Annotated in this window: 55 protein-coding genes; 32 read left to right on the top strand and 23 right to left on the bottom strand. The window is 67.2% G+C overall.

What is annotated here, in order from left to right:
• Positions 1-91: 91 nt before the first annotated feature.
• Both JC881_RS26630 and JC881_RS26625 read left to right on the top strand, forming a co-directional pair.
• Positions 92-859 (top strand): hypothetical protein, encoded by a 768-nt coding sequence (locus tag JC881_RS26630; RefSeq protein WP_332875297.1) that lies wholly within the window; start codon positions 92-94, stop codon positions 857-859.
• On the top strand, positions 856-1587 hold the full coding sequence (locus JC881_RS26625) for a hypothetical protein (protein ID WP_198788712.1): 732 nt from the start codon (positions 856-858) through the stop codon (positions 1585-1587). The genes JC881_RS26630 and JC881_RS26625 overlap by 4 nt, the downstream gene beginning before the upstream one ends.
• 3 nt (positions 1588-1590) lie before the next feature.
• Here JC881_RS26625 and JC881_RS26620 read toward each other — a convergent pair whose 3' ends face one another.
• A complete protein-coding gene (locus tag JC881_RS26620; protein WP_198788711.1) occupies positions 1591-2481 on the bottom strand; it encodes a LysR family transcriptional regulator in 891 nt (296 codons plus the stop codon).
• 126 nt (positions 2482-2607) lie between these two features.
• On the opposite strand from JC881_RS26620, the gene JC881_RS26615 reads away from it, so the two are divergent.
• Together JC881_RS26615 and JC881_RS26610 are read left to right on the top strand one after the other, a co-directional pair.
• Positions 2608-3264 (top strand): glutathione S-transferase family protein, encoded by a 657-nt coding sequence (locus JC881_RS26615; protein WP_198788710.1) that lies wholly within the window; start codon positions 2608-2610, stop codon positions 3262-3264.
• A complete protein-coding gene (locus JC881_RS26610) occupies positions 3261-4232 on the top strand; it encodes a pyridoxamine 5'-phosphate oxidase family protein (protein ID WP_198788709.1) in 972 nt (323 codons plus the stop codon). The genes JC881_RS26615 and JC881_RS26610 overlap by 4 nt, the downstream gene beginning before the upstream one ends.
• A 16-nt stretch (positions 4233-4248) precedes the next feature.
• On the opposite strand, the gene JC881_RS26605 is transcribed toward JC881_RS26610, so the two are convergent.
• Positions 4249-5421: a cytochrome P450 gene (locus tag JC881_RS26605; protein ID WP_233102059.1), complete on the bottom strand. Its 1173-nt coding sequence runs from the start codon at positions 5419-5421 to the stop codon at positions 4249-4251.
• An 83-nt stretch (positions 5422-5504) separates the two neighbouring features.
• Between JC881_RS26605 and JC881_RS26600 the strand changes: the two genes are divergently transcribed.
• Positions 5505-6200: an ArsR/SmtB family transcription factor gene (locus tag JC881_RS26600; RefSeq protein ID WP_198788708.1), complete on the top strand. Its 696-nt coding sequence runs from the start codon at positions 5505-5507 to the stop codon at positions 6198-6200.
• 9 nt (positions 6201-6209) lie between these two features.
• Here the strand turns inward: JC881_RS26600 and JC881_RS26595 are convergent, their stop codons facing one another.
• The 7 genes from JC881_RS26595 to JC881_RS26565 form a co-directional block, all read right to left on the bottom strand.
• The gene (locus JC881_RS26595; protein ID WP_198788707.1) at positions 6210-7220 is read right to left on the bottom strand and encodes a Bug family tripartite tricarboxylate transporter substrate binding protein; all 1011 of its coding nucleotides are present in this window, start codon (positions 7218-7220) and stop codon (positions 6210-6212) included.
• A 110-nt stretch (positions 7221-7330) separates the two neighbouring features.
• Positions 7331-8848 (bottom strand): AMP nucleosidase, encoded by a 1518-nt coding sequence (locus tag JC881_RS26590; protein WP_198788706.1) that lies wholly within the window; start codon positions 8846-8848, stop codon positions 7331-7333.
• Positions 8849-8887: 39 nt separating this feature from the next.
• Positions 8888-9436: a TIGR00725 family protein gene (locus JC881_RS26585; protein ID WP_198788705.1), complete on the bottom strand. Its 549-nt coding sequence runs from the start codon at positions 9434-9436 to the stop codon at positions 8888-8890.
• Positions 9387-10208 carry an ABC transporter permease gene (locus tag JC881_RS26580; protein ID WP_198788704.1) on the bottom strand — a complete coding sequence of 274 codons (822 nt, stop codon included), beginning with the start codon at positions 10206-10208 and terminating at the stop codon, positions 9387-9389. Before JC881_RS26580 ends, JC881_RS26585 begins: the two co-directional genes overlap by 50 nt.
• A 6-nt stretch (positions 10209-10214) precedes the next feature.
• On the bottom strand, positions 10215-11300 hold the full coding sequence (locus JC881_RS26575) for an extracellular solute-binding protein (protein WP_198788703.1): 1086 nt from the start codon (positions 11298-11300) through the stop codon (positions 10215-10217).
• A gap of 23 nt (positions 11301-11323) precedes the next feature.
• Entirely contained in the window at positions 11324-12352 is a 1029-nt protein-coding gene (locus JC881_RS26570; protein WP_198788702.1) for an ABC transporter ATP-binding protein, read from the bottom strand.
• Positions 12349-13116, bottom strand: coding sequence for an ABC transporter permease (locus tag JC881_RS26565; protein ID WP_198788701.1), 768 nt, complete (start codon positions 13114-13116; stop codon positions 12349-12351). The genes JC881_RS26570 and JC881_RS26565 overlap by 4 nt, the downstream gene beginning before the upstream one ends.
• Positions 13117-13304: 188 nt before the next feature.
• Here JC881_RS26565 and JC881_RS26560 point away from each other — a divergent pair, with 188 nt between their 5' ends.
• The gene (locus tag JC881_RS26560; protein ID WP_198788700.1) at positions 13305-14213 is read left to right on the top strand and encodes a LysR substrate-binding domain-containing protein; all 909 of its coding nucleotides are present in this window, start codon (positions 13305-13307) and stop codon (positions 14211-14213) included.
• A 59-nt stretch (positions 14214-14272) separates the two neighbouring features.
• Entirely contained in the window at positions 14273-15172 is a 900-nt protein-coding gene (locus tag JC881_RS26555; RefSeq protein WP_198788699.1) for a ketopantoate reductase family protein, read from the top strand.
• A 110-nt stretch (positions 15173-15282) separates the two neighbouring features.
• Here the strand turns inward: JC881_RS26555 and gorA are convergent, their stop codons facing one another.
• Positions 15283-16641, bottom strand: a complete 1359-nt coding sequence (gorA, locus tag JC881_RS26550; protein ID WP_198788698.1) for a glutathione-disulfide reductase — start codon at positions 16639-16641, stop codon at positions 15283-15285.
• Positions 16642-16766: 125 nt separating this feature from the next.
• Between gorA and JC881_RS26545 the strand changes: the two genes are divergently transcribed.
• Positions 16767-18800 (top strand): PEP/pyruvate-binding domain-containing protein, encoded by a 2034-nt coding sequence (locus tag JC881_RS26545; RefSeq protein ID WP_198788697.1) that lies wholly within the window; start codon positions 16767-16769, stop codon positions 18798-18800.
• Here JC881_RS26545 and JC881_RS26540 read toward each other — a convergent pair whose 3' ends face one another.
• The 4 genes from JC881_RS26540 to JC881_RS26525 form a co-directional block, all read right to left on the bottom strand.
• Positions 18801-19337: a hypothetical protein gene (locus JC881_RS26540; RefSeq protein ID WP_198788696.1), complete on the bottom strand. Its 537-nt coding sequence runs from the start codon at positions 19335-19337 to the stop codon at positions 18801-18803. It lies immediately after the preceding gene.
• Positions 19334-21328 carry a TRAP transporter large permease subunit gene (locus JC881_RS26535; RefSeq protein ID WP_198788695.1) on the bottom strand — a complete coding sequence of 665 codons (1995 nt, stop codon included), beginning with the start codon at positions 21326-21328 and terminating at the stop codon, positions 19334-19336. The genes JC881_RS26540 and JC881_RS26535 overlap by 4 nt, the downstream gene beginning before the upstream one ends.
• Positions 21325-21954 (bottom strand): TRAP transporter small permease subunit, encoded by a 630-nt coding sequence (locus JC881_RS26530; protein WP_198788772.1) that lies wholly within the window; start codon positions 21952-21954, stop codon positions 21325-21327. Before JC881_RS26530 ends, JC881_RS26535 begins: the two co-directional genes overlap by 4 nt.
• A 94-nt stretch (positions 21955-22048) precedes the next feature.
• Entirely contained in the window at positions 22049-23164 is a 1116-nt protein-coding gene (locus JC881_RS26525) for a TRAP transporter substrate-binding protein (RefSeq protein WP_198788694.1), read from the bottom strand.
• A 217-nt stretch (positions 23165-23381) separates the two neighbouring features.
• On the opposite strand from JC881_RS26525, the gene JC881_RS26520 reads away from it, so the two are divergent.
• Positions 23382-23792, top strand: coding sequence for a rhodanese-like domain-containing protein (locus JC881_RS26520; protein ID WP_198788693.1), 411 nt, complete (start codon positions 23382-23384; stop codon positions 23790-23792).
• Positions 23793-24122: 330 nt separating this feature from the next.
• Here the strand turns inward: JC881_RS26520 and lysM are convergent, their stop codons facing one another.
• Positions 24123-24584, bottom strand: coding sequence for a peptidoglycan-binding protein LysM (gene lysM / locus JC881_RS26515; protein WP_198788692.1), 462 nt, complete (start codon positions 24582-24584; stop codon positions 24123-24125).
• Positions 24585-24720: 136 nt separating this feature from the next.
• Between lysM and JC881_RS26510 the strand changes: the two genes are divergently transcribed.
• Positions 24721-25497 carry a type III pantothenate kinase gene (locus JC881_RS26510; RefSeq protein ID WP_198788691.1) on the top strand — a complete coding sequence of 259 codons (777 nt, stop codon included), beginning with the start codon at positions 24721-24723 and terminating at the stop codon, positions 25495-25497.
• A gap of 12 nt (positions 25498-25509) precedes the next feature.
• On the opposite strand, the gene JC881_RS26505 is transcribed toward JC881_RS26510, so the two are convergent.
• The 3 genes from JC881_RS26505 to JC881_RS26495 all read right to left on the bottom strand — a co-directional run bounded on the left by JC881_RS26505 (position 25510) and on the right by JC881_RS26495 (position 28706).
• A complete protein-coding gene (locus JC881_RS26505; RefSeq protein WP_198788690.1) occupies positions 25510-26853 on the bottom strand; it encodes a serine hydrolase domain-containing protein in 1344 nt (447 codons plus the stop codon).
• A 154-nt stretch (positions 26854-27007) separates the two neighbouring features.
• Positions 27008-27823, bottom strand: a complete 816-nt coding sequence (locus JC881_RS26500; protein WP_198788689.1) for a crotonase/enoyl-CoA hydratase family protein — start codon at positions 27821-27823, stop codon at positions 27008-27010.
• A 34-nt stretch (positions 27824-27857) separates the two neighbouring features.
• A complete protein-coding gene (locus tag JC881_RS26495) occupies positions 27858-28706 on the bottom strand; it encodes a 3-hydroxybutyryl-CoA dehydrogenase (RefSeq protein WP_198788688.1) in 849 nt (282 codons plus the stop codon).
• A 198-nt stretch (positions 28707-28904) separates the two neighbouring features.
• Here JC881_RS26495 and purT point away from each other — a divergent pair, with 198 nt between their 5' ends.
• From purT to JC881_RS26445, 10 genes are all read left to right on the top strand, one after another.
• Positions 28905-30119 (top strand): formate-dependent phosphoribosylglycinamide formyltransferase, encoded by a 1215-nt coding sequence (purT, locus tag JC881_RS26490; RefSeq protein WP_198788687.1) that lies wholly within the window; start codon positions 28905-28907, stop codon positions 30117-30119.
• A 184-nt stretch (positions 30120-30303) separates the two neighbouring features.
• Complete coding sequence (locus tag JC881_RS26485) at positions 30304-31245, top strand: alpha/beta hydrolase (RefSeq protein WP_198788686.1); 942 nt, start codon at positions 30304-30306, stop codon at positions 31243-31245.
• Between the two features lie 113 nt (positions 31246-31358).
• Positions 31359-32189 (top strand): helix-turn-helix domain-containing protein, encoded by an 831-nt coding sequence (locus tag JC881_RS26480; RefSeq protein ID WP_198788685.1) that lies wholly within the window; start codon positions 31359-31361, stop codon positions 32187-32189.
• An 18-nt stretch (positions 32190-32207) separates the two neighbouring features.
• Complete coding sequence (locus JC881_RS26475) at positions 32208-33083, top strand: branched-chain amino acid ABC transporter permease (protein WP_198788684.1); 876 nt, start codon at positions 32208-32210, stop codon at positions 33081-33083.
• Positions 33084-33089: 6 nt separating this feature from the next.
• Complete coding sequence (locus JC881_RS26470; protein WP_198788683.1) at positions 33090-34166, top strand: branched-chain amino acid ABC transporter permease; 1077 nt, start codon at positions 33090-33092, stop codon at positions 34164-34166.
• Complete coding sequence (locus JC881_RS26465; protein ID WP_198788682.1) at positions 34163-34990, top strand: ABC transporter ATP-binding protein; 828 nt, start codon at positions 34163-34165, stop codon at positions 34988-34990. Before JC881_RS26470 ends, JC881_RS26465 begins: the two co-directional genes overlap by 4 nt.
• Positions 34987-35760: an ABC transporter ATP-binding protein gene (locus JC881_RS26460; protein ID WP_198788681.1), complete on the top strand. Its 774-nt coding sequence runs from the start codon at positions 34987-34989 to the stop codon at positions 35758-35760. Before JC881_RS26465 ends, JC881_RS26460 begins: the two co-directional genes overlap by 4 nt.
• A gap of 69 nt (positions 35761-35829) precedes the next feature.
• Positions 35830-37710, top strand: coding sequence for an AMP-dependent synthetase/ligase (locus JC881_RS26455; RefSeq protein WP_198788680.1), 1881 nt, complete (start codon positions 35830-35832; stop codon positions 37708-37710).
• 56 nt (positions 37711-37766) lie between these two features.
• Positions 37767-38930, top strand: coding sequence for an ABC transporter substrate-binding protein (locus tag JC881_RS26450; RefSeq protein WP_198788679.1), 1164 nt, complete (start codon positions 37767-37769; stop codon positions 38928-38930).
• A 63-nt stretch (positions 38931-38993) separates the two neighbouring features.
• Positions 38994-39455, top strand: a complete 462-nt coding sequence (locus JC881_RS26445) for an EVE domain-containing protein (protein WP_198788678.1) — start codon at positions 38994-38996, stop codon at positions 39453-39455.
• A gap of 10 nt (positions 39456-39465) precedes the next feature.
• Here the strand turns inward: JC881_RS26445 and JC881_RS26440 are convergent, their stop codons facing one another.
• Complete coding sequence (locus JC881_RS26440) at positions 39466-40119, bottom strand: MarC family protein (protein WP_080898413.1); 654 nt, start codon at positions 40117-40119, stop codon at positions 39466-39468.
• 2 nt (positions 40120-40121) lie between these two features.
• Complete coding sequence (locus tag JC881_RS26435) at positions 40122-40868, bottom strand: SDR family oxidoreductase (protein ID WP_198788677.1); 747 nt, start codon at positions 40866-40868, stop codon at positions 40122-40124.
• 145 nt (positions 40869-41013) lie between these two features.
• Here JC881_RS26435 and JC881_RS26430 point away from each other — a divergent pair, with 145 nt between their 5' ends.
• Both JC881_RS26430 and JC881_RS26425 read left to right on the top strand, forming a co-directional pair.
• Complete coding sequence (locus tag JC881_RS26430; protein WP_198788676.1) at positions 41014-41613, top strand: 2-hydroxychromene-2-carboxylate isomerase; 600 nt, start codon at positions 41014-41016, stop codon at positions 41611-41613.
• 43 nt (positions 41614-41656) lie between these two features.
• The gene (locus JC881_RS26425) at positions 41657-42340 is read left to right on the top strand and encodes a dienelactone hydrolase family protein (protein ID WP_198788675.1); all 684 of its coding nucleotides are present in this window, start codon (positions 41657-41659) and stop codon (positions 42338-42340) included.
• A gap of 50 nt (positions 42341-42390) precedes the next feature.
• On the opposite strand, the gene JC881_RS26420 is transcribed toward JC881_RS26425, so the two are convergent.
• On the bottom strand, positions 42391-43299 hold the full coding sequence (locus tag JC881_RS26420; RefSeq protein ID WP_198788674.1) for a LysR family transcriptional regulator: 909 nt from the start codon (positions 43297-43299) through the stop codon (positions 42391-42393).
• 108 nt (positions 43300-43407) lie between these two features.
• On the opposite strand from JC881_RS26420, the gene JC881_RS26415 reads away from it, so the two are divergent.
• Together JC881_RS26415 and JC881_RS26410 are read left to right on the top strand one after the other, a co-directional pair.
• Positions 43408-43746 carry an alpha/beta hydrolase gene (locus JC881_RS26415; protein ID WP_198788673.1) on the top strand — a complete coding sequence of 113 codons (339 nt, stop codon included), beginning with the start codon at positions 43408-43410 and terminating at the stop codon, positions 43744-43746.
• Between the two features lie 221 nt (positions 43747-43967).
• Positions 43968-44336, top strand: coding sequence for a DUF4148 domain-containing protein (locus JC881_RS26410; protein WP_198788672.1), 369 nt, complete (start codon positions 43968-43970; stop codon positions 44334-44336).
• 79 nt (positions 44337-44415) lie between these two features.
• On the opposite strand, the gene JC881_RS26405 is transcribed toward JC881_RS26410, so the two are convergent.
• Together JC881_RS26405 and hemB are read right to left on the bottom strand one after the other, a co-directional pair.
• Positions 44416-45594, bottom strand: coding sequence for a magnesium transporter CorA family protein (locus JC881_RS26405; RefSeq protein ID WP_198788671.1), 1179 nt, complete (start codon positions 45592-45594; stop codon positions 44416-44418).
• Between the two features lie 65 nt (positions 45595-45659).
• A complete protein-coding gene (gene hemB, locus JC881_RS26400; protein WP_233102058.1) occupies positions 45660-46673 on the bottom strand; it encodes a porphobilinogen synthase in 1014 nt (337 codons plus the stop codon).
• 343 nt (positions 46674-47016) lie between these two features.
• Here hemB and JC881_RS26395 point away from each other — a divergent pair, with 343 nt between their 5' ends.
• The 8 genes from JC881_RS26395 to fusA all read left to right on the top strand — a co-directional run bounded on the left by JC881_RS26395 (position 47017) and on the right by fusA (position 54278).
• Positions 47017-47445, top strand: coding sequence for a CopD family protein (locus tag JC881_RS26395; RefSeq protein WP_198788669.1), 429 nt, complete (start codon positions 47017-47019; stop codon positions 47443-47445).
• Positions 47446-47450: 5 nt separating this feature from the next.
• A complete protein-coding gene (locus tag JC881_RS26390; protein ID WP_198788668.1) occupies positions 47451-48602 on the top strand; it encodes a VanZ family protein in 1152 nt (383 codons plus the stop codon).
• Positions 48603-48611: 9 nt separating this feature from the next.
• Positions 48612-48965 carry a (2Fe-2S) ferredoxin domain-containing protein gene (locus JC881_RS26385; RefSeq protein ID WP_198788667.1) on the top strand — a complete coding sequence of 118 codons (354 nt, stop codon included), beginning with the start codon at positions 48612-48614 and terminating at the stop codon, positions 48963-48965.
• Between the two features lie 70 nt (positions 48966-49035).
• Positions 49036-49668, top strand: a complete 633-nt coding sequence (locus JC881_RS26380) for an alpha/beta hydrolase (RefSeq protein ID WP_198788666.1) — start codon at positions 49036-49038, stop codon at positions 49666-49668.
• Between the two features lie 40 nt (positions 49669-49708).
• Positions 49709-50878 (top strand): D-alanyl-D-alanine carboxypeptidase family protein, encoded by a 1170-nt coding sequence (locus tag JC881_RS26375; protein WP_198788665.1) that lies wholly within the window; start codon positions 49709-49711, stop codon positions 50876-50878.
• A 205-nt stretch (positions 50879-51083) separates the two neighbouring features.
• Positions 51084-51461 (top strand): 30S ribosomal protein S12, encoded by a 378-nt coding sequence (gene rpsL, locus JC881_RS26370; RefSeq protein WP_013543948.1) that lies wholly within the window; start codon positions 51084-51086, stop codon positions 51459-51461.
• A gap of 147 nt (positions 51462-51608) precedes the next feature.
• Entirely contained in the window at positions 51609-52082 is a 474-nt protein-coding gene (gene rpsG, locus JC881_RS26365; RefSeq protein WP_013543947.1) for a 30S ribosomal protein S7, read from the top strand.
• 96 nt (positions 52083-52178) lie between these two features.
• Positions 52179-54278, top strand: a complete 2100-nt coding sequence (gene fusA, locus JC881_RS26360) for an elongation factor G (protein ID WP_198788664.1) — start codon at positions 52179-52181, stop codon at positions 54276-54278.
• Positions 54279-54469: the final 191 nt, after the last annotated feature.

The raw sequence follows: 54469 nt of genomic DNA, 5'->3' as shown, positions 1-54469 counted from the left end.
GAGAGAAGAACCAAAGATGCTGCGTTTTCTGTTGGCGCTGTCAGTCGTTTTACTGCTTGGCGCATGTGCCCAGTTTCACCGGCCGCTCGCGGTGGCCGACCGAACGAAGGTCCAGGAGGTCGATCTTCGCGTGGTCGTCGCGCAGGAGAGCTTCATGTTCTCCGCACAGGCACCCGGCGTGAGCGCGGCCACGGGCGGCGGCCTGATCGGCGCGCTGATCGACTCGTCGGTGCAGCAGTCGCGTCAAAAGGAAATGAGTGCGGAAATCGGCGCCATCGTCGGCCCGCTGCTCGATTACGACTACCGCGTCGAGGCGGGTCTTGCCATCGGCGAACTGCTGAACACGCCCAACGCCTTCCCGCTGAAGATCGCCTCCTCGCAGGTGCTCGCGGGCATGCCGCCCAAGGCCGAGCAGAACGCCCGCATCGTCGCCACCAAGAGCGGCCCCGCCTATCTGGTGCTGTTGCTGCAGTACGTGCTGGAGCCGGGGCTGGGCGCCTTCACCACGCGCACCACGGCGCTGCTCTGGCAAGACGGCAACAAGGAGCCCTCGTACCGCTCGGCCACGGTCTTCCAGACGCCCATCGGCGGCGGAACGCGCGCGACCGTCGTGCGCCGGCTGGGCGCCAACGACGGGCAGCAGCTCAAAGCCGTGATGCGCGATTCGATCCAGCAGACGCTGCGCGTGGTGGGCCTGGACCTGGCCGGCGCGCGCTCCGGCGCGATCCGCACCGCGCGGTTCAACGTCAACGGCACGTGGGTGACGCTGGGCGGCCAGGGCTTCGACGAGCAGCCCGGCCGCGTCGTGTTCCGCGACCAGGACAACGCGATGTATTCGGTCCGGACGGCCGCACCATGAAGCAACAACCCTCGCAACCTTCACCACCCCGCACGGGCCTGGCCGCGGCCGCCCTGTTCGCGCTCTGCGCCATGCCCGGCCTCGCGCATGCGCTCACCGAGACCGAACCGCTCGACATGGTCTACCAGCAGGCGCCCGAACAGGAGCAGCGCCCCAACGGTCCGCCGGTCGAGACCCTTCGCGCGCCGCAGGGCTGCAAGCTCTACCTGCCGGCGATCGAGGACGCGCGCAACAACCAGGTCTATGCCGGCAACCTCACGCTGATGCTGCCGACGGTCCATGCCACTCCGAGGACCGTGGAGTCGCTGCGCAGCGGCGATGCGGGCATGTGGACGCGCGATGCGTTGCTGTCGACCAAACGCTACGGCTTTCAGCCAGTCGTCGGCGCGGCGGCTTCTTCTGCTTCTGCTGCTTCCGACCCGGCACGGCAGGTCTCCGCCGTGGTCGCGCTGCGGCTGGCCCATGCGTGGTCCGCGGGGTTGAATCTCGTCTCGCACGTGGTGCTGAAGGTGAACTACCGGCTGCCCGGCGGCGCGGTGGCCACGCGCCTCTATCACGGCATGGGCACGCGCACCAACTGGGCCAGTGGCAACGGCGAGTTCATGTCGGTGCTGAACCTCGGCATGGAAGAGGCGGTGCGAAGCATGGCGATCGATGCCGCGGCGCTGTGCGAGGGCAAGCCGCTGCCCGCGCCCGCGCCCGCATCGGGGCCTGCTACGGCCCCGTAGCGGCTACATCCGCAAGCCGCTGAACTCCGTCTTCATCCAGTCGATGAACGCCCGCGTGCGGGCCGGCAGCAGCCGCGCATTCGGATAGATCACGCTCACCGGCCGCGGCGGCGGCTCGAAGTCTTCGAGCACGATCTGGAGGCGCCCCTGCGTCACATACGGCAGCACCTGGTACGAGAAGAAGGTGCCGAAGCCCATGCCCGCGGCGCAGGCCTCCACGGCGGGCGCGAGGTGGTTGAACTCCAGGCGGTTGCTCGGCGTCACGCTGATCGTCTTGCCGCCTTCGTGGAACTGCCATTGCGGCGGCGCGTCGATGCGGCCGCGCACGCACGACGCGCCGTTCAGGTCGCGCGGATGCCGCGGCGTGCCGTGGCGCGCGAGGAAATCGGGGCTCGCCGCCACCACGCGCCGGATGGTGCCCAGCGTCTGCGCGACGAGCGACGAATCTGCCAGCGGGCTGATGCGGATGCCCACGTCGATGTTCTCCTCCAGCAGGTTCACCGCGCGGTCGTACAGCAGCACGCTGCAGCGCACCTTGTCGTAGCGCGTCATGAAGCGGGTGATGGCCGGCGCCACGTACATGTGGCCGAACAGCACCGGGGCGGTGATCGTGAGTTGCCCCGCCGGCTCGCGCGCCTCAGCATTGAGCGCGCGGTCGGCCGCATCGGCCGCGAGCAGCACCTCACGCGCGCTCGGCAGGTAGTGGCGGCCTTCCTCGGTGAGCGACAGGCGGCGCGTGGTGCGGTGGAACAGCCGCACGCCCAGATGCGCCTCGAGCGCGGCCAGCGAGCGCACCACCGCGGGCAGCGAGGTGCCCAGCGATTCGGCAGCGCGGGTCATGCTGCCTTGCTCGGCGATCTGCACGAAGGTCTGCATGGCTTTGAAGCGGTCCATGGCGCGATTAAACCGGAAAACGCAGCAGTCAAATACAGAAATGGCTATTCATTCATTGATCGCAAGAGAGAAGAATAGGGAGTACGCCACCCCTGGCCCTCGTCTCGACATTCCAAAGGACCTCCCATGAACGCCATCGCCGCCCGCCCTGCGCAACCCATCAAGCTCTACGGCAGCGCCATCTCGGGCCATGTGCACCGCGTGCGGTTGTTCCTCACGATGCTCGGCCTGCCTTTCGAGATCGTCGAGCTCGACCTGAAGAAGCGCGACAACCGCACGCCCGAATTCCTGGCGCGCAATCCCTTCGGCCAGGTGCCGGTGATCGAGGACGGCGACGTCACGCTGGCCGATTCCAATGCGATCCTGGTCTACCTCAACGCGCGCTATTCGGCCGATCCGTCGCGCTGGATGCCGCAGGACGCGGTGGGCGCGGCGCGCGTGCAGCGCTGGTTCTCGGTGGCCGCGGGGCCACTCGCCTACGGCCCGGCCGCGGCGCGTGTGATGGCGCTCTTCGGCCTCGCGGTCGATCCGACCGAGACGGTGACACGCTCGCACGCGCTGCTCACGGTGATGGAGATCCACCTGGAGCGGCAGCCTTTCCTCGCCGGCCCCGAAGCCACGCTCGCCGACATCTCGAACTACGCCTACGTGGCGCATGCGCCCGAAGGCCGCGTGGCGCTCGACGGCTACCCGCGCGTGCGCGAATGGCTGGCCCGCGTGGAAGCATTGCCCGGTTTCGTGCCGATGGTGCGCACGCCGGTCGGGCTTGCGGCGGCGGCATGATCGCCGCGCCGTTCCACGCGGGCGAGCGCGCGCTGCAGTTGCAGGCCGGCTCGCGCGAGCAGATGGCGTTCGCGGGGCCGCGCGTGATCCGCGATTACATGCCCGACCAGCACCGCGAGTTCTTCGCGCAGTTGCCGTTCGTCGTGGTCGGCAGCCTCGATGCGAACCTGCAGCCGTGGGCCAGCGTGCTCGCGGCGCCCGCGGGTTTCGCGCATTCGCCCGACGCGGCGCACCTGCGCATCGATGCGCTGCCCGTGGCTGGCGATCCGCTCGCAGGCCAGCTCGCGCAGGGCGCCCCGCTCGGCTTGCTGGGCATCGAGCCGCACACGCGGCGGCGCAACCGCATGAACGGCACGGTCGAATCGCTCGATGCGACGGGCTTCGTGCTCGAGGTGCAACAGAGTTTCGGCAATTGCCCGCGGTACATCCAGGCGCGCGAGCCGTTGTTCGCGGCGGCAGGCACCGGCGGCGCGCCCGTGCAATGGCTCGATGCGCTCGACCTGGACGCGCAGCGGCTCATCGGCAGCGCGGACACGTTGTTCATCGCCACAGCCTACCCGGATGCGGTGGCGGCGGGCGACGAAGCCGATGTCCGGTCGCACGGCGTGGACGTGTCGCACCGCGGCGGCCGGCCCGGCTTCGTGCGCGTCGATGAAGGTGGCGTGCTCACGGTTCCTGATTTCAACGGCAACCGCTTCTTCAACACGCTCGGCAACCTGCTGGCACATCCCCGCGCGGGGCTGCTGTTCATCGACTACGACAACGGCGACTTGCTCCATGTCGCGGCCACCGCGGAGATCGTGCTGGACGGACCCGAGCTCGCAGAATTCGAGGGCGCCGAACGTCTGCTGCGCCTGCACGTCGAGCACGCATTGCGCCGGCCGGCGGCACTGCCGCTGCGCTGGGGCGATGCGCAACTGTCGCCGCACCTCGCGGGCACGGGGCACTGGGCGACTGCGCGCGTTTGAGCTTGAACGAATGCCGTCAGTGGAAGACGGGAATGCGTGCGTTGGCCGAAGGCCGATAGTGCCAGCCGCGTGCACGCATCGCATCGAGATCGGGCTTGCACTGCAACAGCGCATCGAGCCCCGCGGCCGCGAGCGTGCAGGCCAGCGCCTGGCCCGGGCAGGCGTGCATGCCGTGGCCGAAACCGAGCATGCGACGCCGTTCGCGGATCAGCTTGAAGTTGTCCGGATCGGGGTTGAACGCCGGATCGCGGTTGGCGGCGGCCAGCACCAGCAGCACCGCATCGCCCACGGCCAGCGGCGTGCCCGCGATGGTGACGGGCTCGCTCGCGAAGCGGCGCGTGTTGTGCACCGGCGGGTCGTGCCGCGCCGTCTCTTCCACGATCGCCTGCTGCCCATCGCGCGTGCGCGCCGCTTGCCGCAACGAAGGATCGCGAACCAGTGCGACGAGGCTGTTGCCCAGCAGACCCGCTGTCGCGTCGCAGGTCTGGGAGAGCAGGCCGACGATGTTGGCGAGCCATGCGCGTGAGAGCGGTGCGCTCGCATCGCTTTCGGCCAGCACGGCCGCGAGCAGCGTGCCGTTGCGAGGCGGCGCGCTGGCGGTCAGCACCTCGAATCGCGTCATCAGTTCAGCGGCCGCAACGCTCGCGCTCTGCAGTTGATCCGGCGTCGAGAGCGGCGACAGGCAGGCGACGAAGTCGCGCATCCAGCGGTCCACCTGCGGCAGCGTTTCATCGGCAAACCCGAGCAGGTGCGCGACCGTCTGCACGGACATGGAAAACAGCGCGTCCGACAAAGGCTCCGCCGGCACGTTGCGCGCGACCTGCAAGGCGGACGCGTGCACGGCATTCAGGTCCAGTCCGGCCAGCGCACGCTGCAGCGCGGGCCGATGGGCCTGGTGCGCCGCGCCGTCGTTCATGCGCACCAGATGGCCGAACACCTCGCCGGCCGGGCTGCCCGCGATGGCGCGCGGCACCGGTTCGGCCGCCGGCCGCACGCGCAGTGCGCCGTGCGCGAGCAGCACAGATTCGATGACGTCCGCGCGACTCGCGACCCACACGCGCAGCTTGTCGTTCCACACGAGCGGCGGGCCTTCGCGCAGCGCGGCATAGAAGGGGTAGGGATCGGCATGCGTGACGGCCGCGACCGGATCGACAGGCATGTCGGTGAGGGAAGTGGGGCTGGTGTTCATGGCGCGCAGTGTGCAATCGGCGCTGCCGGCACACTTCGCCCGTGAACGAAGTGTCGATTGCGCCGGCGTTCTACGATCGGCGCATGGACACGAACTCATCCGCCACCGCGGACTTCCAGTTGGCCCGTCTCGCCGGCGCCATCGCCGAGCCGGCGCGCGCCCGCATGCTCAACTGCCTGATGGACGGCCATGCGCGCACCGCGACCGAACTGGCCACCGTCGCCGAGGTGGCCGCCTCCACCGCGAGCGCGCACCTCGCGCGCCTGAAGGAAGAGCGGCTGGTCGAAGTGCTCGTGCAGGGCAAGCACCGCTACTTCCGGCTCGCGGATGACAACGTCGCGGCCGCGCTCGAAAGCCTGATGGTCGTGGCCGGCGCGCCGCGCGCGGTCGAGTTCAAGCCCAACACGCCGAGCCGCCTGCGCGCCGCGCGCACCTGCTACGACCACATGGCCGGCACAGCGGGCGTTGCGCTGCACGACCGGCTGCATGCGCAGGGCTGGCTCAGCGGCCTGCAGAGCGGCTCGTACGAACTCACGCCCGAGGGCGCGATCGCGCTCGAAAGCCTGGGGGTCGAAGTCGATGCGGTGCGCCGCTCGCGCCGGCGTTTTGCCTGCGCGTGTCTCGACTGGAGCGAGCGCCGTCCGCATCTGGGCGGCGCGCTCGGGGCCGCGTGGCTGCAGCTGTCGCTGCGCCGCGGCTGGGTGCGGCAGGAGCTAGACGGGCGCGAGCTCGCGCTCACGCCCAAGGCGCAGCGCGAGATGCCGGAGCTGTTCGCCTGAAGGCTGTCTTCAGGCCTTGAGTTTCAACAGGTAGATCATCGGCCCGGCCATCGCCAGGTCGAGTTCCAGGAAGCTCTCGAAGTCCTTGCCGGCCATCCAGTACGCATCCCAGTTGTTGCGCTTGATGGTCTTTTGCCAGACGTCGGCGCCGGTCGCGCGGCGCACGGCTTCCAGCAGCACGGCGCGGCGCTCGGCGGGCACCTTCTTGCCGGTGAGCACGCCGCGCCAGTTGGCCAGGTCGGCGTCCACGCCCTGCTCGCGCACCGATGGAATGCCCAGGAACGGCCGCTTGGACGAAACGCCGATCGCGCGCAGCTTGCCGCTGGCAAGCGCCTCGCTGAATTCGCTGTAGCCCGAAATGCCGGCGACGGCCTTGCCGGTTTCCAGCGCCTCCACCACCTGCGCGCCGCCGGGGTACGGCTGGTAGACCAGGCCCGCGGTGTTGCCGGCCACGCGCGCCAGCATGCCGGCGTACATGTGATCGACGCCGCCGGCCGAGCCGCCGGCGATGACGGTCTTGGCCACGTCGGCGCGCAATGCGGCGATCAGGTCCTTGGGCGTCTTGATGGGCGAATCGGCCTTCACCGCCACCACTTCGTAATCGCTGGTGAGGCGCGCGACTGGCGAGACCTGCGCCATGGTGACCGCGGGCTTCTGCAGCGCCACCGCGCCGACCATCACCATGCCGCTCATCAGCACGGTGTCGGGGTCGGCATCGTATTTCTCGACGTACTTCGCCAGGCCGATGGTGCCGCCCTTGCCGCCGACGTTCTCGTAGACCACGTCGCCCGCCGCGCCCGAGGCCAGCAGCGCCGCGCCGAGCGCGCGGCCGGTCTGGTCCCAGCCGCCGCCTTCGTTGGCGGGAATGACGATGCGCAATTTGGCAACCAGCTGCGGCTCGGCCGCACCGGCCGGGCGCGACCACAGCGCGGCATGCCCCGCGCCCGCGGCGGCCGCAGCGCCGGCTATCCATGCATGGAAGCGGCGGCGGGAAAGGCTGATGGACTGCGGCTTAGACATTTTGTTTCCAGTTGTTCACAGAGGTAACCGGATGATGTCTAAGAAAAGTGAAAAACACGCGCGTCAACCCCTAGGTGAAAACCCTAGGAATTGCGAATATCTGTCAACTTTTACTGAAAAGCGACTTCCGCGAAGCTGCGCAGCTTTCGGCTGTGCAGCCGGGTCGAGCCCTCTTCCCGAAGGATGTCGATGGCCCGCATGCCGATGCGCAGGTGCTGCTCCACGCGCTCGCGGTAGAAGTGGTTGGCCATGCCGGGCAACTTGATCTCGCCGTGCAACGGTTTGTCGCTCACGCACAACAAAGTGCCGTAGGGCACGCGAAAACGGAAGCCGTTGGCCGCGATGGTCGCGCTCTCCATGTCGAGCGCCACCGCGCGGCTCTGGCTGAAGCGGCGCTGCGGCTGGTTGCCGGGCAAAAGCTCCCAGTTGCGGTTGTCGGTGCTGGCGACGGTGCCGGTGCGCATGATCTTCTTGAGGTCGGGCCCTTCGTAGCGCGTGATGTCGGCCACGGCTTTTTCCAGCGCGAGCTGGATCTCCGACAGCGCCGGAATCGGCACCCACAGCGGCAGCTCCTCGTCCAGCACGTGGTCCTCGCGCACATAGGCGTGCGCCAGCACGTAGTCGCCCAGCTGCTGCGTGTTGCGCAGGCCCGCGCAGTGGCCCAGCATCATCCAGGCGTGCGGGCGCAGCACGGCAATGTGGTCGGTGATGGTCTTGGCATTGGCCGGGCCGACGCCGATGTTGGTCATCGTGATGCCGCTGTAGTCCTCGCGCACCAGGTGGTAGGCCGGCATCTGCGGCAGGCGCGGCGGCGCGGTGCCCTGGCTGCCGTCCAGCAGGTGGCCGAAGGTCTCGCTCGCGCCCGCATCGAGCCCGCGCCGGCGCGTGACCACGTTGCCCGGCTCGATGAAGGCGATGTACTCGCTGTTCTCGTCCGCCATTGCCTCGTGGCCCAGGCGCACGAACTCGTCGATGTAGAACTGGTAGTTGGTGAACAGCACGAAGTTCTGGAACCACTCGGGCGCGGTGCCGGTGTAATGGCGAAGCCGATGCAGCGAGTAGTCCACGCGCGCCGCCGTGAACAGCGACAGCGGCTGCGCCTCGCCGTCGCGCGCCTCGTAGGTGCCGTTGGCGATGCCGTCGTCCATCACGCCCAGGTCGGGCAGGTCGAACACGTCGCGCATCAGCGCGCGGCGGTCTTCGCTCATCGTGCCTTCGATGTGGTCGTTCTCGGCGAACGAGAAATGGATCGGAATGGGCTGCGTGCTGGTGCCCACCTCGAGCTCGACCTGGTGGTTCTCCAGCAGCAGGCGGAACTGGTCCAGGTAGTAGCGGGAGAACAGATCGGGCCGCGTGAGCGTGGTCTCGTAGCGGCCCGGTCCGGCCACGAAGCCGTAGCTCAGGCCCGCATTGGCCGGCGGCGTGTGGCGCGAGACCGTGTGCGTGTGCACCCGCACGAACGGGTAGCAGGCCCGCACCCGGCCCGGCAGCGCCTCCCCGGCCACGAAGCGCAGCATCGATTCGCGCAGGTGAGACAGGCCACCCTGGTAGATGGCCTTGACCTGGTCGAGTGCGGCGGCGGCGTCGGTGAAGCGGGCGGGGGCGACGAATGTGGGCATGTAGGGCATGGCGGCATTGTGCAATGCGGCCGACTGCCCGGGGCGCGGTCAGGCCAGCAGGCAGGCGAGCACTTTGGCGAGCATGTCGTCCACGTCCGTCGCCTGCACCGCTCCCGGCAATTCCACATCGCCATGCATCACGAACACCGGCTTGCCCCACTTCAGGCCCAGCGCCATTTCCGACAGCGTGCCCATGTTGCCGCCGATGGCGATGAGGCACACGCCGCTGCGCGCGACGATCGCGTTGCGTATCTCGCCCATGCCGGTGGGAATGGCCACGCTGAGCCATTCGTTGGCGTTGCGGTCGTCGTCCTCGGGAAGGATCCCCACGGCGATGCCGCCGGCCTCGGTGGCGCCGCGCGAGGCCGCGGCCATCACGCCGCCGCGCCCGCCGCAGACCACCGCCATGCCCGCGCCGGCCAGCGCGTGCGCCACCGCGTACGCGGCCTCGCATTCCATCGGCCCGCCGTCGCCCGGGCCGAGGATGGCCACCGGCTGGCGATGCCGCGCCGGGCTCCACTGCTTTTGCGCAAGGCGCGTCAGCGCCTCAGTGACCGGCGCCGACAGCACCGCGCTCGCGCCTTCGCGTAACGACATCGCCCACTCCCATCACGATCACACACACCACCATCAGCACCAGCGACAAGGCTGCTGCCACCGCGAAATCCGAACCGCCGTCGCCCACCTGCGCGAGCAGCATCAGCGGCAGGATGTTCAGCTGCGTGCCCACCAGCGCGAGCGCCGTGCCGTAGGTGCCCATCGCGATCGCGGCCACCATGCAGGCGTTCGACAGCACCGAGGGCGCCACCTCGGGCACCACCGTGTCCCAGAACGCGCGCGCCTTCGAAGCGCCCAGCGTGCGCGCCGCCTGCGCCGGGCGCAGGTCGAGGTTGGCGAACACCGGGTAGAGCGACAACGCCACGCGCGGGATCAGGTAATAGGCGTACGCAAAGCCCAGGCCCGACACGCTGTAGATCCAGCTGCCGATGACGGCCGGATCGGCGCCCAGCCCCGCGAGCAGCTGCGTGACGAAACCCGCGCGCCCGAACGCGAGGATGAAGCCGTACGCGATCACCAGCCCCGAGAACGCGAGCGGCAGGCCCAGCAAGGTCATCATCCATTGGCGCCGGTGCTCGGGCTGGCGCGCGAGCTCGATGGCGATGCAGGTGCCCACCAGCGCCGAGATCGCGCCCGCCGCGAGGCCCAGGCCCAGCGTGTTGCGCAGCGCGCCCAGGAACAGCGGATTGCCGAACAGCCGCCCGAACGCGCTGCCGCCCTCGGCGAAGGCCTCGGGCAGCAGCGCCGCGAGCGGCACCGCGAAAAAGAGCGCCATGAAGGCCCACGCGGGCCAGGCGCCGAAGCGTCGCATCGCCGCCTACTTCCCCAGCGCGGCCTGCGCCCAGAGCTTGTCCACGTCGGCCTTGCGCTCCGAGGCCTTCACCACGTCGAGCGGACGGATCTGCGGCGCGGGCGGCATCTTCGCCGCGACGTCGGCAGAAAGCGGCGTGCCCGGCACGGCGGGCCGCACGAAGCCCTGCGCGAACAGCGTCTGGCCCGCCTCGCTCATGATGAAGTTCAGCCACAGCTTGCCCGCGTTCGGGTTCGGCCCGTTCTTCACCAGGCTGATCGCATACGGCGCGGCCACGCTGGCTTCCTTCGGAATCACTACTTCGATCGCATCGCCCATGCCGTCGACATGCTTGGCCTTCAGGCCGTCGTTCTCGTAGCTGATCCACACCGGGATCTCGCCCTTGAGGAACTTGGCGTACGGCGTGGTGCCTTCCACGCGAAGCACGTTGCCGGCCGCATGCAGCTTGCCGAGGTAGTCGGTGCCGGGCTGCACGTTGTCCACGCTGCCGCCGTTGGCATAGGCCGCGGCGAAGGTCAGCACCTGGCCGATGCCGGTGGAGCGCGGATCGAGATACACCACCGTGTTCTTGAACTCGGGCTTGAGCAGGTCGGCCCAGCCGGTGGGCACGTTCTTCACCAGCTTCCTGTTGACGAGGAACGCGATGTTGAGCGTGTGGATGGTGAACCAGCGGCCCTCGGCCTCGCGGAACACCGGCGGCAGCTTGTCGAAGTTGACGGGCTTGAAGGGCGCGACCACGTCCTTCTTCGCGGCATCGACGGCCGAGGCGGCGAAGTAGTAGGCGGTGTCGGCCTGCGGACGGCGCCTGGTCTTTTCGAGCGCGACGACGGTGGCGGCCGAGCCGATGTCGTTGTAGGTCAGCTCGATCTCGGGGTAGCGCTTCTTGAAGTCGCGGAACAGCGATTTCCAGTTGGCCCATTCGGGTCCCGTGTCGAAGGAGACGCACAGGCCTTCCTTCTGCGCTTCGGCGTACAGCGCCTTCTCACCGGCGTAGAGCTCGGGGCCGTCGAAGGCGAAGGCGGTGCGGGCGAGGGTGGCCAACGACAGCACGGGCAGTGCGCCGGCGGCGTGGATCAGATGTCTGCGTTGCATGGTGGCTCCTTGGAGGGATGGGGTCAGTGATCGAGCAGGCGGAGGTGTTCGGGCGCGATGGCGATGGCTTCATTCGCCGGTTCCGCGGACTCGGCGAGAAAGGGCTTGCCCGCCCCCGCCACCTCGAAGTCGTAGCGCGTGAGCGCGCCCAGGTAGCGCTGCGCACCGGTGCGGCCGGCCAGACGGTTCACGCTGCCTGGCGCCGGGTCGGGGCGGATGTGTTCGGGCCGCACCAGCACATGCACTTCGGTGCCGTAGGGCCGGGTGCCGGTCTCGGCGAAGAGTTCGGCAAAGCCCATGTCCAGCCGCCCCGGCGCGGCCACCTTCGCGGGCAGGATCGTCGAGAGCCCGACGAACTCCGCCACCGCGCGGCTGGCGGGGTGCTCGTAGATCTCGCGCGGCGTGGCGATCTGCAGCAGCCGCCCGTCCTTGAGCATCGCCACGCGGTCGGCCATCACGAGCGCTTCTTCCTGATCGTGCGTGACCAGCAGCGTGGTCGCGTTGAAACGCTGCTGGATCGCGCGGATCTGGTCGCGCAGATGGCCGCGCACGCTGGCGTCCAGCGCCGAGAGCGGCTCGTCGAGCAGCAGCGCGCGCGGATCGATCGCGAGCGCGCGGGCCAGCGCCACGCGCTGCTGCTGGCCGCCCGAGAGTTGCGCCACTGCGCGCCTGGCGTAGTCGCCGAGACCCACGATGTCGAGCAGGTCCTGCGCGCGCTGGCGGCGCTCGGCCGTGTGGACCTTGCGCAGCTTGAGCCCGTAGGCCACGTTGTCCAGCACGCTCAGGTGCGGAAAGAGCGCGTAGCTCTGGAACACCATGCCGATGTGGCGCCGGTGCACCGGCGTGCGCGACATGTCTTCGCCGTCCAGCGCGATGCGGCCCGTGTGTCCCGTCTCCAGGCCCGACACGAGCTTCAGCAGCGTCGACTTGCCCGAGCCGCTCGGCCCGATCACCGCCACCAGCTCGCCGGTGCGCACGTCGAGCGACACCTCGTGCAGGCCGTGCGTGCTGCCGGGGTAGTTGTAGCTGACGTTGTCCAGGAGGAGGCTCATGCGCGTTGCTTCACCAGTGAAGAGGAAAGAAGGGCCGACGCGCTCGCCAGCACGAGAAGGATCACGGTCGCCGCACAGGCAAAGCCCGTCGCGCCATAGAAGGCCTGCAGCAGCACCACCGGATACGTGCGGTTCTGGAAACTCGTGAGCAGGTTCGACAACCCGAACTCGCCCACCGAAATGGCAGCCACCATCACCAGCCCGCTGATCAGGCTCTGCCGGAGGCTCGGCAGCACGATGCCGGTGAACTGCTGCCAGCCCGAGGCGCCGAGCGTCGCGGCCGCCTGCTCGAGCCGGCCGAGGTCCAGGTGGCGCAGGTCGGTCAGCAGCGTGTTCGTCAGATAGGGCAGCGTGAGGATCGCGTGCGCCGCGATCAGGAGCGGCATCGAGCCGAGCCAGGGCGCGATGTCGGTGTTGAACACGATCATGTAGCCGAAGGCCAGCGTGATCGTGGGCACCGCGACGGGCGTGGCGCTCACGATGCGCGCGGCGATGCTGCTGCCGCGCCGCGCGCCGTGATAGAGCGCGTAGGCCAGCGGCAGCGCCAGCACCGTGTTGATCGCGCAGGCGCTCATCGCCACCACGAGGCTGCTCACGAAGGCCTTGCGAAACGACGTGTCCAGCCAGAGGTCGAGGTACCACTGGCCGGTGATGCCCGTGGGCAACAGCGTGTTGGTCCAGTTGCCGCCAAAGCTGCCGACCAGCAGCAAGGCGATGGGCAGCAGCAGGTACAGGCCGTAGACGAGCGAGATGCCGCGAATCAAGGTGAAGGTCTCCGAGTGACTTGCGCAACCGGCATACTTTCCGGATGCTCTACCTTTTACGCACGGCGAGTTGCCGTGTCCGAGCGAATTCTAGGAAGCACACGCGAACCTATGGGTGAAAGTTGGATGACGACACTTGAGCAATCGGAAAGTGTTTTTCACGCAGCTTTCATCAACCGGAGCCAGGCATGAAGCGCGACTGCCCCACCATCCAGGAACTGCTGGCCTTCGACGCCGTGGCGCGCCAGCAGAGCATCACCCTCGCGGCGAGCGCCCTGTGCATCACCGTGAGCGCCGTGAGCAAGCAGATCGCGGGGCTGGAGGCCTTTCTCGGCCGCGAGCTGCTGCAAAAGAACGGCCGCGGCGTGCAGCTCACGCCGCAGGGGCGGGTGTACTGGCAGAAGATCTCGGGGGGCCTGCGCGCCATCGAGACCGCAACGTTCGAGGCGCGCTCGGGCGATGCGGGCGCGGGCCTCCTCACGCTGGCGAGCGTGCCCACCTTCCTTACCAAGTGGCTCATTCCGCGCCTGCCGGCCTTCAGCCAGAAGAGCCGCCACGTGATGCTCAGTTTCAGCCGCCACCTGGAGCCGAGCGACGGCATCCCGGCCGGCGTCGATGCCGCGATCCGCTACGGCCCCGACGGCTGGCCCGGCGTGGTGTCCGAATACATCGCGGGGCGCGAGTTCGTGCTGATCGTGGCGCGCGCGCTGGTCGAGGGGCGCCACCGCATCGCGCAGCCGGCCGACATTGTGGGCCACACGCTGCTGCATCACGAAGGCGCGCCCACCGCGTGGCGCGAATGGGCCGCGCAGCACGGCGTGCCCGAGGTGCAGACCGTGGCGGGGCCGCGTTTCGCGCAGTACTCGGCGCTGATCCAGGCGGCGCTCAACGGCCTGGGCATCGGGCTCGTGCCGAAGCTTCTCGTGCAGGAAGAGCTGACCGAAGGCTCGCTCGTGAGCCCCTGCGGCACGCCGGTGCGCGTGGACCAGGGGCACTACCTCTGCTATCGCCCCGACCGGCTCGACCTGCCGGCCTTCGTGGCATTTCGCGCATGGATCATGGACGAGGGGCTGAAGTCGCGCGGCGCCGAAGCGTGAGGCTTGCGTCTTCGATAACCTCTGCCGTCGAACGAACGAACAACCAAGGAAACGAATCGATGAAAGTCGCAGTCATGGGCGCCGGCGCAGTCGGCTGCTACTACGGCGCCATGCTGGCGCGCGCGGGCCACGAGGTGGTGCTGATCGGGCGGCCTTCGCACGTGGAAGCGGTTCGCGCGAACGGCCTCCGGCTCGAGACCAAGACCTTCGATGACTACGTGCGCCTCGATGCGAGCACCGAGGCGAGCGCCGTGCAGGGCGCCGGCCTCGTGCTGTTCTGCGTGAAGTCCACCGACAGCGAATCGGCCGCCGCGCAGATCAAGCCGCACCTTGCGCCCGATGCGCTGGTGCTCACGCTGCAGAACGGCGTGGACAACGACGAGCGCGTGCGCTCGGTGCTGTCGAACGAAGTGGCGGCCGCCGTCGTCTATGTTGCCACCGAGATGGCCGGCCCCGGCCATGTGAAGCACCACGGCCGCGGCGAGCTGGTGATCGCGCCTTCGCGCGCCAGCGACGAGGTCGCGCAACACCTCGTCGCCGCCGGCGTGCCCACGCAGATCTCCGACAACGTACGCGGCGCGCTCTGGGCCAAGCTGGTGCTGAACTGCGCCTACAACGCGCTGTCGGCGGTGTCGCAGCTGCCCTACGGCGAACTCGTGAAGGGCGTGGGCGTCGCCGACGTGATCCGCGACGTGGTCGCCGAATGCCTCGCGGTGGCGAAGGCCGAAGGCGTCGTCGTTCCGGGCGACACCGATGCGGCGCTGCGCGGCATCGCGCAGTCGATGCCCTCGCAATACTCATCGACCGCGCAGGACCTCGCGCGCGGCAAGCTCAGCGAGATCGATCACCTCAACGGCCTGGTCGTGCGCCGCGGCGAAGCGCTCGGCGTGCCCGTGCCGGCCAACCGCGTGCTCTTCGTGATGGTCAAGCTGCTCGAAGGCAAGCAGCGGCCTCACTGAGTTCGTCTTTTCGTGAAACACCGCGGAACCGGCTCTGCCGGGCCGCAGGTGTTGCCCCCGGTAGGGGGTAGGAGAAGCGACACGAAGTGCGCGGAGCCTGGGGGCGAGCCCTATCCAGGCATCGGTTCGCGCATGGTGACGAACTCTTCGGCGCCCGTCGGGTGAATGCCGATGGTGCTGTCGAAGATCGCCTTCGTCGCGCCCGCGCGCATCGCCACCGCAAAGCCTTGCACGACTTCGCCCGCGTCCGCGCCCACCATGTGCAGGCCCACCACGCGGTCGCTCTTCTTGTCCACGACCAGCTTCATGAAGGTGCGTTCGCTCCGGCCCGAGAGCGTGTGGCGCAGCGACTTGAACTCGCTGGAAAACACCGCGACCTCGCCGAACTTCGCGCGCGCGTCCAGCTCGGTGTAGCCGCAGGTGCCGATGTTCGGGTGGGTGAACACGGCCGTGGGAATGAACTCGTAGTCCATGCGGCGCTTGCCCTTGCCGAACAGTTCGTCGACCACCACCATCGCCTCGGCCAGCGCCACCGGCGTGAGCTGCACGCGCGTGGAGACATCGCCCACCGCGTAGATCGACGGCACCGAGGTGCGGTAGTGCGCATCGACCGCGATCGCGCCGTTCTCGTCGAGCTTCACGCCCGCCGCCTCGAGGCCGAGGCCCTGCGTGTTGGGCACGCGGCCGGTGGCGAAGAGCACCGTGTCGGCCTCGATCTGCTGGCCGCGCGCGAGCGTGACGACCAGGCCGTTCGGACCGCGCGCGATCAACGAGGCCTCGCAGTTCAGGCGCACGTCCACGCCCGCCTTGCCCATCTCGTTCGCGAGGAACTGCCGCACGTCGTCGTCGAAGCCGGTGAGCAGGTGCGCGCGGCGGTGCAGCTGCGTCACCTTGGCGCCGAGCCCGTTGAAGATCGAGGCGAACTCGCACGCGATGTAGCCGCCGCCCACCACCAGCAGGCGCTTGGGGAATGGGTCGAGGTCGAACATCGCGTCCGACGTCACGATGTGCTCGCGACCCGGGATGTCTGGCACATAAGGCGTGCCGCCCGTGGCCACGAGCAGGTGGCGCGCGGTGTGGCGTTTGCCATCGATTTCCACCGTGTGGCCGTCGATCAATTGCGCCCATCCGGTGACGAGCGTCACGCCCGAGTTCTTCAGCAGCGAGGCATAGATGCCGTTGAGCCGGCCGATCTCTTTCGCGCGCTGCGACTTGAGATGCGCCCAGTCGAACTGCGGCTCGGCCGGCAGGGTCCAGCCGTAGCCCGCGGCCTCCTCGAACGATTCGGCATAGCCCGCGGCATAGCTGTAAAGCTTCTTGGGGATGCAGCCCACGTTGACGCAGGTGCCGCCGAGGTCGGCGGCTTCGGCCAGGCCCACGCGGGCGCCGGTTTGTGCCGCCATGCGCGCGGCGCGCACGCCGCCGCTGCCGCCGCCGATGACGAAGAGGTCGAAGTCGAATGTGGGCATGAGAAGAGGCTCCTTTCGGGCGACTGTAGCGGCCGGCCGATGGCAGTGCTGCCGGCGGGACTTGGCGCGGTTCGGCCCCGCCGGAACGCAAGCGAGAATTCGCCCTGCAACGAGAGGGACACTCCATGAAGAACAACAGCACCCAGGATCGGGCGGACAAGGCGTTGAATTGGCTATCGGCACTGGCGTTGTGCGCGGTGGCCGTCGCGCCCCTGCCGGCCGATGCGCAGCTTGCGCGCAAGCCCTCCTTCTACCAACAGCAGAACCAGCCGCAGCCCGAGGGCCCGGCCGCCCAGCGCGTGCCACGCCCCGCGGTGCCCGCATCGCTGCCGGCGCTGCGCAGCCAGGGCGACTTCGACACGCTCGCGCGCGTCTACGACCCGGGCACGCCGATGCAGCTGGCCCATGTGCTCTTCGTCATCGACCGTCGAGCGAAGCCCGTGCGCACCCACTACATCGACACGCCGCGCTACCAGCTGCACGTGCGCTTCGTGCGCGACACCGGCCTCTCGCCGCGCGCGGGCAAGCGCGAAATCGACCGCAACTACCTCGTGCCCGATCGCCGCTTCCTGTTCGGCACGCTGAGCTGGCAACAGAACATCGGCACCTTCACCTACGAATTCTGGGAAGGCGACCAGCTCACCGCGCCGCTGCTGAAGCAAGCCGATGCGCAGGTGAAGGCCAGCTTCTTCGCGCCCGTGAAGTTCAAGACCAACTCCACGCTGCACGAGCGCGTGGCCAAGGAAGCGGGCATCGATTTCGTGAGCCAGGAGGCGCTGATCCGCGAGCAGCCCTTCATGCCGATGAACCTCGGCACCGCGACCGGCCGCGTGCGCATCGTGGACGACGCCTCGGGCCTGAACGCGCTCCTGCCCGACGACATCGCCGTGCTGCGCCAGGTGCCGATCAACCTGCCGCCCGTCGCGGGCGTGCTGACCGAGCGGCCATCGACGGCGCTCTCGCACGTCAACCTGCTGGCCAAGGGCTGGGGCATTCCGAATGCCTATGTGCGCGACGCGGCCACGGTGCTGCGCGAGCACGCGGGCCAATGGGTGGCGCTCAAGGTCGCGGCCTCGGGCTACCAGTTGCGCCGCCTCACCGCGGAAGAAATCGCGGCGCTCCCGCCGCGCACCGTGCGCACCGCGGCCACGGGCGCCGTGCCCGGAAGCGACAGGGCCGTGAAGCCCGATCTGCGCGAGACCCGCCTGCTGCCGCTCGCGTCTCTGCGCGCGCGCCACAGCGCGCAGTGCGGCGCCAAGGCCGCGAACCTCGGCGCGGTGCTGGCCGCGCGCATTCCATCCACCACAGTGCCCGACGGCTTCTGCATTCCGTTCGCGCACTACGACCGCTTCATGCGGGCGAACGGCCTGGCCGATCGCATCGCGCAGATGCAGCAGCAGCCCGGCTTCGCGAGCGATCCGCAGGTGCGGCAGAAGGTGCTCGCGCAACTGCGCGACGAGATCGCGAAGTGGCCGGTCGATGCCGCCACCGCAGCGTCGTGGCGCGCCGCATGGCAGTCGCAACTCGGTGGCAATGGTGTTTTCGTGCGCAGTTCCTCCAACTCCGAAGACCTGCCCGGCTTCAGCGGCGCGGGGCTCTACACCACGGTGCCCAACGTGAAGACCGGCGATGCGCTCGAGCTCGCGGTCAAGAAGGTCTGGGCCTCGGTGTTCAACCCCGAGGCCTGGGAGGCGCGCAGCGCCGCGGGCTTCGGCGCCGAATCGGTGCTGATGGGCGTGTTCGTGCAGAGCGCCATCGATTCGACCAACGCGGGCGTGATGATCACGCGCGACCCGTTCGACGCGGGCCACCCGCACGTCACCTACATCTCGGCCAAGCGCGGCATCGGCATCCGCGTGGTCGAGGGCCAGCGCGTGGCGGAGCAGGTGATGTATTCGAGCTGGTCGAAGGCGATCCAGGTGCTGAGCCGCTCGGCCGAGGAGACGGCGCTGCAGCTGGACAAAGACGGTGGCGTGAAGGAGGTGCCGGTGGAGCAAGGGCGCAACGTGCTGACCGATGAACTGGTGGTGCGGCTCGCCACCGTGGGCGCGGCGGTGAAGCGCACGTTCAATGCCGTCGACCAGGACATCGAATGGGCGACGGTGGGCGACAGGATCGTGCTGCTGCAGGCGCGGCCGTACGTGGAGCGGCGGCGTTAGTCAGGGTTTCGTGCACGACGCGCCCGCCACCGTCACCGGCATGGTCCACGTGCGTTGCCGGAACCGGGTCGGCATGCTGAGCGGCGTTCCTTTCTGCTCGGCGGTCTGGCCGTAGAAGTCCGAACTGCAGGTGCCGCCAGCGCGCAGCAGGAACACGTAGTGCCTGCCGGACTCCGGCGTGAAATCGACGATCGGCGTGCAGCGGCGGGTGGTCCTGGCGGCGACCAGCCCGCCGACGATGCCTTGCCCGGCCAGCGGGTTCCTGTATTGCAGCGCCATCGAGACGGCCACCCGCTTGCCCGTGGCGACCTTGATCGTGCGCCGCGCTTTCGGCTCGAGGGTGTCGACGGGGCGCAGGCCCGTGCACTCCACCGGGTCGTCGAAGGCCTGGACCACCCCGGGCACCTCCGCTTCGTTGCGGAATTCGATGGTGCTGGTCGGGCCGTCCCCGGGTTCCTGGTAGCTCGTGGCGCAGCCCGCGAGGGCCAGGCCCGCGAGCAGCGCCGCGCAGGCGCCGGTGTGCGGAGCGGCCGTCATTTGTAGAGCAGCTGCGGCAGCCACAGCCCGATCTGCGGCCAGACGTACAGCATCACGATCGCCAGCACCTGGATGCCCATGAACGGCAGCATGCCCAGGAAGATCTGGTTGAGCGTGACGTGCGGCGGGCTCACGCCCTTCAGGTAGAACGCCGCCATCGCCACCGGCGGCGAGAGGAAGGCGGTCTGCAGGTTCAGCGCCACCAGCAGCCCGAAGAACAGCGGATCGACGCCGAAGTTGTCCAGCAGCGGAATGAAGATGGGCATGAAGATCACGATGATCTCGGTCCACTCCAGCGGCCAGCCCAGAAGGAAGATGATCACCTGGCTCAGCACGAGGAACTGCACCTTCGTGAGGTTCATGCTCAGTACCCATTCCTCCACCAGCGCCTGCCCGCCCAGGAGGGCGAACGCGGCCGAGAAGATGGCCGAGCCCACGAAGAGCCAGCACACCATGGCCGAGGTCTTGGCCGTGAGGAAGACCGACTCCTTGAGCACCGTGAGATTGAGCCGCCGGTAGGCCGCGGCCAGCAGCATGCCGCCCAGCGCCCCCATGGCCGCGGCCTCGGTCGGCGTGGCCAGGCCCAGCACGATGGAGCCGAGCACCGAGAGAATCAAGAGCATCAGCGGGAAGAACGACGCCAGCAGCATCTTGAAGATCTCGAGCCGCGCGAAGCTCAGGAACAGGTAGAAGAGCGCCGTGATCGCGCCGAACACCGCGAAGGTCGCGATCCACCAGGCGGGGGCGGCGCGGTACGTCGGGCCTTCGGCGGCTGCGGCAGATGCAGCAGGTGCAGCAGATGCAGCGGCCGCTGGCTGCGCGCCGAGTGGCGCGGCGAGCGTGGACGAATCCGATGCCGCGGGCGGCGGCGATGCGGCCTCGCCGCTCGGCGGCTCCGCGAGGCCGCCTTCGCTTGGCGGCTCCTGCAATCCGCCTTCCGCCGGCGGCTCCTGGAGCCCGCCCTCGGCCGGCGGTTCCGCAAGGCCGCCCGAGCTCGCGGCACGATTGCTCCCGCGTGCCGCGCCGATCTCCTCGATCTCGTAGCGCGCCTCGGCCTCCACGGTGGTCACCGCGCGGTAGCTGAAGCCGGCCAGCAGCGCGAACACGATGGCGGGCAGCGCCACGATGCTCAACTGCCGCAGCACGTGCGAGATCGGCACCTCCGCATTGCGCCGGCCCTTGAGCAGCCCGACCAGCGCGTGCGCCGTGGGGCTGGAAGCCAGCCGCTGCGACAGCGGCGGCAGCGGCACCACGCGGTCGGCCGCCGACAGCGGCGGCGCCCACTGGGGCTTGAGCTTGGCGATCAGGATCACGTACAGGATGTACAGGCCGGCGAGCATGAGGCCCGGAAAGAACGCGCCCGCGTAGAGCTGCACCACCGAAACGCCCGCGGTCGCGCCGTACACGATCAGCAGCACCGAGGGCGGGATCAGGATGCCCAGGCACCCGCCCGCCGTGATCGCGCCCGCGGCCAGCGGCACGCTGTAGCCGCCGCGCAGCATCGCGGGCAGCGCGAGCAGCCCCATCAGCGTGACCACCGCGCCCACGATGCCGGTGGCCGTGGCGAAGATCGTGCAGGTGACCAGCGTGGCCACGGCCAGTGCGCCGGGCAGCCGCGCGAGCGCCAGGTGCAGGCTCTTGAAGAGCGACTCGATCAGGTTCGCCCGCTCCACCAGGTAGCCCATGAAGACGAACAGCGGCACGGCGATCAGCACGTCGTTGGCCATCGTCTTGTAGGCCGACTGCACCATCAGGTCCAGCGTGCGATGCCAGTCGCGGTCGTAGGCCATGAAAGTGAAGAGCATGCCCATGCCCATCAGCGTGAAGGCGGTGGGAAAGCCCAGCATGATCGCCACCACCACCAGCGACAGCATCAGGAGGCCCAGGTGGCCGTTGGTGATGGTCTCGGCGCGCAGCAGCACGGTGGCCGCGCCGATCACGATCAGCGCCATGAAGGTGAGGCCGAACCAGAGTTCGCGGCGGATCTTCATCGCGCGGCCCCCCCGGCTTCGTTGGCGACGATCACGCGGTCGAGCGCGGCGATGTCGGCGTCCTTCACGTGCACCATTTCCTTGAGCTTCTGGACGTCCACTTCCTCGACGTCCTGCTCGCGCGAAGGCCAGGCGCCGTTGCGGATGCACTGCACGCAGCGGATGATCTCCACGATGCCCTGCAAGAGCAGCGTGAAGCCCGCGAGAGGAATGATGAACTTGAACGGATACAGCGGCAGCGGCTCGGCCGAGAAGGTCTGCTCGCGGATCGCGAGCGCCTCGCTCGCGTAGATCCAGCCTGCCCAGGTCAGCGCGACGATGCCCGGCAGGAAGAACACGATGTAGAGCGTGAGGTCGACCAGCGCCTGCGTGCGCGGACGAAAGAAGCCGTAGAGCACGTCGCCGCGCACGTGGCCGTTCTTGGAGAGGGTGTACGCCCCGGCGGTCATGAACATGGCGCCGTACAGCATGATCTGCGCATCGAGCACCCAGGCATGCGGGTGGTTCAGCACGTAGCGCGAGAACACCTCCCAGCTGATCAGCAGCGTGAGCAGCAGGACGCACCAGGCGAAAGTCTTGCCGATCCATGTAGAGAACCGGTCGACCGCCAACAGGAAAGATTGCATCGGAACGAACTCCTCGCCGCGCGGCGTGCGCAGCTTGCGTGCAGGCATGAAAAGAGGGCACCCCGCGGGTGCCCTTCGCGTCACAGGAAGCGCATCAGGACTTCTTGGCCTGCCGTCCGAAGTAGTGGTTGTAGGCCATCTTGAAATCGACCGAGTAGTCGTTCTGCCACTGGCCCGCGCGCTCGGCGAAGGCGCGCTGCGAGTCGAGCACCTTCTTGAACAGCGGGTTCTCGGTCGACTTCTTGGCGATGGTCTTGTCCCATGAGGCCAACTGTGCGCGCAGCACCGAGTCGGGCGTCTTGTAGAACTTGATGCCGCTCTTCTTCAACTCCTCGTAGTCCTTGGAGTTGCGGTCGATCGCCTTCCAGCTCATGTCGGCGCTCGCGGCCTGCGTGGCGTACTCGATCACCGCCTTGAGTTCGGGCGGCAGCGCGCGCAGCTTGGGGCCGTTCCACAGCACCTCGAACTGCTCGCCGCTCTGGTGGAAGCTCTGCAGCATGCAGTTCTTGGCCACGTCGGGAAAGCCCAGCACCCGGTCGCTGGAGGCGTTGTTGAACTCCGCCGCATCGATCAGGCCGCGGTCCAGCGCGGGCACGATCTCGCCGCCGGGCAGCGGGTTCACGGCCGCGCCCATGTCGGTGAACACGTCTACCGCCAGACCCACGGTGCGGAACTTCAGGCCCTTCATGTCCTCGGCCTTGGCCACCGGCTTCTTGAACCAGCCCAGGGGCTGCGTGGGCATCGGGCCGTAGAGGTAGGAGGCCACGTCCAGGTTCAGGCTCTTGTAGATCTCCTCCATCAGCGCCTTGCCGCCGCCGTAGGTGTGCCAGGCCAGCACCATGTTGGCGTCCATGCCGTAGCCCGGGCCCGAGCCCCAGAGCGCGAGCGCCGAGTTCTTGCCGTACCAGTAGGCGACCACGCCGTGGCCGCCGTCCAGCGTGCCCTTGGCCACCGCGTCCAGCAACTGGAAGGCGGGCACCACCGAGCCGGCCGGCAGCACTTCGATCTTCAGGCGGCTGCCGGCCATGTCGTTGATCTTCTTGGCGTAGTCCTGCGCGTATTCGTGGAAGATGTCCTTCGCCGGCCAGGTGCTCTGAAAGCGCAGCGACGTGGTCTGCGCCATGCTGACCATCGGCGCCGACATGGCGCCTGCAGCAACGGCGGCACCTTTCAGAAGGTTGCGGCGGCGGGGTGATTTGCTCTCTGTCATGTTGTCTCTCTCCATACAAGTTCTGACTGAAAAACCCTGCCCGCCTCTTGGAGTTATGTTTGACAGGCCCAAGCCCGATCTTTGGCGCGCGCGAAAACGCGACAAACAGGGTTTTCACGAACTGGTGAAAAATTCCACCATCCGGCGAGGGCGCCGGGCCAGGTAAAGACGGCCGCCGCCCCTGAAGTAACCCTAATGATTGGAAGGATGCAAAGAGATGACCGAACCCGTTGGTGAAAAGGGCTACGCCGGCGACGTGACGCCCGAGCAGGCCGCGCAGTGGCTCACGAGCGGCGAGGCCGTGCTGGTCGATGTGCGCACCGATGCCGAGCGCGAGTGGGTCGGCTATGTGCCGGGCGCCGTGCCGCTGGCGTGGAAGCAGTGGCCGGGCATGGCGCTGAACCCGGCGTTCGACGATGGGGTGCGCGCTGCGGCTGATGGCGGCAAGAAGCTGGTGCTGTTGTGCCGAAGCGGTGTGCGCTCGATTGCGGCTGCGAAGCGCGCTACGGAATTGGGGCTGGAGGCCTACAACATCCTCGAGGGATTCGAAGGGAATCCGGACGAGAGCGGTCATCGCGGACAGATCGGCGGCTGGCGCAAGCGCGGGCTGCCCTGGAAGCAGAGCTAGCTAGCGTTTTTCGGGGCGGTACTCCCGCCGACGGTGGGCTCTGTTTCGCGAATGTCCCCCGGCTTCGCCTCCTCCTTGATTTCGCGAAACAGAGCCCACCATCGGCGCGAGCGCTTCAGAGCAGTCGTTGATCGCCGATCACCAGCAGCGTGCCCAAGTGCGCAGGGCATCGGGTGCTCCCCGCAGCGAAATCAAGGAGGAGGGCGAAGCCCGGGGGACATTCGCGGAGGGGAGTACCCGGTGGCCTGTGCACCCGCCCTGAACAACGCCTCAAAAACAAAAAGGCCCACCGTTTCCAGTGGGCCTTTTAAATGCAGAGCCTGAAGAAGATCAAAGCGCCGGAATGCGCAGCTTCTGCCCCGGATAGATCTTGTCCGGATGCGACAGCATCGGCTTGTTGGCTTCGAAGATCGCGTTGTACTTGTTGGCATCGCCGTAGTACTTCTTGGAGATGGCCGAGAGCGTGTCGCCCTTGACCACGTCGTGGTACTGCGCGGGCGGCGCGGCGGGTGCGACCAGATTGTTGTCCACGCTCGTGACGTTGGCCACGTTGCCCGCGGCGAGCGCGGCTTTCTCGCTGGCTTCCTGCGAGGGCGCCTGGCCCGCCAGGGTCACCACGCCGCTGCTGGCGGTGTAGGTCACTTCGAGTGCGGTGAGGCCGAGGTTCTGCGTCTCGATGTAGGTCTTGATGGCGGCTGCGGCCGCCGTGTTCGCATCGGGCGAGGCCGCCTGGGCCGACGAGCCGCCGAACAGTTTTTCACCGGCTTCCTTGATGAAACTGAGCAATCCCATGGTGTTCTCCTTGTGCCGTGGTGGTGGATGAATTTGCGAATGTAGCGGCGGAACGCCGTGCACGGTCGTAGGCCCATGCCGCGTGTGTCGGCGACGTGCCAGCAGGAATAACAACAAAGTCGCAATAATCCCGCGCATGGCATCCCCCTTCCTCGCAATCGACATCGGCAACACCCGCCTGAAATGGGCGCTCTACGACGGGGCGCATCCGGGCGCCGCGTTGCAGGCCTCGGGCGCGGAGTTCCTGGACCACATCGAACGCCTCGCCGACGGCCCCTGGGCCGACCTGCCCGCGCCGGGCGCCATGCTCGGCTGCGTGGTGGCCGGCGACACCCTGCGGCGCCGCGCCGAAGAGCAGATCGTCGAGCGCTTCGACTGCGCGCCGCGCTGGGTGGTCTCCAGCGCCGGCGAGGCCGGCATCGTCAACGGCTACGACCACCCCACGCGCCTGGGCGCCGACCGCTTCGTGGCGATGATCGGCGCGCGCCACCGCATGCTCGCGCAAGGACCGGCGCGGCCGATGGTGGTGGTGCTGATCGGCACGGCCGTCACCGTGGAGGCGATCGATGCCGACGGCAGGTTCCTCGGAGGGCTGATCCTGCCGGGCCACGGCATCATGCTGCGCGCGCTGGAGTCGGGCACCGCGGGCCTGCATGTGCCCACCGGCGAGGTGCGCGAATTTCCCACCAACACCAGCGATGCGCTCACCAGCGGCGGCACCTACGCCATCGCGGGCGCGGTCGAGCGCATGGTGCAGCACGTGCGCTCGCACTGCGGCGAGGAGCCGGCCTGCTTCATGACGGGCGGCGCGGGCTGGAAGATGGCGCCCGTGATGAACGGGCACTTCGAGCTCGTGGAGAGCCTCATCATGGACGGCCTCCTGGTCATCGCGCGCGAACGGGCTTCTGCCTGAACTGACGGCGGATCAGGGGCGCGCGATCAGCGCCTCGGCCACCGCCTGGAACGCCGGCAACGTGAGCGGATCGTTCCCTCCGTTCGCCGCCACCGGATGCGCGGCGTAGCGCACGATCACCATCTCCGCCTTCGGATCGACATAGATGCTCTGGCCGTGGATGCCGCGCGCCATGTACGCGCCATGCGGGTTGTTCGACACCCACCACATGTCGCGGTACGACCAGCCCGGCAGCAGCGCATAGCCGGCCTTGGCGAACTTGGCGGGGTCGCCGCCGCGCTGGATGTCTTCCACCACGGCCTTCGCGATGGCCTGTTGCCCATTGGGCGCGCGCCCGCCGTTGCGCATCGTTTCGCCGAAGCGCGCGAGGTCGCGCAGCACGGTGTTCAATCCGCCGCCGCCCGATTCGGTGCCGATGCGGTCGACCATGAAGTACGCGTCCTGCTCGGCGCCGATGCGGCGCCAGATCTTCTCGCTCAGGAGGTCGGCCAGCGACTGGTTGCTCGCGCGACGCAGGATCCACGCGAGCACCTCGGCGTTCACCGTCTTGTAGGCGAAGGCGGTGTCGTGCGCGCCTTCTTTCTTGAGCGTCACGAGGAATTCGTAGAACGACTTGGGGCCCGTGTAGTTCGGGCCCTGCGTCAGCATGCCGCCGGCGCGCGCGTAGTCCCAGATTTCGGCCTTCGGATCGGCGTAGTTTTCCGAGTAGTGCACGCCGATGGTCATGTCCATCACCTGGCGCACGGTGGCGTCGCCGTACGCCGTGTCCTTGAGCTCGGGCAGGTACTTGGTGACCGGCGCCGACGGGTCGAGCTTGCCCTCGTCCGCGAGGATCGCCGCGAGCGTGCCGACGAAGGACTTGGTCACCGACATCGCGATGTGCGGCCGCTCGGGCGTGAGCGCGCCGAAGTACTTTTCGTAGACCACGCGGCCGCGATGCATCACGAGGATGCCGTCGGTGTAGGTGCGCGGAATCATCTGCGCGAAGGTCACCGTCTCTTCGCTGCCGAGCGGCTTGAACGTGACGGCTTCGATGTCGTTGCGCGGCGCGGCGGGCAGTGGGCTCGCAGCACCGCTGCCGCGCCACACGTTGGCCGTGGGCACCGTCTCGCGCACGTGCGAGAAGCTCCAGCGCGTGCGCGGAAACACGCCGCCCACCGGATTGTCGAAGGTGATCTGCTTGTCGGGCGGGGGCGGAAAGCCCTTCATCCAGCCGAGCGCGTCGACCGAGCTGGCCGCGGGGTCGGGCAGCGCGGCGGGCGCGGGCGTCTGTGCAATGGAGGTGTTCACGGCGAGCAGGGTGAAGGCGGCGGCGACCGCCGTGCGTTGAAAGACAACAAAACGAAAGAATGGCATGCAATGGGCTCCGGTGAAAAAACGGGATTCATGCAACTGGCGAGATTCAGTCGGGAGGCACCGCAGAACCGGCTTTGCCGGGCTGCAGGTGTCGCCCCCGGTAGGGGGAAGGAGAAGCGACACGAAGTGCGCGAAGCCTGGGGGCTAGCTTTGCCTATCGACCGCTGAAACGCGCGGGACGCCGCTCGACGAAGGAGCGCACGCCTTCGGCCGCGTCCTCGCTGTTGGAGAGGCGCTTCTGCGTCTCGATGAATTCCGCGACGGCCGCGAGCGGCCCGTGTTCGATGGCCTTGATCACGTTGAGCCGGGTGGCCACCACCGCGAGCGGCGCCTGCGCCGCGATGCGCTGCGCAATGGCCAGCGCCGCATCGAGCTCCTGCCCGGCCGGCACCACCTTCTGCACGAAGTGGAGGCGATAGGCCTCGGCGCTGTCGAACTCGTCGGCCGTGAGCAGGTGCAGCATCGCATTGCCCACGCCCGCGCGCTCGGCCATGCGCAGCGTGGCGCCGCCCGTGGCCATGATGCCGCGCTGCACTTCCATCTGCGAGAAGCGGCAGTTGTCGGCCGCCACCACGATGTCCGCGCCCAGCATCAGCTCGATGCCGACCGTGAAGCAGATGCCCTTGACGGCCACCACCATCGGCTTGGTGCGGCGGCGGTAGTCGGGCAGGCCGAAGTCGTGCGGCTCCACCAAGCCGGCGGGAATCGCCTTCTCGCCGCGCTTCATGTACTCGGTAACCGCGGGCAGATCGAGGCCGGCGGTGAAGTGGTCGCCGAAGGCGTGCAGCACGCCCACGCGCAGGTCCGGGTCGTCGTCAAGGCGCGTGTACGCCTCGGCCAACTGCTTGAACATCGGCGGCGTCCAGCCGTTGCGCTTGGCCGGGCGATTGATGCCGATCAAGAGTACGTGGCCGAGCACCTGGGTGTCGATGCAGCCTTCTGCGGGCGGGGTGGTGGGCGTGGCGGTCATGGCGTTTGTCTCCTTGTTTTTATGGAACGCCGGATCAGTACGTGTACACGCCGCGGCCCGTCTTGCGGCCCAGCTGGCCGGCCGCGACCATTTCCTTCAACAGCGGGCAGGGGCGGTACTTGGAGTCGCCGAACTGATCGAGGTACACCTCCATCACGGCCAGGCACACATCCAGGCCAATCATGTCGGCCAGAGCCAGCGGGCCGATGGGCTGGTTGCAGCCCAGCTTCATGCCGGCATCGATGTCCTCGGCCGTCGCGATGCCTTCGGACAGCACGAAGAAAGCCTCGTTGATCATCGGCACCAGGATGCGGTTGACCACGAAGCCCGGCGCGTTCTTCACCGTGATCGGCGACTTGCCCAGCTTCTCGGCCAGCGCCTTCACGGCGTCGTGCGTGGCATCGCTCGTGAGGTAGCCGCGGATCAACTCCACCAGCGCCATCATCGGCACCGGGTTGAAGAAGTGCATGCCGATGAAGCGGTCGGCGCGCGAGGTGGCAGCCGCCAGTTGCGTGATCGAGATCGACGAGGTGTTCGACGCGACGATCACCTCCGGCGCGAGCAGCTCGTCGACTTGCTTGAGGATCTTGAGCTTGAGCGCGTGGTTCTCGGTGGCCGCCTCGATGACGAGTTGCGCACCCTTCAGGTCATCGTAGTTGGTCGAGCCCTTGATCAGCGCGAGCGCGGCGCTCTTCTGCTCTGCAGTGAGCTTTTCCTTCTTGATGAGCCGGTCGAGGCTGCCCGAGATGGTGGCGATGCCCTTGTCGACGGCGGCCTGCGCCACATCGATCATCACCACGTTGACGCCGGACACCGCGCAGGCCTGCGCAATGCCATTGCCCATCGTTCCGGCGCCGATGATGCCGACGGTCTGGATCGTCATGAGAAAACTCCTTGGAAGTACTAAAAACGGGAAGGGGGAGCGGGTGGGGCGCGAGGGCCGCCACCGCGGCAGGACATTGATTGTGAAGCAGCCCCGCCGGCGTGCCGTTCCCGGACGCGACACCGAGGTTCCCGGGTGGCTTACAGTGCGGCGGTTGCTGTTTCTTCTCTCTTTTTCTCTCTCTTTTCGACTTCGACCATGACCACCCTCGGCACCCCCCTTTCTCCCTCCGCCACCCGCGTGATGCTGCTCGGCTCCGGCGAACTCGGCAAGGAGGTGCTGATCGCCCTGCAGCGCCTGGGCGTCGAGACCATCGCGGTGGACCGCTACGAGAACGCGCCCGGCCAGCAGGTGGCCCACCATGCGCGCACCATCACCATGAGCGACCCGGCGCAGTTGAAGGCGCTGATCGAGGCCGAGAAGCCCATGCTCGTGGTGCCCGAGATCGAGGCCATCGCCACGCAAACGCTGCAGGAACTGGAAGACGCGGGCGTCGTGCGCGTGATTCCCACGGCCCGCGCCGCCCGCCTCACGATGGACCGCGAAGGCATCCGCCGCCTGGCCGCCGAGACGCTGGGCGTGCCGACCAGCCCCTACAAGTTCTGCGACTCGCTGGCCGAGCTGCAGGCGGCCATCGACGGCGCGGATGGAAAAGGAATTGGCTACCCCTGCATCGTCAAGCCCGTGATGAGCAGCTCCGGCAAGGGCCAGAGCAAGATCGACGGCCCCGCCGACGTGCAGAAGGCCTGGGACTACGCCATGGCCGGCGGCCGCGTGAGCCATGGCCGCGTGATCGTCGAGGGCTTCATCGACTTCGACTACGAGATCACGCTCCTGACCGTGCGCGCGAAGGACGCGGCCGGCGGGGTGGAGACGAAGTTCTGCGACCCCATCGGCCACGTGCAGGTGAGCGGCGACTATGTGGAAAGCTGGCAGCCGCACCCCATGGCACCGGCCGCGCTGCAGAAGGCGCAGCAGATCGCAGAGGCCGTGACGGCCGACCTGGGCGGCCAGGGCCTTTTCGGCGTCGAGCTGTTCGTCAAGGGCGACGAGGTCTGGTTCAGCGAGGTGAGCCCGCGCCCGCACGACACCGGCATGGTCACCATGGCCACGCAGTGGCAGAACGAGTTCGAGCTGCACGCGCGTGCCATCCTCGGCCTGCCGGTCGATACCTCGCTCAAGAGCCCGGGCGCGAGCGCGGTGATCTACGGCGGGGTGGACGCCACCGGCATCGCCTTCGACGGCGTGGCCGAGGCGCTGCAGGTGCCCGGCAGCGACATCCGCCTGTTCGGCAAGCCCGAGAGCTTTCTCAAGCGCCGCATGGGCGTGGCGCTGGTGCACGCGGCCGACACCGACACGGCACGCAAGCTCGCCAAAGAGGCGGCCTCACGCGTCAAACCGCGCAAGGGCTGAGCCCCCTCTCTCCTTGCTGAAGCGCACGCGACAGCCGTAGCCAGTTTTCGCAAGCCGCGCCGCAAGGGCGCGGGCATGGTGCAGGTCTTGCCGGGAGGCCGAGGTGAAGGGGCGGGTGCATGCGGATACCGCGCATGCGCGATGCGCTCCACACTGGGCGCCCGCTCGATCCACCGGAGACACCATGCTGCATCCCCAGGCGCGCGCCTTGCTCGACTTCATCGAGGCGCGCGGCATTCCGCCGACCCACACCCTCTCGCCCGCCGATGCGCGCGCCTTCTACCGCGAGCGCCGCGCCGCCACGCAGCCGCTGCCCGCGGAAGTGGCCGAGGTGCGCGACCTCGCGGCGGACGGCCCGCACGGCACCATCCCGGTGCGGCTCTACCGTCCGCTGGGTTCGGGCGCCGGCCCGCTGCCGGTGCTGGTGTACTACCACGGGGGTGGCTGGGTCATCGGCGACCTGGACACGCACGACGTGCTGTGCCGGGAGCTGGCCAACGGCGCGGGGTGCGCGGTGGTCGCAGTCGACTACCGCATGGGCCCCGAGCACCGCTTTCCCGCCGCCGTCGACGACGTGCTGGCCGCCACGCGCTGGGTGCGCCGCGAAGCCGCGACGTTGGGCCTCGATGCGAGCCGCCTGGCGGTGGGCGGCGACAGCGCGGGCGGCAATCTCGCGGCCGTGGTGGCGATCGCCGCGCGCGATGCAGGCGACCTGCCCATCGCCTTCCAACTGCTGATCTACCCCGCCACCGACATGCGCCGCGGCCACCCGTCGCACCAGGCGAACGGGCAGGGGTACCTGTTGACGCGCGACACGATGACGTACTTCCACGACCACTACATCACCGACGCGAAGCACGACCTGGACTGGCGCGCCTCGCCGCTCCTGCACACCGACCTGTCGAGGCTGCCGCCCGCGCTCGTGATCACCGCCGGCTACGACCCGCTGCGCGATGAGGGCCTCGCGTATGCGGAGGCGCTCACCGCCGCCGGCAACCGCGCGAACTACGTGTGCTTCGAGCGGCAGATCCATGGCTTCATCACCATGGGCAAGGTGCTGGACGAGGCCAACACGGCCGTCGCGCTTTGCGCCACCGAGTTGCATCGCGCGTTCGCGCAAGCCTAGGGAAAGTCCCCGCGCAAATGCATGCCGCGCAGCAGGGTTGCGCCGCTACGATCCAGCCAACACGAGGCCGCCCAGCGCTGGGCAGGCCGGACCCGATGCAGGAGACAAACACCATGCAGCGAGCAAGGAATGCGCCTCCGGAAAACGGTGGCGCACGGCAGGGCGAACGCCTCATGTGGCTCACGCCGCAGCGCGTGTTCTACGCCGGCCTGCTCGGTGCGGCGGCCGAGCGCACGATGGGCGGGCACGGCGTGTACGTGTCGCCCGCGGGCGTGCCGCCGATCCGCATCCGCATCGGTGGCGGCGCCTGGCAGGCGGGCGAACTCATCGTGGTGCCGCCGCAGGTGCCGCACCATGTCGAGAGCCCGCACCCGCTCATCTTCAACCTGCTGGTCGAATCGGAATCGGTCGATCCCGCGCGCATGCCCGCCTTCATGCAGCACTGCGGCCCGGTCGACGCGCCGGCGTTCGTCCAGCGCGTGCGCGATGCCCATGCGCACCTGCTCGCCGCCTCGGGGCGCGGCACCGATTTCGAGGGCTTCGATTTCGATGCGCTCCTCTTCGGCGGGGCGCTCGCGCCGCGCGTGCTCGATGCGCGCATCCGCCGCGTCATCGATGCGCTCGTGGCCGACCCCGCCGCGCCCACCTCGGCCGAAGACTGCGCGGCCTCGGTGCACCTGTCGTTCTCGCGCTTCCTGCACCTCTTCAAGCAGGAAACCGGCATGGCGTTTCGCGCCTTCCGCGCCTGGAAGCGCGCACGCAGCCTGTTGCGCTACGTGCGCCAGACCACCACGCTCACCGACATCGCGCTCGATACCGGCTACCCCGACTCGACGCACTTCAGCCATTCGATCCGCCAGGTCTATGGGTTGAAACCCAGCGACATCCTGGCCGGATCGCGCCGCCTCGCGCTGCACGACGCGGCCGGCGGCTTCAGGCAGTAGGCCGGAGACAGGCGCCCCATGCAGATCCTCCAACTCCTGCTGTCGGGCATTGCGCAAGGGTGCATCTACGGGCTGATCGCGCTCGGGTTCGTGCTGATCTACAAGGCCACCGAAACCGTGAGCTTCGCGCAGGGCGACCTGATGATGCTCGGCGCCTTCGGTGCGTTCGCCGGCATGTCGCTCTTCGGCATGCCGTTCTGGCTCGCGGCGATCCTGGCGGTGGTGGCGATGGCCGCCTTCGGCGTGCTGCTGGAGCTGGCGGTGATCCGCCCGATCCTGGGGCAGCCGCAGTTCTCCATCGTGATGCTGACCATCGGCATCGCGTACGTGGCGCGCGGCCTCATCACCATGGTGCCGGGCATCGGCACCGAGACCCACACGCTGCCCGTGCCCTACAAGGACCAGATCTGGAAGCTGGGCGAGCTCGTGGTCAACCTGGAGCAACTCGCGATCATCGTCGCCACGGCCATCCTGTGCGCGCTGCTGTTCGCGATGTTCCGCTACAGCAAGCTGGGCATCGCGATGCAGGCCTCCTCGCAGAACCAGCTGGCGGCCTACTACATGGGCATTCCGGTGAAGCGGCTCAACGGTCTGGTGTGGGGGCTCGCGGCCGCGGTCGCGGCCATCGCGGGCATGCTGCTCGCGCCCATCACCTTCGTGCACGCGAACATGGGCTTCATCGGGCTGAAGGCCTTTCCGGCGGCGGTGGTGGGCGGCTTCGGCAGCCTGCCGGGCGCGATCGTCGGCGGGCTGGTGATCGGCATCGTCGAATCGTTCGCGGGGTTCTATCTGCCCGACGGCTTCAAGGACACGGCGCCGTACATCGTGGTGCTGCTGATGCTCATGATCAAGCCCAACGGCCTCTTCGGCGAAAAGCTGCGCAAGAAAGTCTGAACGTTCATGCGCTTCATCTTCAAGACCAGCTACGACCAGGACATCCGCCTTGCGCGGCACGGCGGCCATGTGTTCTGGTACGGCCTGCTCGTCGCGTTTCTCATCGCAGCGCCGTGGGTGATCGAGGAGTACTGGCTCGCGCAACTGACCTTCGTGCTGATCTACGGCATCGTCGGCCTGGGCCTGATGCTGCTGGCGGGCTTCACGGGGCAGTTCTCGATCGGGCACGCGGCGTTCCTCGGCACGGGCGCCTACACGCAGGGCGTGCTCACCAACATGGGCGTGCCGTTCCCGCTCGCGCTGCTCGCGGCCGCAGCGTTGTCGGCGGCGGTGGGCGTGGTGGTGGCCTTGCCGGCGCTGCGCGTGAAGGGCATCTACCTGGGCATCGCGACGCTGTCGTTCGGCTTCATCGTCGAGGAAGTGTTCGCGCGGTGGGAGAGCGTCACGGGCGGCAACGCGGGGCTGCATGTGAAGTCGCCGCAGCTCTTCGGCTGGTCGCTGGGCTCGGGCGACGGCTTCTACTTTTTGTGCCTGGTGGTGGCGGTGCTCAGCACGCTGGGCATCCTCAACCTGCTGCGCTCGCCCACGGGCCGCGCCTTCGTCGCGATTCGCGATTCGGAGATCTCGGCGCAGAGCATGGGCATTCATCTTGCGCGCTACAAGACGATGTCGTTCGCGATTTCGGCCGCGCTCGCGGGGCTGGGCGGTGCGCTGTATGCGCACAAGCTGAGCTTCATCTCGCCGGACCAGTTCAACATCCTGCAGTCGATCGACCTCTTGCTGATGGTGGTGATCGGCGGCCTGGGCTCGGTGCACGGCGCGTTCCTCGGCGCGATCTTCCTGATCGCGATGCCACAGCTCATCTCGATGGGCAAGGACTGGCTGCCGGCCGTGATCGGCCAGGCGCCCGGCCTGCAGGGGCTGGTGTACGGCGTGGTGCTGATCACGTTCGTGCTGTTCGAGCCGCTGGGGCTCTACGGCCGGTGGCTCAAGGTCAGGACGTACCTGCAACTCTTTCCGTTCTACCGCAAGGGCCTCTTCAAGCGGCAGAAGTCGTTCACCAAATCGGACCGGCTGAGATGACGACGGGCAACGGCGACATCCTCCTTTCGGCCAGGGACCTGAGCGTGCGCTTCGGCGGCGTGCTCGCGGTCAACAAGGTGAGCTTCGACGTGCGGCGCGGCGAGGTGTTCACGCTGATCGGACCGAACGGCGCGGGCAAGACGACGGTGTTCAACCTCATCAGCCGCATCTACACGCCGACGACCGGCGAGATCACATGGCATGGCGCCGCGGCCGGCCCGCTCGCGCTGACGCAGCAGGCGCCGCATGCGATCGCGGCGCTGGGCATTGCGCGCACCTTCCAGAACATCGAACTCTTCGAGCATGCGACCGTGCTGCACAACCTCCTGATCGGCCGCCACACGCACCGGCAGACGGGCTTCTGGAGCGAGGTGTTCTTCACGCCCGCCACGCGGCGCGCCGAGATCGCGGCGCGCGAGAAGGCCGAGCAGGTGATCGAGCTGCTCGACCTGCAGCATCACCGCGACTCGATGGTGGCGGGCCTGCCCTACGGCGTGCGCAAGGTGGTGGAGCTCGCGCGCGCGCTGTGCACCGAGCCCAAGCTGCTGCTGCTCGACGAGCCGTCGTCGGGGCTCAATGTCGAGGAGACGGCGGACATGGCGTTCTGGATCCAGGACATCCAGCACGAACTGGGCGTCTCGGTGCTGATGGTCGAGCACGACATGTCGCTGGTCTCGAAGGTGTCGGACCGCGTGCTCGCGATGAACCAGGGCGAGGTGCTTGCGACCGGCACGCCGCGCGAGGTGCAGGCGGACGCGCGCGTCATCGAGGCGTATCTCGGCACGGTGGACGACGTGAGCAGCTTGCGGAGGGTGGCGGCATGAGCGACGTCGTCCTCCAGCTGCTGAACGTGGAAAGCGCCTACGGCCCGATCAAGGCCATCCGCGGCGTGAGCCTCAAAGTGAAGCAGGGCGAGATCGCCACGGTGCTCGGCTCCAACGGCGCGGGCAAGACGACGATCCTGAAGACCATCTCCGGCATCATCGATCCGCGCAAGGGCAGCATCGAGTTCCAGGGCAAGGACATCACCGCCAAGGACCCCGCCTTCATCGTGCAGCAGGGCCTGAGCCACGTGCCCGAGGGGCGCGAGGTGTTCCCGCTGCTGTCGGTGAAGGACAACCTGCTGATGGGCGCCTACACCCGCAAGGACCGCGACGGCGTCGCGCGGGACATGGAGACCGTCTACACCTACTTTCCCATCCTGCGCGAGCGTGCCGCGCAGGACGCGGGGCTGCTCTCGGGCGGGCAGCAGCAGATGCTCGCGATTTCGCGCGCCATCATGGCGGCGCCCCATCTCATTCTTCTCGACGAGCCCAGCCTGGGCCTGAGCCCCAAGCTCACGAAGGAGATCTTCGAGATCGTCGTGCGCATCAACCGCGAGCGCGGCACCACCATTCTTCTGGTCGAGCAGAACGCCAACATGGCGCTCAACGCCGCCGACCATGGCTACGTGTTGGAGAACGGCCGCATCGTCATGGAAGATGCCTGCGACCGGTTGCGCGAGAAGGAGGACATCAAGGAGTTCTACCTCGGCGTGAAGGACGACGGCGTGCGCGGCGAGCGGCGCTGGAAAAAGAAGAAGAACTGGAGATGAGGCCATGAGTGCAGCGCCGGACCGCCCCAAGCAAGCTCGCACCGCAGTGCGAAGCACGAAGGTTTTCGAATGAGCACTGTCGCACTGCGCGCTCCTGCCGGTCTCTGGGACCTGGCGCATCTTCAACCCCGGCTCGATGTCGTGGTGCCGGGCGACACGATTCCCGCGGTGTTCTGGAAGGCCGTGGAGATGCGCGGCGACAAGGTGTGGATGCGGCAGAAGGAGTTCGGCATCTGGCGCACCTGGACCTGGCGGCAGACCGCCGAGGCCGTGCGCGAGATCGCGGGCGGGCTGCTGGCGCTGGGCTTTGCGCATGGCGAGTGCGCTTCGATCCTTTCCAACACCGTCATCGAGTGGGTGCTGTGCGACGTGGCCGTGCTCAGCTGCGGGGGCGTGTCGAACGGCATCTACCCGACCGATGCGGCCTCGCAGGTCACCTACCTCTGCGAGGACTCGCGCACCACCGTGCTCTTCGTGGAAGACGACGAGCAACTGGACAAGGCGCTCGAAGTGCGCGCGCAGCTGCCGCTCTTGCGCAAGGTGATCGTGTTCGACATGGAAGGCCTGCGCGACCTGGACGACCCCGGCGTCATCAGCCTCGATGCGCTGCGCGCCATGGGCCGCGACCATCTCGCCGCCAACCCGCAGGCACTGGCGCAACGCATCGCCGCCTGCCGCGCGGAAGACCTCGCGATCCTCGTCTACACCTCCGGCACCACCGGCAAGCCCAAGGGCGCGATGCACAGCCACCACGGGCTGGTCTACACCATGCGCGGCTACAACACGTTGCTCGCGCAGGGCGAGACGGACGAGCGCATGTGCTTCCTGCCGCTGTGCCATATCGCCGAGCGCATGGGGGGCGAATACTTCGCGATGTACACCGGCTCGATCCTCAATTTCGTGGAGAACCCCGAGACGGTGCCCGAGAACGTGCGCGAGATCTCGCCCACGGTGTTCACGGCCGTGCCGCGCGTGTGGGAGAAGTTCTATTCGGGCGTGATGATCTCGCTGAAGGAGGCGAGCCGGCTGCAGCAGGCTGCCTACGGCTGGAGCATCGGCGTGGGCCAGCAGATCGCCGAGCGCGTGCTGCAGGGCCAACCGATCGGCGCGGGGCTGCGCCTGAAGTTCCGCATCGCGCGCTGGCTTGCGCTCAACAATGTGCGCAAGCTCATCGGCATTCACCGCGCGCGCTTTCTCGTGACCGGCGCGGCGCCCATTTCGCCCGAGCTCGTGCGCTGGTACCTCGCGCTGGGCGTGCCGATGCTGGAGGTCTGGGGCATGACCGAGTCGTGCGGCGCCTCCACGGGCGTGCCGCCGTCGCGCATCGCGCCGGGCTCCATCGGCCCGGCCACCAGCTACAACGAGGTGCGGCTGGACCCCGCGACCGGGGAGATCCTGGTGCGCGGCCCGAATGTCTTCATGGGGTACCTCAACCTGCCGGAGAAGACGGCCGAGACCATCGACGCGGACGGCTGGCTGCACACCGGCGACGTCGGCCTGGTGGACGCGGAAGGGTATTTCCGCATCACCGACCGCATGAAGGACATCATCATCACGGCAGGTGGAAAGAACATCACGCCGAGCGAGCTGGAGAACGAACTCAAGTTCAGCCCCTACGTCACCGATGCGGTGGTGATCGGCGACAAGAAACCCTACCTGACGGTGATCGTGATGATCGATCAGGAGAACGTCGAGAAGTTTGCGCAGGACAACGATGTGCCGTTCAGCAACTACGAGAGCCTCACGCGCGCGCAGGAGGTGCTGGACCTCATTCAGGGCGAGGTCGACCGCGTCAACGCGAAGTTCGCGCGCGTGGAGCAGATCAAGAAGTTCTTCCTGCTCGAGACGCAGCTGAGTGCCGAGGACGAAGAGCTCACGCCGACGATGAAGCTCAAGCGCAAGCTGGTGCAGACGAAGTACGCAGAGCGGATCGAAGCGATGTACCGCTGAGCGGTGGCCGAATTTTTGTGCCAACGTTTTTTGTGTCAACCCGAGGAGACAACCGCATGAAGCTCAAGACAGTGACGACTCTGGCCGTGCTGGGCCTGATCGCGACGCTCGCGTCCGCGCAGCAGCAGGGCGTGAGCAAGGACGAGATCCGGATCGGCACGATCCAGGACCTGTCGGGTCCGCTCGCGGGCTTCGGCAAGCAGGCGCGCAACGGCATGCAGCTGCGCGTGGACGAGCTCAACGAGCAGGGCACCCTCAACGGACGCAAGCTCAAGCTCTTCGTGGAGGACTCGGGCTACGACCCGAAGAAGGCGGTGCTGGCCGCGCAGAAACTGGTGAACCAGGAAAAGATCTTCATCATGGCCGGCCACATCGGCACGGCGCAGAACATGGCGGCGATGCCGGTGCAGTTCGACAAGAACATCGTGAACTACATGCCGATCACCGCGGCACGCGAGATGTACGAGCCGCTCAATCGCCTGAAGTACTCGTTCGCAGCGACCTACTACGACCAGATCCGGCTGGCGCTGCCCAAGATGATCAAGGACAAGGGCGCCAAGAAGGTCTGCACGATCTACCAGGACGACGAGTTCGGGCTCGAGGTGCAGCGCGGTGCCGAGGCGGGGCTGAAGGCCGCGAACATGGAGCTGACCGAGAAGACCTCGTTCAAGCGCGGCGCGACGGACTTCAGCTCGCAGGTCGCGAAGATGAAGGCGGCCAATTGCGATCTCGTGGTGCTGGGCACGATCATCCGCGAGACCATCGGCACGGTGGGCGAGTCGCGCAAGACCGGCTTCAACCCGACCTTCATCGGCTCCAGCGCGGCGTACACCGACCTCATTCACAAGTTGGGCGGCAAGGCGATGGACGGCGTGTACGCGACGATGACGGTGCAGAACCCCTACACCGACGAGCAGTCGCAGCCGCTGCGCTTCTGGGCCAACAAGTACAAGACCAAGTTCAACGAAGACCCGACGGTGTTCTCGGTGTACGGCTACGTGATCATCGATTCGTTCATCAAGGCGGCGACCAAGGCCGGCCCGACCCTGACGACCGACAGCTTCATCAAGGCGATGGACAGCATGACCTTCGAGCCTGACATGTTCGGCAGCCCCAAGAGCAACTACACCGCCACCAAGCGGCTGGGCAACGAGCAGTCGCGGCTGTCGCAGATCAAGGATGGCAAGTGGGTCGTCGTCTCTGACTACGTGACGCCGTAGGCCATCGCGCAGCATCGGGGCGAGCGGCTATATTCCGCGAAAACACATCTTCGCGAGAACGCCATGCCCCAGTACTGGTTGATGAAATCCGAGCCCGACGAAGTCTCCATCGACGACGCGCTCGCCGCGCCCGGCGCCACCGTGGCGTGGACCGGCGTGCGCAACTACCAGGCGCGCAACTTCATGCGCGACGGCATGAAGGTCGGCGACGGCGTGCTGTTCTATCACTCGAGCTGCCCGGAGCCGGGCATCGCAGGCATCGCGCGCGTGGCCTCGGGCATCAAGCCCGATCCGACGCAGTTCGATGCGAAGTCGCCCTACTACGACGCGGCTTCGAAGAAGGAAGACCCGCGCTGGCTGCTGGTGGACGTGCAGGCGGTGCGCAAGACCCGGTTGCTGGCGTTGCCCGAACTGCGTGCCAGGCCCGAACTGGCCGAGCTGATCGTGCTGCGCAAGGGCAACCGGCTGTCCATCACGCCGGTGGAGCCGGCACACTGGAAGATCATCGAGAAGATGCTGGGCTGAGCTTTCGCGTTCAGGCGACTTTCGACAGGATCGGGAACAGCTTGCCGAGCCCGTCGGCCATCACCTCGACGGCGAGCGCCGCGAGGATCAGGCCCATCAGCCGCGTCATGATGTTGATGCCCGTCTTGCCCAGCACGCGCGCGATCGGCTGCGCGAGCGAGAAGGCCAGCGCCGTGGCCAGCGCCACCACCACGCCGTAGCCCACCAGCACCGCGAGCTCCCACAGGTGCTGCGCCTTGTCGGCGTAGATCACCACGGTGGAGATCGTGGCGGGCCCCGTCAGCAGCGGAATCGTGAGCGGCACCACCGCGATGGAGGCGCCCATCGAGGCCTTCACCTCGGTGGCGCGCAGTTCCTCGACGTTGGTCTTGCTCTCGGCCGGCTTGGCGTTGAGCATCGAGAGCGAACTCATGAGGAGCAGCAGGCCGCCGCCGACCTGGAAGCTCGCGATCGAGATGCCGAAGAACGACAGCAGCTGCAACCCGAGCAGCGCGCTGACCGCGATGACCACGAAGGCGCTGAAGGCCGACATGCGCACCGTGTGGCGGCGCTGCGCGTCGCTGTAGCCCTGCGTGTAGTGGATGAAGAAAGGCACGATGGCCAGCGGGTTGACGATGGCCACCAGCGTGACCAGCGGCTTGATGAGGTCCATCGAGGTGCTCATGGCTACCTTCCTCCGGTCACGTCGAGGAGCGCCATGGTGGTGTAGCTCGCCTCGGCCGACAGCAGCCAGAGGATGGCGCGGGCGATTTCCTCGGGGCTGCCAGTGCGCTTCATCGGCACGGTGGGGGCGAGTTCGAAGGCGCGATCGGGCATGCCGCCCGAGGCATGGATCTCGGTGTCGATGAGGCCCGGGCGCACCGCATTGACGCGGATGCCTTCGTCGGCCACTTCTTTCGCCAGGCCGATGGTGAGCGTGTCGATGGCCGCCTTGCTGGCCGCGTAGTCCACGTACTGGCCCGGCGAGCCCAGGCGCGCGGCGCCGCTGGAGATGTTGACGATGGCGCCGCCCTCGCCGCCGTGCTTCGTGCTCATGCGGCGCACGGCCTCGCGCGCGCAGACGAAGCTGCCGATCACGTTGATGCGGAACATGCGCTCCAGCCGCGCGACGCTCATCTCGTCGACACGCGCCTGCACGTCGACCACACCGGCGTTGTTGACCAGGGCGGTGAGGCGGCCGAGCTTGGTGTCGACCTTCTGGAACATCGCGAGCACCTGGGCTTCGTCGCCCACGTCGGCCTGCACGGCAATGGCGGTGCCGCCGCCGGCGCGGATGGTGCGCACCACTTCGTCGGCCGCCAGCGAGTTGCTCGCGTAGTTGACGGCCACCGCGTAGCCGCGCTGCGCGGCGAGCAGGGCGGTGGCGGCGCCGATGCCGCGTCCGCCGCCGGTGATGAGTAGCACTGGATTCAAAACCTACCTCCTGCAGAGAAACCGGGTGTCAGTTAAAACCGTCGGCTTGGATTACATCATTCGAGGGCCGGCGCATGAGCATGAGCGCCGTGCCGGGCCGCCCCAAGCAAGCTCGCACCGCAGTGCGAAGCACGGAGGTTATTGAATGCACAAGACGATCGACTACTACTTTGCGCCCCAGAGCCCGTGGACCTATCTGGGTCATACCCGATTCGCGGAGATCGCGGCCGCCGCAGGCGCCACGGTGCGCGTGAGGCCGATCGACATGGGGAGCGTGTTCCCCGTGTCCGGCGGGCTGCCGCTGGGCAAGCGGGCGCCGCAGCGGCAGGCGTACCGGCTGGTGGAGATGGCGCGGTTCTCGCGGCACCTGGGCCTGCCGATGAACACCAAGCCCAAGTTCTTTCCGGTGGCCAGCGACGACGCGGCGCGGATCATCATCGCGGCCGATATCCACGACGGCACCGAGGCCGCGATGCGCGTCTGCGCGGCGGTGTTCGCGGCGGTGTGGGTGCAGGAGCGGAACATCGGCGATCCGAACGTGCTCGAAGCGCTGGTCGTCGAATGCGGCCTGCCGGCCAAGCGCGCGGAGCAATCGCAAAGCCAGGCGGTGCAGGAGCGCTACGAGGCCTACACGCAGGAGGCCATCGACATCCAGGTGTTCGGCGCGCCGAGCTACGTGATTGATGGCGAGATTTTCTGGGGGCAGGACCGGCTCGATTTCGTCGAGCGGGCGCTGCGCAAGTGACGACAACCTTCTTTATTCAATCGCTATCAGGAGCATGACGAACATGGGCCAATTCATCGATCTCAAAGCCAAGGACGGCTTCACCTTTCCCGCCTACGTGGCCGAGCCCGCGGGCAAGCCGCGCGGCGCGGTGGTCGTGGTGCAGGAAATCTTCGGCGTGAACTCGCACATCCGCTCGGTGGCCGACGGCTATGCGGCTGACGGGTATCTCGCGGTCGCGCCGGCGACCTTCCAGCGCGTGAAGCCGGGCGTGGAGCTCGGCTACAGCGACGAGGACATGAAGGAGGGCTCCGCCCTGAAGGCCGCGGCCGAGGCGCTGCCCGCGCCCGGCGTGCTGCAGGACATCGAGGCGGCCATCGCCTATGCATCGAAGGCCGGCAAGGTCGGCATCGTGGGTTACTGCTGGGGCGGGTTGCTGGTCTGGCGTGCTGCCAGCCTGCTGCCGGGCCTGGCAGCCGCGGCGCCGTACTACGGCGGCGGCATGACCTCGCCCCAGGAAACCGCGCGCCAGCCCAAGGTGCCGGTGCTCGCGCATTTCGGCAACCAGGACCACTGGATTCCGCTGGACACCATCGAGAGCTTCAAGAAGGCGCATCCCGAGGTGGAGGTGCATGTCTACCCGGTGGGCCACGGCTTCAACTGCGACCAGCGCGGCTCGTATGACGCGGACGCGGCCAAGCTGGCACGCGAACGCACGCTCGCGTTCTTCGCGAAGCACGTCGGCTGATCTGCTGATAAGCGCAAGAAGAAGCCCGGTCATGCCGGGCTTTTTTCATTTCACGGCTTGCGCTTGAGGCCCGGTCCGTCGCCCACGCGGGTCTGCAGGAAATCGAGCAGCGCGCGCAGCGCGGCGCTGTTGTGGCGCCGCTGCAGGTAGGCGGCCGAGAGCCACATGTCCTTGCGCGTGTAGTCCTGCAGCACCGGCACCAGTTCGCCGTGCTCGATGTGCGACTGCACCAGGATCGAGGGCAGGTAGATCACGCCGAAACCGCGCATCGCCACCCGGATCAGCGGCGCGCCTTCGGTGCAGTCCATGCGGCTCTTGACGTGGACGTCCAACGGCTCGCCGCCATCGTCGAAGCGCCACACCGGCTGCGCGCCGAGGAGGGAATGGGTGAGCGCCTCGTGGCCGGCCAGGTCGCGCGGGTGCTCGGGGATGCCGTGCTTCTTCCAGTAAACCGGCGAGGCGCAGACCACCATCTCCATGAGCCGCAGCTTGCGCACGATGAGGTTGGCGTCCTCGACCGGGCCGCTGCGGATGTCGACGTCGATGCCTTCTTCGGCGAGATCGACCGTGCGGTTGGTCAGCTGCAGGCTGATGCTCACGTCGGGGTAATAGCGCATGAAGTCGGCCAGCAGGTTGGGAAACTCGCCGTTGCCCATGCCGTGGGGCGCCGAAATGCGCAGGCGCCCGGCCGGCTGGCTGGCGCGATCCTGCAGCTCGGCCTGGGTGAGCTCCACCATTTCGAGCACCGGGGTGCTGCGGTCGAGCAGCAACTGCCCGGCGTCGGTGAGGCTCACGGAGCGCGTGGAGCGGTTCAGGAGCCGCACGCCGAAGCGGGTTTCGAGCTCGGCCACGTATTTGCTGACGGTGGCTTTCGACATGTCCAGCTTCTTGGCCGCCTGCGAAAAGCTGCCGTGCGAGGCGACCTCGCGGAAGGTTCTGATCAGATCGAGACTGTCCATGTCAAAGAGCCCATTGTTTCCGTTCGGGGAACGCGGTGGTTCGATTCTCCGGCGTTTTTCCGAAGCGACCTGCGTCACACTCGGTCCACGCGCCGAAGGAGCCGAACCATGAACACCTCGAACATCATCGCCGTTGCCGCCCTGTCGATCCTGACCGCCGCCGCCGCGCACGCACAGGGTTTCGAGCCGGTGCAGCCGCTGAAGATCGCCGGGAGCCGTGCGCAGGTGGACGCCGAAGCGGCCGCCGCCGCGCGCCGCGGCAATGTGTACGGCGACGTGATGGCATCGCCGCTGACCACGCGGCCGAGCCTGCTCGATCGCGCCTCGGTGCGTGCGCAGGCCGTGGCCGCCGCCCACTCGCCGAACCAGAACGTGGACCGCCGCGCCTTCGCGAACAGCGAACTGCCGCCGCAGTTCGAAAAAAGCCCGCAGCGGCCGGACCGCTGAGCTGTCGGCAACCGTCGGGTCTTCAAAAGGCTGGGTCCGCGTGAGCGGCTCCGGCCTTTTTGCCTTGTGCATGCCAATGTGTCGGCATTGTTTCAATAGAGGAAACACCGTGTCTCTGATCCGAGCGTTTTCGATAGGGAATTTCGTCTGAAACTCGCCGCACAGGCAAGCGACCGAGCAAGCCTGGTGGACCAACCATCCGACGAACACAAGGAATTGACATGAAGACCTCGCACATCCTCGCCGCCGCTGCTCTGACCCTCCTGGCCGCTACCGGCGCCCAAGCTGAAACCTACCAAGGCGTGAACACCGCTGTCTCGACCAAGAGCCGCGACGACGTCAATGCCGAAGCCGTGCGCACCGCAGCGGCTCCGAACCAGAACGTGACCCGCGGTTCGCGCGGCCCGGAAACGGTCGCCGTGTCCAAGGACCGCGCCATCGTCGAAGCCGAAGCCGTTCGCACCGCCTACGCTCCCGACCAGAACGTGACCTCGGGTTCGCGCGTCAACAGCAAGGTCGTCTCGACCATGACCCACCCGATGGACGCACGCGTTCAAGCCCAGCAAGGCACGGGCGCTACCGCCAAGTAAAGAACCCGCCCCTCGGGGCAGTTCAGCAAAAAGGCCACGCGAAAGCGTGGCCTTTTTCGTTGGGCGGGCGGTTATCGCTTCATCTCGTTCGCGCGAGGTAGCGCTTGCGCCAGAAGACCAGCACCAGCAGCACCGCGATGACCAGCATGGCGGACATCGCGATCCAGAAGCCGTCGGCCTTGTGCACCAGCGGAATGAATTCGAAGTTCATGCCGAAGATGCCCGCGATCAGGTTCAGCGGCAGGAAGATCGCGGTCAGCACCGTGAGCACCCTCATGATGTCGTTGGCGCGGTGGCCCTGGACGCTGAAATGCATCTGCACGGCCGTCTCGGCGTTCTGCTCGAGCCGGTGCACGTGGTGAACCACCCGCTCGATGTGCTCCAGCACGTCGCGGCTGCGGATCATGATCAGCTCCCGCTCGCGCTGTTCGGCCTCGCCCTTGGGCGGCGGCAGGGTTTCCAGCGAGTCGATCCAGTCCTGCATGGCGGCGCGCTGGTCCTCGCAGATCTCGTCCAGGTGGTGCAGCGACTGCCGCGCCTCCATCAGCGCTCCCCAATTGGTGAACCGGCTGCGCGGATCGATCAGTTCGGTCTGCCAGTGGTCCAGCTGCTTGGTGAGCTCGCGCCTGAGGTCCAGATAGCCGTCCACGATCTGGTTGATGACGCGCAGCATCAGGTCCGAGGGCCCCGTGGGCACGCGCGTGGAGGTCGCGCGCACGTCCAGCGCCGGGGCGCCGAGGTCATCGGACGACCCGGCCGCCAACAGCCGTGCGGCGAAGGCGTCGCGCACGGCGCCGTCTTCGGGATGCACCGACAGCAGCACCCGGTCGAACACCGCGAAGCCCACTGGCCGGGTGTCGACGCGGCGCAGCACGGGCGGCCCGCCGCGGGGCTTGGAACTGGTAGCGGGCGTGGCGGGAATTGGCGGCGCCTCGTTGCCATTGCCCTTCCCGTTGCCCAGCGCCGCCTGTCCCTGGCTGGTCGCCAGGCGCCGGAACACCAGCACGTCGTACCGCGAGGTGTAGTCGTAGTGCGAGGGCAGCTGGTCGTTGAGCAGGTCGGCCACGTGCAGGTCCACCAGCTGGGTCTGGCACAGCGTCTGCAGGATCTGCTGGACCTCGGCCAGCGAGGCGCGAAATTCCTCGCGCGTGAGCGAAATCCAGAGATAGCCGCTGGCGGCGCACGCGCCCGGCACGGCCAGCGGCGTGAGCGCCGGATGCTCGCTGACCTGCGAGCGGTTGATTTCGAAGATGCGCATCGCCCTGCCTTGGTTTTCTTGTCTTTCTGCCCGGGTCGCCCATATGGGGCGGGCCTGGATAGCTATTATTTTTGTAGCAGTCGCGCGGCGTCGAGCGCGAAGTAGGTGAGCACGCCATCGGCGCCGGCCCGTTTGAAGGCCAGCAGGCTTTCGAGCACCACGGCGTCGTGGTCGAGCCAGCCGTTCTGGGCGGCGGCCTTGAGCATCGCGTATTCGCCGCTCACCTGGTAGGCGAAGGTCGGCACGTGGAATTCGTCCTTCACGCGGCGCACGATGTCCAGGTACGGCATGCCGGGCTTGACCATCACCATGTCGGCGCCTTCGGCGATGTCCAGGGCCACCTCGCGCAGCGCCTCGTCGCTGTTGCCGGGGTCCATCTGGTAGACCTTTTTGTTGCTCTTGCCGAGCGTGGCGGCCGAGCCGACGGCGTCGCGGAAGGGGCCGTAGAAGGCGCTGGCGTACTTGGCGCTGTAGGCCATGATGCGCGTGTGAATGTCGCCGCGAGCTTCGAGCGCCGCGCGGATGGCGCCGATGCGGCCGTCCATCATGTCGCTGGGCGCCACAATGTCCACGCCCGCTTGCGATTGTGTGAGTGCCTGCTTCACCAGCACTTCGACGGTGGTGTCGTTGACGATGTAGCCGCTGTCGTCGAGCAGGCCGTCCTGCCCGTGGCTGGTGTAGGGGTCGAGCGCCACGTCGGTCATCACGCCCAGTTCGGGGAAGCGCGACTTGAGGGCGGCAACCACGCGGGGAATCAGTCCGTCGGGGTTGAAAGCCTCGTCACCGGCGGGCGTCTTGAGGCTCGCGTCGATCACCGGGAACAGCGCCATCACCGGGATGCCAGCCGCCACGCATTGCTCGGCTACCGGCAGCAGCAGGTCCAGGCTCAGGCGCTCCACGCCGGGCATCGAGGCGACGGCATCGCGCCGTTTTTCGCCTTCCTGCACGAACACCGGGTAGATCAGGTCATTGACCGTCAACGTGTTTTCCCGCACCAGGTTGCGGGTGAAGGTGTCCCGGCGAAGGCGTCGCGGACGGCCGGCGGGGTACATGGCGAGAGGGGAGGAGGGGCGCGTCATAATCCCGAAAATTGTGCCTGAAGCATTCCATTGCCGTGTTGTCGCCTGCGGGACAGGTTGTCTGACAACCACGGAAATTCGTAGCTATAAAGTTCTAAATAAATAGTTATGAATCACAAAGAAAGTGCCTCGGTCGCTTGAAACCTTGTTTCGTCTTTGTTAAATTCTGAAGCGGGCGGCTTGCCGCTCCCCGCTTTTCCTCCCTGAGCGGGTGCCTTGATGTGTGACAGCAAAAGGGCTTCCCAGCCCGACGTGAAGACGTCGGGCTTTTTTTTGTCCGGGGCTTCCCGGGCGTCAGGAGACGACTCTGCGTGACAGTGCGGTGGACCACTAAACTGCCGCCATGCTCTGGGTCAAATCTCTCCACATCGTCTTCATCGCAAGCTGGTTCGCCGGGCTCTTCTACCTGCCGCGGATCTTCGTCAATCTCGCGATGGTGCCACCGGAGTCGGTCGCCGAGCGCGAACGCCTGCTGCTCATGGCGCGCAAGCTGATGCGGTTCACCACTTTCCTGGCGGTCCCGGCGCTGGGCTTCGGCCTCTGGCTCTGGCTGGGCTACGGCATCGGCCGCGGGCCGGGCAACGGCTGGATGCATGCCAAGCTGGCGCTGGTGCTGGTGGCCATCGGTTATCACCATGGCTGCGGCGTGCTGCTGCGGCGTTTTGCGGCGGGCGGCAACCAGCGCAGCGATCATTGGTACCGCTGGTTCAACGAGCTGCCGGTGCTGCTGCTGCTGGGCATCGTGATCCTGGTCGTCGTGAAGCCCTTCTGAGCCCGATGGACACGGTGGAGAAGCCGCACAAGTCCGCCGCGCTTCCCCTCGCGCTCGCCTATGCGGCGCTGATCGTCTACGCCAGCCTCTATCCCTTTGCCGACTGGCGCGACCAGGGCATCGCGCCCTGGGCCTATCTGTCAGCGCCCTGGCCCAAGTACTGGACGGGTTTCGACTTCGCGGTCAACGTCGCGGGCTACGTGCCTTTCGGATTCCTTTGCGCCCTGGCGGTGCTGCGCACGCGCCGGACCGCTGGCGTCTGGGGCGCGGTGCTGCGCGCCACCGCGGCCGGCGCGGCGATCGCCTTCGCGATGGAGACGCTGCAGAGCTATCTCCCCGCGCGCATTCCTTCCAACGTCGACCTGGGGCTGAATACCACCGGCACGGTCCTGGGTGCCGTGCTGGCGGTGGGGCTCGAGCGCCTGGGGGCGGTGGCCCACTGGGGCCGCGCGCGCTCGCAATGGTTTGTCGAGGACTCGCGCGGCGCCCTCGTGCTGCTCGCGCTCTGGCCGTTCGCCCTGCTGTTTCCCGCGGCCGTCACCTTCGGGCTGGGCCAGGTGTTCGAGCGGCTCGAGGTCGCGATCTCCGAGTGGCTGCTCGATACGCCCTTCATCGACTGGTTGCCCGTGCGCCAGTTCGAGCTCGAGCCTCTGGTGCCCGCGGTGGAACTGCTGTGCGTGATGCTCGGCGCGCTGGTGCCGTGCCTCTTGGGCTACCTCGTGGCGCGCACGCTGGTGCAGCGCGCGGTGCTCCTCCCGTTGATCTTTCTGGCGGGCATTGCCGCCTCGGCGCTCTCGGCGGCGCTGAGCTACGGGCCCGCGCACGCCTGGGCGTGGCTGGACCTTCCCGTGCAGGTCGGCATGGCGGCCGCGCTGGTTGCGGGTGCGCTGCTGGTGGCCGCGCCGCGGCGCCTCTGCGCGGCCTTGCTGCTGGTGGGGCTCGTGCTCCAACTGAGCCTGCTGAACCAGGCGCCCGAGAGCGCGTACTTCGCGCAGACCCTGGCCACCTGGGAGCAGGGGCGCTTCATCCGCTTCCACGGGCTGGCCCAGTGGCTCGGATGGGTCTGGCCCTTCGCGGTACTGGCTTACGTGGTGGCGGCCCTGTCGCGCAGGGGGCGGCTCGCGCCGGAGCTCAGGCCTCGGGACAGCGGTCACTAAAATCGGCCGATGCCCAGTCCCACCCCCGCCGCGCCGTCCGGCTACTACGGCCGCCATATCTTCTTCTGCCTGAACGAACGCAAGAACGGCGAAGACTCCTGCGCCATGCACAACGCGCAGGAAGGCTTCGACCGCTGCAAGGCGAAGGTGAAGGAGGCGGGCCTCTCCGGGCCCGGCAAGGTGCGGGTCAACAAGGCGGGGTGCCTGGACCGCTGCGCCGGCGGACCGGTGGCTGTGGTGTACCCGGAAGCCGTCTGGTACACCTTCGTGGATGCCGACGACATCGACGAGATCGTCGAGTCGCACCTGAAGAACGGCGAGGTCGTCGAGCGGCTCCTCTTGCCTGCCGGCGTCGGACGCTGAACTTTCCCGCGAGCCCACCGCTCGTACCGTGCTCCCGACCGGCGCTGCCGGCCCGCCCACCCACCCCGCCATGAATTCCCAGACCGAAAAGATCAGCCTCCAGGGCGCCGCCGGTGCGATCGAGGTGCAGCGCGACCAGCCGGCCGATGCCCCGCGCGGCATCGCGGTGATCGCCCATCCGCATCCGCTCTTTGGCGGCACGATGGATAACAAGGTCGTGCAGACCCTGGCCCGCGCTTTCGTCTCGTGCGGCTGGACGACGGTGCGCTTCAACTTCCGCGGCGTCGGCGCCAGCGAAGGCGTGCACGACGAAGGGCGCGGCGAGTTGGAAGACATGCTGAATGTCGTCGGCCAGCTGGCGCCCGAAGGTCCGCTGGCCATTGCCGGTTTCTCGTTCGGCGCTTTCGTTGCCTGCGGCGCCGCTGAAAAGCTCTGGGCCGCGCGCAACGTTCAGCAGGTCGTGCTGGTCGGCACGGCCGCCGCGCGCAACATGGTGGCCACGCTGCCCGTCGAGGCCCACGAGCGCATGCTGGTGGTCCACGGCGAAGCCGACGACACCGTGCCGCTCGTTGCCGTGATGGACTGGGCGCGGCCACAGTCACTTCCTGTCACGGTTATTCCCGGGGGCGGCCATTTCTTTCACGGACAATTGCCGCTGCTCAAAAGTCTGGTTGCCCGCCACCTCCGCGCGGGCATTGAATGAAAGCCTCACGGGCTTGTTTTCGTCTCTTCCCATCCTCCCCATGAATCGTTTTTTCAATGCGCTTCGCGCACTGGTGCTGACCGCCGCTGCCTCGGTCGGTGTGATCGCTGCCGCCCAGGTGCCGGCACCGCCCGAGATCGCCGCGCGCAGCTACCTGCTGCTGGACGTGACCGCGAACCAGATCCTCGCGCAGAAGGACATCGACAGCCCGGTGGAGCCGGCTTCGCTCACCAAGCTGATGTCGGCCTACGTCGTGTTCGACGCGCTGCGCGCCAAGAAGATCACCCTGGCCCAGACGATGCCCGTCAGCCAGCGCGCCTGGAAGATGCCAGGTTCCCGCATGTTCATCGACCCGAAGATGCAGGTGCCGGTCGAGGACCTGATCAAGGGCCTGATCGTGCAGTCGGGCAACGACGCCACGGTGGCGCTGGCCGAGGGCGTGGGCGGCACGGTGGAGCATTTCGTCGAGATGATGAACGCCCAGGCCAAGGCCCTGGGCATGAAGAACACCAGTTACAAGAACCCCGAAGGCCTCACGGCGCCCGGCCACACCACCACGGCTCGCGACCTGAGCATCCTGGCGACCCGGCTGGTGCGCGACTTCCCCGAGGAAGCCAAGTACTACGCGATCAAGAAGTACCGCTATCCGGGAACGCCGTCGACCAACGACACCAACCGCAACCTGCTGCTGTTCCGCGACCCGACCGTCGACGGCCTGAAGACCGGCCATACCGAGGCGGCCGGCTACTGCATGATCGCCACCGCCAAGCGCGATTTTCCCAACCTGACCGGTGGGCGCCGGCTGTTGTCGATCGTGCTGGGTGCCTCAGGCGAGACCGTGCGCGCCAACGAATCGCAGAAGCTGCTGAACTGGGGCTACACGGCCTACGACGCCGTCCGCCTGTTCGATGCCGGCCAGCCGGCCGCCACGCCGGCGGTCTGGAAGGGCAAGGAAAATGTGCTGAAACTGGGTCGCCCGGAAGCCATCGTCGTTGCGGTTCCGGCCGGCACCGCCAGCAAGATCAAGACGCAGGTGGCGCGCCCCGACCCGCTGGTGGCGCCGTTCACCAAGTACCAGGCCGTGGGCTCGCTCAAGGTGACCCTGGACGACCAGCCGGTGGCCGATGTGCCGCTGGTGGCGCTGGAAGCGGTCGAGCAGGCGGGTGTCTTCGGCCGCGCCTGGGACGCCGTCCGCCTCTGGATCAAGTAAGGAAAGCCGGGCGCGCGAGGCCGCCGGCCAGCGCCGGCAGCGCCTGACTTTGCCGTTTCAGGCTCGCCTGCTATACTCGTGGGCTTTTCGGAATTTTCCGAAGGGTTTCACGTTTTCGTTATTCCCGGCTTCCTTTCCTTGCGTCACGTCAAGGACCAGGACGGTTTCACAGCCAAGGCCGGGTTGTTTTGGGACTAATTCATTCATGCCAACCATCAATCAACTGGTGCGTCAGGGTCGAACGGTCGAAAAGATCAATTCGAAGAGCCCTGCCATGCAGAACTCGCCGCAACGTCGCGGTGTCTGCACCCGCGTCTACACCACGACGCCAAAGAAGCCCAACTCGGCGCTTCGTAAAGTTGCCAAGGTCCGTCTGACCAATGGCTTCGAAGTCATCTCCTACATCGGCGGCGAAGGCCACAACCTGCAGGAACACAGCGTCGTGCTGGTTCGCGGCGGTCGTGTCAAGGACTTGCCCGGTGTTCGTTACCACATCGTGCGCGGTTCGCTCGACTTGCAAGGCGTGAAAGACCGCAAGCAGTCGCGCTCCAAGTACGGCGCAAAGCGTCCCAAGAAGGCTTAAGCCTTTCTGTCGGAAAACAAACGGTGTTCGGTTGCCTTGGCGGGCACATCGAACGAAGTGACCCAATCCCGGGTCGAGTAAGTGAGAGTCCTGACTGGCTCTCGCGGTACCGGAAACGGTGCCAACTGAAGCAAAGAGGTTAGAAAAATGCCACGTCGTCGCGAAGTCCCCAAACGTGAAATCCTGCCGGATCCCAAGTACGGCAATGTCGAGCTGTCGAAATTCATGAACGTGATCATGGAAGGCGGCAAGAAGGCGATCGCCGAGCGCATCATTTATGGCGCGCTCGACTTCATCGAAAAGAAGAACCCTGACAAGGACCCGCTCGAAGCTTTCACCGTTGCCATCAACAACGTGAAGCCGATGGTCGAAGTGAAGTCGCGCCGCGTCGGTGGTGCGAACTACCAGGTGCCGGTCGAAGTCCGTCCTGTCCGTCGCCTCGCCCTGTCGATGCGCTGGATCAAGGAAGCTGCTCGCAAGCGCGGCGAGAAGTCGATGGCCCTGCGTCTGGCCAACGAACTCATGGAAGCCACGGAAGGCCGTGGCGGTGCCATGAAGAAGCGTGACGAAGTGCACCGCATGGCAGAAGCCAACCGCGCCTTCAGCCACTTCCGCTTCTAAAAATCAAACTTCGCTTGGGCGTTGGGTATTGAGTGTCGGGCGATGTCGCCCGTGCTCGACGCCCAGCGCTCAACGCATTTAACCCGAAAGTAAATCATGTCCCGCAAGACCCCCATCGAGCGCTACCGCAACATCGGCATCTCCGCGCACATCGACGCCGGCAAGACCACGACGACTGAGCGCATCCTGTTCTACACCGGTGTGAACCACAAGATCGGTGAAGTGCACGATGGCGCCGCCACGATGGACTGGATGGAGCAAGAGCAAGAGCGCGGCATCACGATCACCTCGGCTGCCACCACCTGCTTCTGGAAGGGCATGGCGGGCACGTTCGACGAACACCGCATCAACATCATCGACACCCCCGGCCACGTGGACTTCACCATTGAAGTCGAGCGCTCGATGCGCGTGCTGGACGGCGCCGTCATGGTGTACGACGCGGTCGGCGGCGTGCAGCCCCAGTCCGAAACCGTCTGGCGCCAGGCCAACAAGTACAAGGTTCCGCGTCTCGCGTTCGTCAACAAGATGGACCGCACCGGCGCCGACTTCCTGCGCGTACGCCAGATGATGGTGGACCGCCTGAAGGCCAACCCCGTCGTGATCCAGATCCCGATCGGTGCCGAAGAGCACTTCCAGGGCATCGTCGACCTCGTGAAGATGAAGGCGATCATCTGGGACGAAGACAAGGGCGTGACTTTCACCTACGGTGAAATCCCCGCGAACCTGACCGCCGTCTGCGCCGAATACCGCGAAAAGCTGGTCGAAGCTGCCGCTGAAGCCAGCGAAGAGCTGATGAACAAGTACCTCGAAGGCGGCGAGCTGAGCGAGCAGGAAATCAAGGCGGCCATCCGCCAGCGCACCATCGCCGGCGAAATCCAGCCGATGCTGTGCGGCTCGGCCTTCAAGAACAAGGGCGTGCAGGCCATGCTCGACGCGGTCATCGAATACATGCCCGCACCGACCGACATTCCCCCGGTCAACGGCACCGACGAAGACGAAGCGCCCGTCACCCGCAAGGCTGACGACGGCGAGAAGTTCTCGGCCCTCGCATTCAAGCTGATGACCGACCCGTTCGTGGGCCAGTTGACCTTCGTGCGCGTCTACTCGGGCGTGCTGACCAAGGGCGACAGCGTCTACAACCCGGTGCGCGGCAAGAAGGAACGTATCGGTCGTATCGTGCAGATGCACGCGAACAACCGCGAAGAAGTCAACGAAATCCGCGCCGGCGACATCGCCGCCTGCGTGGGCCTGAAGGAAGTCACCACGGGCGAAACCCTGTGCGACCCGTCGGCTGTCGTGACGCTCGAGCGCATGGTGTTCCCGGAATCGGTGATCTCGCAGGCTGTCGAGCCCAAGACCAAGGCCGACCAGGAAAAGATGGGCATCGCCCTGCAGCGTCTCGCTCAGGAAGACCCGTCGTTCCGCGTCAAGACCGACGAAGAATCGGGCCAGACCATCATCGCCGGCATGGGCGAGCTCCACCTTGAAATCATCGTGGACCGCATGAAGCGCGAATTCGGCGTGGAAGCCAACGTGGGCAAGCCCCAGGTGGCTTACCGCGAAACGATCCGCAAGACCGTCGAAGATGCCGAAGGCAAGTTCGTTCGCCAGTCGGGCGGCAAGGGCCAGTACGGCCACGTGATCCTGAAGCTCGAGCCGCAGGAAGCGGGCAAGGGCTTCGAGTTCGTCGACGCCATCAAGGGCGGTGTGGTTCCTCGCGAATACATCCCCGCGGTGGAAAAGGGCGTTGTCGAAGCGCTGACGCAAGGCGTGCTGGCGGGCTACCCCGTCGTGGACGTCAAGGTCACGCTGCACTTCGGCTCGTACCACGACGTGGACTCGAACGAAATGGCGTTCAAGATGGCCGCGATCTTCGGTTTCAAGGAAGGCGCCCGCAAGGCCAGCCCCGTGATCCTGGAGCCGATGATGGCCGTGGAAGTGGAAACGCCTGAAGACTACGCCGGCAACGTGATGGGCGACCTGTCCTCACGCCGCGGCATGGTGCAGGGCATGGACGACATGATCGGTGGCGGCAAGTCCATCAAGGCCGAAGTGCCGCTGTCGGAAATGTTCGGCTACTCGACCACGCTGCGTTCGATGTCGCAAGGCCGCGCCACGTACACGATGGAGTTCAAGCACTACGCTGAAGCTCCGCGCAACGTGGCTGAAGCGATCGTCGCTGCACGCGCCAAGTAAGTTTTGAAGAATGCAGGGCCGCGCAGTGCGTGGCTCTCTTTGTCTGCGATCCGGTGCCGCCGCGTTCCCGTGCGAGGCGAATCAGCAATCGGGTGCAGACATAAAACCAATACACGGGAATGCTCTTTCAAGGATTGAAAAATGGCAAAAGGTAAATTCACCCGCACCAAGCCGCACGTGAACGTGGGCAC

Origin of the sequence: Variovorax sp. IB41, from assembly GCF_016405905.1 — a bacterium.
Lineage (GTDB): Bacteria > Pseudomonadota > Gammaproteobacteria > Burkholderiales > Burkholderiaceae_C > Variovorax.
Note: the sequence above shows the minus strand (reverse complement) of the source record. Positions and strands in the feature narration are given on the sequence as shown.

Coding starts and splice junctions, on each gene's coding strand:
- JC881_RS26625 (WP_198788712.1), top strand. CDS start 856: ATGAAGCAACAACCCTCGCAACCTTCACCACCCCGCACGGGCCTGGCC.
- JC881_RS26620 (WP_198788711.1), bottom strand. CDS start 2,481: ATGGACCGCTTCAAAGCCATGCAGACCTTCGTGCAGATCGCCGAGCAA.
- JC881_RS26615 (WP_198788710.1), top strand. CDS start 2,608: ATGAACGCCATCGCCGCCCGCCCTGCGCAACCCATCAAGCTCTACGGC.
- JC881_RS26610 (WP_198788709.1), top strand. CDS start 3,261: ATGATCGCCGCGCCGTTCCACGCGGGCGAGCGCGCGCTGCAGTTGCAG.
- JC881_RS26605 (WP_233102059.1), bottom strand. CDS start 5,421: ATGAACACCAGCCCCACTTCCCTCACCGACATGCCTGTCGATCCGGTC.
- JC881_RS26600 (WP_198788708.1), top strand. CDS start 5,505: ATGGACACGAACTCATCCGCCACCGCGGACTTCCAGTTGGCCCGTCTC.
- JC881_RS26595 (WP_198788707.1), bottom strand. CDS start 7,220: ATGTCTAAGCCGCAGTCCATCAGCCTTTCCCGCCGCCGCTTCCATGCA.
- JC881_RS26590 (WP_198788706.1), bottom strand. CDS start 8,848: ATGCCCTACATGCCCACATTCGTCGCCCCCGCCCGCTTCACCGACGCC.
- JC881_RS26585 (WP_198788705.1), bottom strand. CDS start 9,436: ATGTCGTTACGCGAAGGCGCGAGCGCGGTGCTGTCGGCGCCGGTCACT.
- JC881_RS26580 (WP_198788704.1), bottom strand. CDS start 10,208: ATGCGACGCTTCGGCGCCTGGCCCGCGTGGGCCTTCATGGCGCTCTTT.
- JC881_RS26575 (WP_198788703.1), bottom strand. CDS start 11,300: ATGCAACGCAGACATCTGATCCACGCCGCCGGCGCACTGCCCGTGCTG.
- JC881_RS26570 (WP_198788702.1), bottom strand. CDS start 12,352: ATGAGCCTCCTCCTGGACAACGTCAGCTACAACTACCCCGGCAGCACG.
- JC881_RS26560 (WP_198788700.1), top strand. CDS start 13,305: ATGAAGCGCGACTGCCCCACCATCCAGGAACTGCTGGCCTTCGACGCC.
- JC881_RS26555 (WP_198788699.1), top strand. CDS start 14,273: ATGAAAGTCGCAGTCATGGGCGCCGGCGCAGTCGGCTGCTACTACGGC.
- gorA (WP_198788698.1), bottom strand. CDS start 16,641: ATGCCCACATTCGACTTCGACCTCTTCGTCATCGGCGGCGGCAGCGGC.
- JC881_RS26545 (WP_198788697.1), top strand. CDS start 16,767: ATGAAGAACAACAGCACCCAGGATCGGGCGGACAAGGCGTTGAATTGG.
- JC881_RS26540 (WP_198788696.1), bottom strand. CDS start 19,337: ATGACGGCCGCTCCGCACACCGGCGCCTGCGCGGCGCTGCTCGCGGGC.
- JC881_RS26535 (WP_198788695.1), bottom strand. CDS start 21,328: ATGAAGATCCGCCGCGAACTCTGGTTCGGCCTCACCTTCATGGCGCTG.
- JC881_RS26530 (WP_198788772.1), bottom strand. CDS start 21,954: ATGCAATCTTTCCTGTTGGCGGTCGACCGGTTCTCTACATGGATCGGC.
- JC881_RS26525 (WP_198788694.1), bottom strand. CDS start 23,164: ATGACAGAGAGCAAATCACCCCGCCGCCGCAACCTTCTGAAAGGTGCC.
- JC881_RS26520 (WP_198788693.1), top strand. CDS start 23,382: ATGACCGAACCCGTTGGTGAAAAGGGCTACGCCGGCGACGTGACGCCC.
- lysM (WP_198788692.1), bottom strand. CDS start 24,584: ATGGGATTGCTCAGTTTCATCAAGGAAGCCGGTGAAAAACTGTTCGGC.
- JC881_RS26510 (WP_198788691.1), top strand. CDS start 24,721: ATGGCATCCCCCTTCCTCGCAATCGACATCGGCAACACCCGCCTGAAA.
- JC881_RS26505 (WP_198788690.1), bottom strand. CDS start 26,853: ATGCCATTCTTTCGTTTTGTTGTCTTTCAACGCACGGCGGTCGCCGCC.
- JC881_RS26500 (WP_198788689.1), bottom strand. CDS start 27,823: ATGACCGCCACGCCCACCACCCCGCCCGCAGAAGGCTGCATCGACACC.
- JC881_RS26495 (WP_198788688.1), bottom strand. CDS start 28,706: ATGACGATCCAGACCGTCGGCATCATCGGCGCCGGAACGATGGGCAAT.
- purT (WP_198788687.1), top strand. CDS start 28,905: ATGACCACCCTCGGCACCCCCCTTTCTCCCTCCGCCACCCGCGTGATG.
- JC881_RS26485 (WP_198788686.1), top strand. CDS start 30,304: ATGCTGCATCCCCAGGCGCGCGCCTTGCTCGACTTCATCGAGGCGCGC.
- JC881_RS26480 (WP_198788685.1), top strand. CDS start 31,359: ATGCAGCGAGCAAGGAATGCGCCTCCGGAAAACGGTGGCGCACGGCAG.
- JC881_RS26475 (WP_198788684.1), top strand. CDS start 32,208: ATGCAGATCCTCCAACTCCTGCTGTCGGGCATTGCGCAAGGGTGCATC.
- JC881_RS26470 (WP_198788683.1), top strand. CDS start 33,090: ATGCGCTTCATCTTCAAGACCAGCTACGACCAGGACATCCGCCTTGCG.
- JC881_RS26465 (WP_198788682.1), top strand. CDS start 34,163: ATGACGACGGGCAACGGCGACATCCTCCTTTCGGCCAGGGACCTGAGC.
- JC881_RS26460 (WP_198788681.1), top strand. CDS start 34,987: ATGAGCGACGTCGTCCTCCAGCTGCTGAACGTGGAAAGCGCCTACGGC.
- JC881_RS26455 (WP_198788680.1), top strand. CDS start 35,830: ATGAGCACTGTCGCACTGCGCGCTCCTGCCGGTCTCTGGGACCTGGCG.
- JC881_RS26450 (WP_198788679.1), top strand. CDS start 37,767: ATGAAGCTCAAGACAGTGACGACTCTGGCCGTGCTGGGCCTGATCGCG.
- JC881_RS26445 (WP_198788678.1), top strand. CDS start 38,994: ATGCCCCAGTACTGGTTGATGAAATCCGAGCCCGACGAAGTCTCCATC.
- JC881_RS26440 (WP_080898413.1), bottom strand. CDS start 40,119: ATGAGCACCTCGATGGACCTCATCAAGCCGCTGGTCACGCTGGTGGCC.
- JC881_RS26430 (WP_198788676.1), top strand. CDS start 41,014: ATGCACAAGACGATCGACTACTACTTTGCGCCCCAGAGCCCGTGGACC.
- JC881_RS26425 (WP_198788675.1), top strand. CDS start 41,657: ATGGGCCAATTCATCGATCTCAAAGCCAAGGACGGCTTCACCTTTCCC.
- JC881_RS26420 (WP_198788674.1), bottom strand. CDS start 43,299: ATGGACAGTCTCGATCTGATCAGAACCTTCCGCGAGGTCGCCTCGCAC.
- JC881_RS26415 (WP_198788673.1), top strand. CDS start 43,408: ATGAACACCTCGAACATCATCGCCGTTGCCGCCCTGTCGATCCTGACC.
- JC881_RS26410 (WP_198788672.1), top strand. CDS start 43,968: ATGAAGACCTCGCACATCCTCGCCGCCGCTGCTCTGACCCTCCTGGCC.
- JC881_RS26405 (WP_198788671.1), bottom strand. CDS start 45,594: ATGCGCATCTTCGAAATCAACCGCTCGCAGGTCAGCGAGCATCCGGCG.
- hemB (WP_233102058.1), bottom strand. CDS start 46,673: ATGACGCGCCCCTCCTCCCCTCTCGCCATGTACCCCGCCGGCCGTCCG.
- JC881_RS26395 (WP_198788669.1), top strand. CDS start 47,017: ATGCTCTGGGTCAAATCTCTCCACATCGTCTTCATCGCAAGCTGGTTC.
- JC881_RS26390 (WP_198788668.1), top strand. CDS start 47,451: ATGGACACGGTGGAGAAGCCGCACAAGTCCGCCGCGCTTCCCCTCGCG.
- JC881_RS26385 (WP_198788667.1), top strand. CDS start 48,612: ATGCCCAGTCCCACCCCCGCCGCGCCGTCCGGCTACTACGGCCGCCAT.
- JC881_RS26380 (WP_198788666.1), top strand. CDS start 49,036: ATGAATTCCCAGACCGAAAAGATCAGCCTCCAGGGCGCCGCCGGTGCG.
- JC881_RS26375 (WP_198788665.1), top strand. CDS start 49,709: ATGAATCGTTTTTTCAATGCGCTTCGCGCACTGGTGCTGACCGCCGCT.
- rpsL (WP_013543948.1), top strand. CDS start 51,084: ATGCCAACCATCAATCAACTGGTGCGTCAGGGTCGAACGGTCGAAAAG.
- rpsG (WP_013543947.1), top strand. CDS start 51,609: ATGCCACGTCGTCGCGAAGTCCCCAAACGTGAAATCCTGCCGGATCCC.
- fusA (WP_198788664.1), top strand. CDS start 52,179: ATGTCCCGCAAGACCCCCATCGAGCGCTACCGCAACATCGGCATCTCC.